The organism is Alteribacter aurantiacus DSM 18675 (assembly GCF_000429705.1).
In the GTDB taxonomy this organism is placed as follows: Bacteria; Bacillota; Bacilli; order Bacillales; family Salisediminibacteriaceae; genus Alteribacter; species Alteribacter aurantiacus.
In genome coordinates this window covers 173,015-230,458 of the sequence record NZ_AUCJ01000010.1, presented here as the reverse complement: position 1 = coordinate 230,458, position 57,444 = coordinate 173,015, and the positions used below count along the sequence as shown (strand labels likewise).

63 protein-coding genes and 2 riboswitches (2 of these 65 only partly in view) are annotated in these 57,444 nt (G+C 42.7%); of the genes, 12 read left to right on the top strand and 51 right to left on the bottom strand.

Annotation, left to right across the window (positions count from 1 at the left end; translation table 11 throughout):
* The 3 genes from G476_RS0101215 to G476_RS0101205 form a co-directional block, all read right to left on the bottom strand.
* Positions 1–1,096, bottom strand: the 5' portion of a protein-coding gene (locus tag G476_RS0101215; protein ID WP_026688495.1) for a TRAP transporter large permease. Its footprint begins 179 nt before the window's first position; the window shows 1,096 of its 1,275 coding nt (coding positions 1–1,096); the start codon lies at positions 1,094–1,096; the stop codon falls past the left edge of the window.
* Positions 1,097–1,122: 26 nt separating this feature from the next.
* Entirely contained in the window at positions 1,123–1,644 is a 522-nt protein-coding gene (locus tag G476_RS0101210) for a TRAP transporter small permease (RefSeq protein ID WP_026688494.1), read from the bottom strand.
* Positions 1,645–2,017: 373 nt separating this feature from the next.
* Complete coding sequence (locus G476_RS0101205; RefSeq protein WP_051314603.1) at positions 2,018–3,490, bottom strand: leucyl aminopeptidase; 1,473 nt, start codon at positions 3,488–3,490, stop codon at positions 2,018–2,020.
* 258 nt (positions 3,491–3,748) lie between these two features.
* Between G476_RS0101205 and G476_RS0101195 the strand changes: the two genes are divergently transcribed.
* A complete protein-coding gene (locus tag G476_RS0101195) occupies positions 3,749–4,228 on the top strand; it encodes a divergent PAP2 family protein (RefSeq protein WP_035185865.1) in 480 nt (159 codons plus the stop codon).
* 52 nt (positions 4,229–4,280) lie between these two features.
* On the opposite strand, the gene G476_RS0101190 is transcribed toward G476_RS0101195, so the two are convergent.
* From G476_RS0101190 to G476_RS0101165, 5 genes are all read right to left on the bottom strand, one after another.
* Positions 4,281–4,982 carry a 3D domain-containing protein gene (locus tag G476_RS0101190; protein ID WP_026688491.1) on the bottom strand — a complete coding sequence of 234 codons (702 nt, stop codon included), beginning with the start codon at positions 4,980–4,982 and terminating at the stop codon, positions 4,281–4,283.
* Positions 4,983–5,354: 372 nt separating this feature from the next.
* The gene (locus G476_RS0101180) at positions 5,355–6,893 is read right to left on the bottom strand and encodes an AbgT family transporter (RefSeq protein ID WP_026688490.1); all 1,539 of its coding nucleotides are present in this window, start codon (positions 6,891–6,893) and stop codon (positions 5,355–5,357) included.
* 239 nt (positions 6,894–7,132) lie between these two features.
* A complete protein-coding gene (locus tag G476_RS0101175; RefSeq protein ID WP_035185864.1) occupies positions 7,133–7,465 on the bottom strand; it encodes a YuiB family protein in 333 nt (110 codons plus the stop codon).
* A 235-nt stretch (positions 7,466–7,700) separates the two neighbouring features.
* Positions 7,701–7,838: a YuiA family protein gene (locus tag G476_RS23770; protein WP_169720863.1), complete on the bottom strand. Its 138-nt coding sequence runs from the start codon at positions 7,836–7,838 to the stop codon at positions 7,701–7,703.
* Between the two features lie 291 nt (positions 7,839–8,129).
* On the bottom strand, positions 8,130–9,338 hold the full coding sequence (locus tag G476_RS0101165) for an NAD(P)/FAD-dependent oxidoreductase (protein ID WP_156906489.1): 1,209 nt from the start codon (positions 9,336–9,338) through the stop codon (positions 8,130–8,132).
* Between the two features lie 450 nt (positions 9,339–9,788).
* On the opposite strand from G476_RS0101165, the gene G476_RS0101160 reads away from it, so the two are divergent.
* Positions 9,789–10,793: an NAD(P)/FAD-dependent oxidoreductase gene (locus G476_RS0101160; RefSeq protein WP_026688487.1), complete on the top strand. Its 1,005-nt coding sequence runs from the start codon at positions 9,789–9,791 to the stop codon at positions 10,791–10,793.
* A gap of 147 nt (positions 10,794–10,940) precedes the next feature.
* Here G476_RS0101160 and G476_RS0101155 read toward each other — a convergent pair whose 3' ends face one another.
* A complete protein-coding gene (locus tag G476_RS0101155) occupies positions 10,941–11,294 on the bottom strand; it encodes a HesB/IscA family protein (RefSeq protein ID WP_026688486.1) in 354 nt (117 codons plus the stop codon).
* 61 nt (positions 11,295–11,355) lie between these two features.
* Positions 11,356–11,547 carry an aspartyl-phosphate phosphatase Spo0E family protein gene (locus G476_RS22765; RefSeq protein WP_051314602.1) on the bottom strand — a complete coding sequence of 64 codons (192 nt, stop codon included), beginning with the start codon at positions 11,545–11,547 and terminating at the stop codon, positions 11,356–11,358.
* 1,074 nt (positions 11,548–12,621) lie between these two features.
* Between G476_RS22765 and mqnE the strand changes: the two genes are divergently transcribed.
* On the top strand, positions 12,622–13,716 hold the full coding sequence (gene mqnE / locus G476_RS0101145; protein ID WP_026688485.1) for an aminofutalosine synthase MqnE: 1,095 nt from the start codon (positions 12,622–12,624) through the stop codon (positions 13,714–13,716).
* 50 nt (positions 13,717–13,766) lie between these two features.
* Here the strand turns inward: mqnE and dapF are convergent, their stop codons facing one another.
* From dapF to G476_RS0101130, 3 genes are all read right to left on the bottom strand, one after another.
* Positions 13,767–14,612: a diaminopimelate epimerase gene (dapF, locus tag G476_RS0101140; RefSeq protein WP_035185895.1), complete on the bottom strand. Its 846-nt coding sequence runs from the start codon at positions 14,610–14,612 to the stop codon at positions 13,767–13,769.
* A gap of 60 nt (positions 14,613–14,672) precedes the next feature.
* Positions 14,673–14,909 carry a hypothetical protein gene (locus G476_RS0101135; RefSeq protein WP_026688483.1) on the bottom strand — a complete coding sequence of 79 codons (237 nt, stop codon included), beginning with the start codon at positions 14,907–14,909 and terminating at the stop codon, positions 14,673–14,675.
* Positions 14,910–15,019: 110 nt separating this feature from the next.
* Positions 15,020–15,256 carry a YuzB family protein gene (locus G476_RS0101130; RefSeq protein ID WP_026688482.1) on the bottom strand — a complete coding sequence of 79 codons (237 nt, stop codon included), beginning with the start codon at positions 15,254–15,256 and terminating at the stop codon, positions 15,020–15,022.
* A gap of 231 nt (positions 15,257–15,487) precedes the next feature.
* Here G476_RS0101130 and G476_RS0101125 point away from each other — a divergent pair, with 231 nt between their 5' ends.
* Positions 15,488–16,558, top strand: coding sequence for an NAD(P)/FAD-dependent oxidoreductase (locus G476_RS0101125; RefSeq protein ID WP_026688481.1), 1,071 nt, complete (start codon positions 15,488–15,490; stop codon positions 16,556–16,558).
* Between the two features lie 467 nt (positions 16,559–17,025).
* Here the strand turns inward: G476_RS0101125 and G476_RS0101120 are convergent, their stop codons facing one another.
* Complete coding sequence (locus tag G476_RS0101120) at positions 17,026–17,364, bottom strand: YuzD family protein (RefSeq protein ID WP_026688480.1); 339 nt, start codon at positions 17,362–17,364, stop codon at positions 17,026–17,028.
* Between the two features lie 189 nt (positions 17,365–17,553).
* On the opposite strand from G476_RS0101120, the gene G476_RS0101115 reads away from it, so the two are divergent.
* Entirely contained in the window at positions 17,554–17,796 is a 243-nt protein-coding gene (locus G476_RS0101115) for a NifU family protein (RefSeq protein ID WP_026688479.1), read from the top strand.
* A 56-nt stretch (positions 17,797–17,852) separates the two neighbouring features.
* On the opposite strand, the gene G476_RS0101110 is transcribed toward G476_RS0101115, so the two are convergent.
* Entirely contained in the window at positions 17,853–18,830 is a 978-nt protein-coding gene (locus G476_RS0101110; RefSeq protein ID WP_026688478.1) for a 2-hydroxyacid dehydrogenase, read from the bottom strand.
* A gap of 124 nt (positions 18,831–18,954) precedes the next feature.
* Positions 18,955–19,983 (bottom strand): spore coat putative kinase YutH, encoded by a 1,029-nt coding sequence (yutH, locus tag G476_RS22760; RefSeq protein WP_051314601.1) that lies wholly within the window; start codon positions 19,981–19,983, stop codon positions 18,955–18,957.
* A 224-nt stretch (positions 19,984–20,207) separates the two neighbouring features.
* Between yutH and G476_RS0101100 the strand changes: the two genes are divergently transcribed.
* On the top strand, positions 20,208–20,714 hold the full coding sequence (locus tag G476_RS0101100) for a phosphatidylglycerophosphatase A family protein (RefSeq protein WP_026688477.1): 507 nt from the start codon (positions 20,208–20,210) through the stop codon (positions 20,712–20,714).
* Between the two features lie 56 nt (positions 20,715–20,770).
* Here the strand turns inward: G476_RS0101100 and G476_RS0101095 are convergent, their stop codons facing one another.
* A complete protein-coding gene (locus G476_RS0101095) occupies positions 20,771–21,538 on the bottom strand; it encodes a TIGR01457 family HAD-type hydrolase (protein ID WP_026688476.1) in 768 nt (255 codons plus the stop codon).
* A gap of 23 nt (positions 21,539–21,561) precedes the next feature.
* Positions 21,562–22,011 carry a DUF86 domain-containing protein gene (locus G476_RS0101090; protein WP_026688475.1) on the bottom strand — a complete coding sequence of 150 codons (450 nt, stop codon included), beginning with the start codon at positions 22,009–22,011 and terminating at the stop codon, positions 21,562–21,564.
* Positions 22,012–22,255: 244 nt separating this feature from the next.
* On the opposite strand from G476_RS0101090, the gene glpX reads away from it, so the two are divergent.
* The 3 genes from glpX to G476_RS0101075 all read left to right on the top strand — a co-directional run bounded on the left by glpX (position 22,256) and on the right by G476_RS0101075 (position 23,881).
* Positions 22,256–23,227 carry a class II fructose-bisphosphatase gene (gene glpX / locus G476_RS0101085; protein WP_026688474.1) on the top strand — a complete coding sequence of 324 codons (972 nt, stop codon included), beginning with the start codon at positions 22,256–22,258 and terminating at the stop codon, positions 23,225–23,227.
* Positions 23,228–23,251: 24 nt separating this feature from the next.
* Entirely contained in the window at positions 23,252–23,518 is a 267-nt protein-coding gene (locus G476_RS0101080; protein WP_026688473.1) for a DUF3055 domain-containing protein, read from the top strand.
* 93 nt (positions 23,519–23,611) lie between these two features.
* Positions 23,612–23,881: a hypothetical protein gene (locus tag G476_RS0101075; protein WP_026688472.1), complete on the top strand. Its 270-nt coding sequence runs from the start codon at positions 23,612–23,614 to the stop codon at positions 23,879–23,881.
* 20 nt (positions 23,882–23,901) lie between these two features.
* On the opposite strand, the gene G476_RS0101070 is transcribed toward G476_RS0101075, so the two are convergent.
* Together G476_RS0101070 and G476_RS21010 are read right to left on the bottom strand one after the other, a co-directional pair.
* Positions 23,902–24,417 carry a hypothetical protein gene (locus G476_RS0101070; RefSeq protein ID WP_026688471.1) on the bottom strand — a complete coding sequence of 172 codons (516 nt, stop codon included), beginning with the start codon at positions 24,415–24,417 and terminating at the stop codon, positions 23,902–23,904.
* 187 nt (positions 24,418–24,604) lie between these two features.
* Positions 24,605–24,913, bottom strand: coding sequence for a YutD family protein (locus G476_RS21010; protein ID WP_035185863.1), 309 nt, complete (start codon positions 24,911–24,913; stop codon positions 24,605–24,607).
* 468 nt (positions 24,914–25,381) lie between these two features.
* On the opposite strand from G476_RS21010, the gene G476_RS22755 reads away from it, so the two are divergent.
* Positions 25,382–26,014, top strand: coding sequence for a YhcN/YlaJ family sporulation lipoprotein (locus tag G476_RS22755; protein ID WP_051314600.1), 633 nt, complete (start codon positions 25,382–25,384; stop codon positions 26,012–26,014).
* A 97-nt stretch (positions 26,015–26,111) separates the two neighbouring features.
* Here the strand turns inward: G476_RS22755 and lipA are convergent, their stop codons facing one another.
* Complete coding sequence (lipA, locus tag G476_RS0101055) at positions 26,112–27,011, bottom strand: lipoyl synthase (protein ID WP_281170421.1); 900 nt, start codon at positions 27,009–27,011, stop codon at positions 26,112–26,114.
* A gap of 218 nt (positions 27,012–27,229) precedes the next feature.
* Between lipA and G476_RS0101050 the strand changes: the two genes are divergently transcribed.
* The gene (locus G476_RS0101050; protein WP_026688469.1) at positions 27,230–28,228 is read left to right on the top strand and encodes a M23 family metallopeptidase; all 999 of its coding nucleotides are present in this window, start codon (positions 27,230–27,232) and stop codon (positions 28,226–28,228) included.
* Positions 28,229–28,339: 111 nt separating this feature from the next.
* On the opposite strand, the gene G476_RS0101045 is transcribed toward G476_RS0101050, so the two are convergent.
* From G476_RS0101045 to G476_RS0100990, 10 genes are all read right to left on the bottom strand, one after another.
* Positions 28,340–29,680, bottom strand: a complete 1,341-nt coding sequence (locus G476_RS0101045; RefSeq protein ID WP_026688468.1) for a sodium-dependent transporter — start codon at positions 29,678–29,680, stop codon at positions 28,340–28,342.
* A 344-nt stretch (positions 29,681–30,024) separates the two neighbouring features.
* A complete protein-coding gene (locus tag G476_RS0101040; protein WP_026688467.1) occupies positions 30,025–31,587 on the bottom strand; it encodes a Na+/H+ antiporter NhaC family protein in 1,563 nt (520 codons plus the stop codon).
* 203 nt (positions 31,588–31,790) lie between these two features.
* Positions 31,791–31,969: riboswitch (Lysine riboswitch) on the bottom strand.
* An 80-nt stretch (positions 31,970–32,049) separates the two neighbouring features.
* Positions 32,050–32,889, bottom strand: a complete 840-nt coding sequence (yunB, locus tag G476_RS21000; RefSeq protein WP_084405538.1) for a sporulation protein YunB — start codon at positions 32,887–32,889, stop codon at positions 32,050–32,052.
* Positions 32,890–33,522: 633 nt separating this feature from the next.
* Positions 33,523–34,005: a dihydrofolate reductase gene (locus G476_RS0101020; protein ID WP_026688464.1), complete on the bottom strand. Its 483-nt coding sequence runs from the start codon at positions 34,003–34,005 to the stop codon at positions 33,523–33,525.
* Positions 34,002–34,796: a thymidylate synthase gene (locus tag G476_RS0101015; RefSeq protein ID WP_026688463.1), complete on the bottom strand. Its 795-nt coding sequence runs from the start codon at positions 34,794–34,796 to the stop codon at positions 34,002–34,004. The genes G476_RS0101020 and G476_RS0101015 overlap by 4 nt, the downstream gene beginning before the upstream one ends.
* 188 nt (positions 34,797–34,984) lie before the next feature.
* Complete coding sequence (locus G476_RS0101010; protein ID WP_026688462.1) at positions 34,985–36,085, bottom strand: HD-GYP domain-containing protein; 1,101 nt, start codon at positions 36,083–36,085, stop codon at positions 34,985–34,987.
* Between the two features lie 114 nt (positions 36,086–36,199).
* Complete coding sequence (locus tag G476_RS0101005) at positions 36,200–36,493, bottom strand: YunC family protein (RefSeq protein ID WP_425387200.1); 294 nt, start codon at positions 36,491–36,493, stop codon at positions 36,200–36,202.
* A gap of 125 nt (positions 36,494–36,618) precedes the next feature.
* Entirely contained in the window at positions 36,619–38,004 is a 1,386-nt protein-coding gene (locus tag G476_RS0101000; RefSeq protein WP_051314599.1) for a bifunctional metallophosphatase/5'-nucleotidase, read from the bottom strand.
* A gap of 19 nt (positions 38,005–38,023) precedes the next feature.
* Positions 38,024–38,851 (bottom strand): sulfite exporter TauE/SafE family protein, encoded by an 828-nt coding sequence (locus tag G476_RS0100995; RefSeq protein WP_026688459.1) that lies wholly within the window; start codon positions 38,849–38,851, stop codon positions 38,024–38,026.
* A gap of 58 nt (positions 38,852–38,909) precedes the next feature.
* Positions 38,910–39,764, bottom strand: coding sequence for a DUF72 domain-containing protein (locus G476_RS0100990; protein WP_026688458.1), 855 nt, complete (start codon positions 39,762–39,764; stop codon positions 38,910–38,912).
* 155 nt (positions 39,765–39,919) lie between these two features.
* On the opposite strand from G476_RS0100990, the gene G476_RS0100985 reads away from it, so the two are divergent.
* Positions 39,920–40,192, top strand: coding sequence for a hypothetical protein (locus G476_RS0100985; protein ID WP_425387199.1), 273 nt, complete (start codon positions 39,920–39,922; stop codon positions 40,190–40,192).
* 326 nt (positions 40,193–40,518) lie between these two features.
* Here G476_RS0100985 and sufB read toward each other — a convergent pair whose 3' ends face one another.
* The 20 genes from sufB to G476_RS0100885 form a co-directional block, all read right to left on the bottom strand.
* Positions 40,519–41,916, bottom strand: a complete 1,398-nt coding sequence (sufB, locus tag G476_RS0100980) for a Fe-S cluster assembly protein SufB (protein ID WP_026688456.1) — start codon at positions 41,914–41,916, stop codon at positions 40,519–40,521.
* A 156-nt stretch (positions 41,917–42,072) separates the two neighbouring features.
* Positions 42,073–42,519: a Fe-S cluster assembly sulfur transfer protein SufU gene (gene sufU, locus G476_RS0100975; RefSeq protein ID WP_026688455.1), complete on the bottom strand. Its 447-nt coding sequence runs from the start codon at positions 42,517–42,519 to the stop codon at positions 42,073–42,075.
* Positions 42,506–43,729 carry a cysteine desulfurase gene (locus tag G476_RS0100970; RefSeq protein ID WP_026688454.1) on the bottom strand — a complete coding sequence of 408 codons (1,224 nt, stop codon included), beginning with the start codon at positions 43,727–43,729 and terminating at the stop codon, positions 42,506–42,508. The genes sufU and G476_RS0100970 overlap by 14 nt, the downstream gene beginning before the upstream one ends.
* On the bottom strand, positions 43,729–45,033 hold the full coding sequence (gene sufD / locus G476_RS0100965; RefSeq protein ID WP_026688453.1) for a Fe-S cluster assembly protein SufD: 1,305 nt from the start codon (positions 45,031–45,033) through the stop codon (positions 43,729–43,731). Before sufD ends, G476_RS0100970 begins: the two co-directional genes overlap by 1 nt.
* Positions 45,034–45,064: 31 nt before the next feature.
* A complete protein-coding gene (gene sufC / locus G476_RS0100960; RefSeq protein WP_026688452.1) occupies positions 45,065–45,844 on the bottom strand; it encodes a Fe-S cluster assembly ATPase SufC in 780 nt (259 codons plus the stop codon).
* Between the two features lie 334 nt (positions 45,845–46,178).
* Positions 46,179–46,394 carry a hypothetical protein gene (locus tag G476_RS0100955; RefSeq protein WP_026688451.1) on the bottom strand — a complete coding sequence of 72 codons (216 nt, stop codon included), beginning with the start codon at positions 46,392–46,394 and terminating at the stop codon, positions 46,179–46,181.
* Between the two features lie 96 nt (positions 46,395–46,490).
* The gene (locus G476_RS23765; RefSeq protein ID WP_169720861.1) at positions 46,491–46,631 is read right to left on the bottom strand and encodes a YuzK family famiily protein; all 141 of its coding nucleotides are present in this window, start codon (positions 46,629–46,631) and stop codon (positions 46,491–46,493) included.
* Positions 46,632–46,960: 329 nt separating this feature from the next.
* Positions 46,961–47,335, bottom strand: a complete 375-nt coding sequence (locus G476_RS0100945; protein WP_026688450.1) for a carboxymuconolactone decarboxylase family protein — start codon at positions 47,333–47,335, stop codon at positions 46,961–46,963.
* A 284-nt stretch (positions 47,336–47,619) separates the two neighbouring features.
* On the bottom strand, positions 47,620–48,471 hold the full coding sequence (locus G476_RS0100940) for a MetQ/NlpA family ABC transporter substrate-binding protein (RefSeq protein ID WP_026688449.1): 852 nt from the start codon (positions 48,469–48,471) through the stop codon (positions 47,620–47,622).
* Between the two features lie 23 nt (positions 48,472–48,494).
* Positions 48,495–49,163 carry a methionine ABC transporter permease gene (locus tag G476_RS0100935; RefSeq protein WP_026688448.1) on the bottom strand — a complete coding sequence of 223 codons (669 nt, stop codon included), beginning with the start codon at positions 49,161–49,163 and terminating at the stop codon, positions 48,495–48,497.
* Positions 49,156–50,181 (bottom strand): methionine ABC transporter ATP-binding protein, encoded by a 1,026-nt coding sequence (locus G476_RS0100930; protein WP_026688447.1) that lies wholly within the window; start codon positions 50,179–50,181, stop codon positions 49,156–49,158. The genes G476_RS0100935 and G476_RS0100930 overlap by 8 nt, the downstream gene beginning before the upstream one ends.
* Before the next feature lie 141 nt (positions 50,182–50,322).
* A riboswitch (SAM riboswitch) is annotated at positions 50,323–50,431 on the bottom strand.
* A gap of 70 nt (positions 50,432–50,501) precedes the next feature.
* Positions 50,502–50,849 carry a hypothetical protein gene (locus tag G476_RS0100925; protein ID WP_026688446.1) on the bottom strand — a complete coding sequence of 116 codons (348 nt, stop codon included), beginning with the start codon at positions 50,847–50,849 and terminating at the stop codon, positions 50,502–50,504.
* A gap of 64 nt (positions 50,850–50,913) precedes the next feature.
* Complete coding sequence (locus G476_RS20995; protein ID WP_035185887.1) at positions 50,914–52,188, bottom strand: MFS transporter; 1,275 nt, start codon at positions 52,186–52,188, stop codon at positions 50,914–50,916.
* Between the two features lie 490 nt (positions 52,189–52,678).
* Positions 52,679–52,990, bottom strand: a complete 312-nt coding sequence (locus G476_RS0100915) for a DUF2553 family protein (RefSeq protein ID WP_026688445.1) — start codon at positions 52,988–52,990, stop codon at positions 52,679–52,681.
* A 236-nt stretch (positions 52,991–53,226) separates the two neighbouring features.
* Positions 53,227–53,610 carry a glycine cleavage system protein GcvH gene (gene gcvH / locus G476_RS0100910; protein ID WP_026688444.1) on the bottom strand — a complete coding sequence of 128 codons (384 nt, stop codon included), beginning with the start codon at positions 53,608–53,610 and terminating at the stop codon, positions 53,227–53,229.
* 320 nt (positions 53,611–53,930) lie between these two features.
* Positions 53,931–54,287, bottom strand: coding sequence for an arsenate reductase family protein (locus G476_RS0100905; RefSeq protein WP_026688443.1), 357 nt, complete (start codon positions 54,285–54,287; stop codon positions 53,931–53,933).
* A gap of 178 nt (positions 54,288–54,465) precedes the next feature.
* Positions 54,466–54,714 carry a DUF3923 family protein gene (locus tag G476_RS0100900; RefSeq protein WP_026688442.1) on the bottom strand — a complete coding sequence of 83 codons (249 nt, stop codon included), beginning with the start codon at positions 54,712–54,714 and terminating at the stop codon, positions 54,466–54,468.
* Between the two features lie 92 nt (positions 54,715–54,806).
* Positions 54,807–54,965: a hypothetical protein gene (locus G476_RS23435; protein ID WP_156906487.1), complete on the bottom strand. Its 159-nt coding sequence runs from the start codon at positions 54,963–54,965 to the stop codon at positions 54,807–54,809.
* Positions 54,966–55,198: 233 nt separating this feature from the next.
* Positions 55,199–56,980 carry an acyl-CoA dehydrogenase family protein gene (locus G476_RS0100890; protein WP_026688441.1) on the bottom strand — a complete coding sequence of 594 codons (1,782 nt, stop codon included), beginning with the start codon at positions 56,978–56,980 and terminating at the stop codon, positions 55,199–55,201.
* Between the two features lie 220 nt (positions 56,981–57,200).
* Positions 57,201–57,444 carry the 3' end of an acetyl-CoA C-acetyltransferase gene (locus G476_RS0100885; RefSeq protein ID WP_026688440.1) on the bottom strand. 935 nt of this gene lie beyond the right edge of the window, so only the last 244 of its 1,179 coding nucleotides appear in the window; its start codon lies beyond the right edge, outside the window — the gene reads right to left on this strand; the stop codon is at positions 57,201–57,203.

Below are 57,444 nucleotides of genomic sequence, written 5' to 3'. Positions count from 1 at the left end.
CTGCTTGATATGTAATGACGACACCTAAGTGAACTGGATCGATCCCCGCTTCAAGAGCAGGCCTCCAAAAAATCGGCGTTAATATTAAAATCACAACGATAGGATCTACAAACATACACCCTACAAAGAAGAAAAGGGCAATAATAAGCAGAACGTAAAGAGCCGTAGGGTCTGTACCAAGTACAGCTTCTGTGAGCATTCGCGGAATTTGAGCATATGAGATCACCCAAGAAAATGCTTGCCCACCTGCCACCAAAACAAAAACTGCCGATGTAACCAAACCAGTTGACAGTGCCACGCGTGGAATGTCCGTTATTTTAATGGATCGATAAATCACGACCTCCAGTAACAAAGCATATAACACGGATATCCCAGCAGCTTCTGTTGGTGTAAAATACCCTGAATAAATACCTCCAACGATAATGATAGGAAACCCTAGTGGCAAAAGAGCTTTTCTTGTGAGTAAGGCTCTCATTTTCCACGGGACCCTCACTCCAAGGGGAATATTAAACACTCGTGCATGTATGTAAGCATAGATGGCAAAACATATAAAAATCAGTAACCCAGGGCCAATACCCGCAATAAACAATTCACTAGGAGACGTCCCCGTCACAAGGGCATAAATGATCATTCCGATACTTGGCGGAATCAACAGCGCTACATCACTAGCATTTATAATTAATGCGATGGCGCTTGAGTCTTTGTATCCTACCTTCAATAAACGTTCACGCATAGGTTTACCAATGGCAACAACCGTTGCTTGCGTTGAGCCGGAAATCGAGCCGAACAACGTACAAGCGGCAGCCGTCGTAATTGCATATCCCCCGCGCAGATGACCTACAAAAGAACCTATAAAATCCAAGAGTCTTCTTGACGTTTTCCCTGTTGACATAATATCAGCAGCAAATATAAACAATGGTACAGCGAGCAATACATAGGCTGATACTCCTTCTACAAGTTGCCCTGCCATCATCATCGGGTCCAAGTTATCAAAGTAAATCATCATGACCGCAAGCGGAGCAACAATGAGAGGAATCATCATCGGAAAGCCTAGAATAAGTAAAACCACCATAATGGCGAGCAAAGTCCAAACCATGTCCGTTTCCTTTCTCTATTCACATTTTATTGTTCGTCGTAATCTTTTTTGTCCTGCGCTAAGTAAACCTCTTCATTTACAATATTGACCCACATGTTTCTTAGAAACTGTATCCCTCCCAAGAAAAGCCCCAAGGGTACAAACATAACCATGATCCAAATGGGAATTTGCAAAGCCGCTGTTGTACGACCAGAATTGTATGTAGACAGCATATATTGATATGCAAAGTAAGCAACCACGAAGAGAACCAAAGCTGACACAAGAGGATTAAAAATAGAAAGTGCCTTTTTCACACGCTTTGGAGATAGGTCAAAAAAGGCGGACATCGTAATATGCCTTCCTTTTCGAGCTGCATAACTAATTCCCATAAAGGTAGCCATAATCACTGCCATCCTACTGATTTCTTGGGAAAACGCCCAACTTGATCCCGTCAATTCACGGCTAATCACATTCCCCACCGTCATAACGGAAATGACAATAATAGACCAGCTTAAAATAAACCTTTCTATCTTATATAAAATGGCATCTGCTTTTTTAAATATGGACACCGCTTCCCCCCCTTTCATTAATTATTTTAGTATTCCAATCGATTTACTAGGATTTTAGTAAAACTCGTTTATGACTCTTTCTATTATGTATAAACGACTAAAGACAGTTCCAATGATACCGAAGTAGGACTTTTCACACAAAGACGAGTTTGTTGTAATTTATAGCATTTTCACGAAGAATCACTCACCTACGCCACTCACTTACACACAATGTACATATACAAGCTACACCGCCAATTTCTTCCTGCATACGTAAGGACGATACTCGATTCCCTTTTTCATAAGCGTTTAAACGCAAATGTGAACTAGCTCAATAAAAAAATCGATTTACGAGCAAAAAATATTGCTCGCAAATCGAATTCAATTATATCTACTATCGCTTATCCATACCAAGGACTGTCTCTGCAATCGTCCTTACCATAACTCCTGTACCACCCTTTTGACCAGTGGCATTGACCCCTTCCTGCCAAGCGGTGCCCGCAATGTCCAAGTGGACCCAAGGCGTGTCTTCTGCAAACTCCCCTATAAACAGCCCAGCCGTAATGGCTCCCGCTTTCCTACCTGGTGAATTATTTAAATCTGCGACATCTGATTTTTTAACCATCTGCACGTATTCCTCATCGTTTGGAAGTAACCATACTCGCTCACCTGACACTTCACTCGCATCATGCACTAATCCCATGAGTTCCACGTTATTAGTAACAGCCCCTGTCATGACTCCACCCAAAGCGACCACCACTGATCCTGTAAGCGTGGCAACGTCAATAATGGCCTTCGCTCCTTCTTTTCTTGCGTACGCGACTGCGTCAGCTAAAATAAGTCTTCCTTCAGCATCCGTGTTTAACACTTCAATGGTTTTCCCACCTAAGGAGTGAATCACGTCTCCAGGCTTTAACGCATTACCATTAATCATGTTTTCAGTGGAGGGGATCACCGCCATCACATTTACCTTGGGCTTCTCTTCTAAAATGATCCTCATGGCCCCTAGTACAGAAGCTGCTCCTCCCATGTCCATCTTCATCGTTTTTAACCCTTCTCCCGTTTTTAAGGAGTATCCACCAGAATCATACGTTAACCCTTTTCCTACAATGGCTCCATCCCATTCATCCGAACCCACGTTACCTTTATATTCCATTGTGATGAATTTAGGTGGTTCATCAGACCCTTTGGCTACAGCCAACAATGCTCCCATTCCCATTTCTTCCATCTCATTCTTCTCGAATACTTTTACATGAATCCCGAATTCTTCCCCTAGCCGCATTGCCTCCTCAGCCAGAACAGTGGGTGTCATATAGTTTGCCGGTGTATTAACGAGTCGTCTCGCTTCATTCGTCGAAAACCCCTGTACAACACCCCGGTTACACGCCACTTCTATTGCAGAAGTTCGAGAGCCAGAGCCACTATAGAATTTGATTTGCGGTAATGACCGTTTTCTTTGATCTGTCTTAAACGTCTCAACAACATAAGACCCTAGAGTAAGCCCGGTAGTGAATGATTGTAGAAGATCTTCATCATCCCCGAAAGAGTCTAGATGAATGACACTTTGATTTATTTTTTCTTTTGCAATAAAACGATATAGCATTCCGCCCACCGTTTCCGCCTTTTTCCTATCCCACAACTCCCTTTTCCCAAGCCCGACAACAATTACATCTTCTCGCTCTGTTGCGACGATATGTAAACACTTTTCCTTTGCCCAACTTGTATGTTTGTCCAATGTCTTTTGCAATCCACATGTTAACGTTCGACTCAGTTCAGAGAATCGTCTTTGTTCATCTTCAAAAATACCGATCGCAAAAACGCCATGCTCTTCTTTTTGTAATTCGTCAATCCATATTAATTCCTTCAATATCATCCACTCCTCGATTTTGTGTTTATATTCATTTCTTTACGGGAATGGAAATTCCTCTACATTTCTTTATGGGAAGGCTACCGTAAGAAAAGTGGTTTTGTAATTCATTCATCAACTTTAATAAACTTATCTACAACTCGCTTTCCATGAGTTATGATATAATTATGGTTAAAAATAATAACTACAAAGCTTTTTATTTCAAGCGAAAAAAGGTTAAAATACAAACAAATTTGAACGAAGAAAGGAATAATCCAATTGACAGAATTACTCACAAACTTTCCTCTCTGGGCTGCTTTAAGTGCGATCCTTTTAGCGCAGTTTATAAAAGTACCGCTACAATATCTGGCTTCGAGAAGATTTGATTGGACGTTGCTGACGAGTACAGGTGGGATGCCAAGTTCCCATTCAGGTGCCGTAACAGCGTTAGCTACAGCCATCGCTCTTGAAGAAGGTCTTGGCTCTCCTTTCTTCGCAATTGCAGCTATCTTTGGAATTATCGTCATGTTTGATGCCACTGGCGTTCGTTGGCACGCTGGAGAACAAGCGACTGTCGTCAACCAATTGGTAACGGACTTCAATAAGCTTATGGAAGAAATGAAAGCCTGGCCTACAAAAGAAGAGAAAGATAAGCAAAAAGAGTTAAAAGAGCTTCTTGGTCACCAGCCTATTGAGGTGTTTTTTGGAGGGGTATTAGGAATTATTTTGACATTCATTCTACATGCCGTCGTTTTTTAAACAAAAATACAAAAACGGTCCTGAAGGTCGTAACCTTTCAGGACCGTTTTTATTAATTTGCTTCACGAAACACTTGAACTGCCTCATCTTCATTAAGATTGATGAGATCTTGCTCGCTTAAATGTCCATCTCCGGTTTCAACTACATAGACATCCACCGTTTGTTTACCCCACTCAGCATACACGTCTTCAACCGTTTCGTAATAAAGATCAATTTTATTTCCTTTAATAGCCGATCCTGTGTCCGCAACTACACCAAATCCATAGCCAGGAATAAAGAGGATGGTACCGATCGGAAAAACCGATGGATCAGCTGCGATCGTCGAATAAAGGTCTCTTTTCACTTTCACACCACTATACGTAATCCCATATTGGGGATGTTCTTGTGTTTTCCCCGTGGACTCGATTCCAGCAGTGTAGCCTGTAGCCACTACCGAATGAGACGGGTATTCGGTCCAATCCCTCGAATTTTCAAGAGTCACGGTTGGCGCTCCACCAATCGTTTCATAGAGGTTTACTGTTTTCGCAGCCTCAACGGAAGAAAGCTCTTTCATCGTGGTGAAATCGGCATGTCTCTCTTGAAAATCCATCACTTCTTCTACTTGTATCCCTTGCCTATGTTCAAAAAAACGAAAAATGTCTTGTGGCTGTAAATTCGATACGTTTATAAATGTGGCAATAAGCGCACCAATAAGTAAGGTTGTAATAAACAGACCCTTTCCTGCTTTTTTAATAGCAGTAAGCATCTTTTTCACTCCTCTCACCTATAAGGATGTCCAGATAAGAGGATGAATATGCGACATCAAGAAGGAAGTTCATTGAAGGACATGAACGAAATGGAGATAAAAATGTTTGGTTGAGTAGTATGGTGAAGCGGAGTATGAAGAACTTTTTACGGTTTATGAAGAGTTTTGGAGCATTTAAGATGATTTTGGGGAATGAAGAGGTTACACCAATTTATGAAGAACTTTTTAGGGTTTAAAGAGAATTTGACACAAACCGATAACACTCCTCCACCCCACTCATAAAAAAACGCTCAAATAGCAACGAAAAGAACCTGCTACTGATGAGCAGGTTCTTTTTTATTCGCTGTTTTAAATGTTCGTCAATAAAACAGCCTTTTCTATTTATGGATACATAACCGGCGCATTAGGCCCAAGAGGCATACCAGTCAAGATCCAAACCACAAACATTATCATCCACATAATGGTGAAAGCAATGGAGTATGGAAGCATCGTCGCGATTAACGTTCCAATTCCGACCTTCTTATCATACTTTTGAGCAAAGGCGATCACTATTGCAAAATACGGCATGAGTGGTGAAATAACATTGGTTGTTGAGTCAGCAATTCGGTAAGCAAGCTGAGTCGCTTCCGGAGAGATTCCCATCATCATCATTAACGGTACGAAAACAGGAGCCATTAAAGCCCACTTGGCTGACGCACTTCCAATAAACAAGTTAATGAATCCAGCTACGATGATAAAGGCAATCAATAACAGAATACCTGCGTCTTCAAGACCAAGGCCTTGCAGTAGTTCGGCACCTTTAACACTCATAACGAGACCAAGGTTCGTTTCAGCAAAGTATGCAACGAATTGTCCAGCCACAAACGCAAGAACAACGTACATCCCCATTGCCGCCATCGTGTCAGACATTTGATCGGCAACATCTTTGTCCGATTTAATTTCTTTTGTTACACGTCCATAAACATAACCTGGGATAAAGAACATAATCAGGATTATAGGAACGAGAGATTCAAGGAATGGTGCCAAAGATACAATCAAGTCGTTATTAGGGTCACGTAATGGTGCCCACTCCGGAACAACAAGAAGCGCAATTGCGCCTAATGTTAAAACAAAGGCAACTCCAGCGGCCATTAGTCCTTTTCTTTCAGTAGCAGTTAGCTTGTCCGGCTCATCACCGATGCCACCATCATACTTACCTAAACGTGGCTCAACCACTTTTTCAGTTACAAGCGTACCGACAAGTGTAAGTACGATCACACTAGCAATCATGAAGTAGTAGTTCATGGCGATGTTCATGCCTTCTGCGTAAGCAGGATCTACGATTTCAGCTGCTGCAATCGTTAAATTCCCAAGTAAAGGATCCAAGGAAGTCGGCAACAAGTTGGCACTGAAACCTGCCGATACCCCAGCGAAAGCAGCCGCAAGTCCAGCTAGCGGATGCCGCCCAAGTCCTGCAAACAAAACAGCTCCAAGTGGTGTCAGTACAACATAACCAGCGTCAGCTGCCATGCTGGACATGATTCCCCCAAATACAAGTGCAGCTGTAATGAGTTGTTTAGGTACACTCATAACAAGACCGCGAAGGGCTGCGGAAATTAACCCGGAACGTTCAGCAATACCAATACCGAGCATTGTAACTAAAACCGTTCCAAGTGGCGCGAAGCCAACAAAGTTGTCAACGGCACTTTCAAAGATATATCGAACCCCTTCTGCATTCATTAAGCTATTGACTTCAATGATGCCTTCTTCAGGATCCGGATGTTGAACGGATGTACCAAGAGCAGAGAAAATCCCTGATGCAATGATAACCATGAGAGCAAATAAAGCGAAGAGTGTGACCGGGTGCGGTAACTTGTTACCCGTACGCTCTATACCATCTAAAGACCTCATGAGAAGACCGTTCTTGTTGTTCTTCCCCATTTTGAATCTCCCTTTCAATATGTTAGTTAAAATTCCAAAAATAATAGACAAATTCGATTATACGAAATTTAAGCTGAATAATGAATCGATTTTAAAATATCCAAACTATAGTAAATGTTCAAAATTTACAATGAATAGTTCGGTCTATCGATTCACCGGGGGCAACCCGTCCCCAACATTCAACATACCCATCTATAAAATGAAACAAACCTCCCTTATCATTAAGGAAGGTTTGTCCGTTAAAACATTCGATATCCTCGATTTCGTAACATCTTAATGGCGATTCCCGCAAGGATCGCCCCAGCCATCCCTGAAGAAAGAATGACCACATCAACCAAATGTAAATTGGTTATGGTTTGACCTAGCTCAGAAAATGCCATTCCTGGAGAAGTAAAGTAACTAAAGAAACCAACATCGTCGATAATAAAAATAATGACTAGTGGATAGAGTACAGCCATCACCCAAGTAGAGCGTAGTAGCATATTTAATATAAAACCGATTCCGAAAAACAGAACCACGAATAATAAGATCGATATGAGCAATTGCGCAATGTTCAAACCTCTCACCCCCATACAATTCCGCTTACCAGCAGTATAACCAAACTTTAGTTTACTTGTAGAAAGCGGATAGAGTCAAATGAATTTTCTTTGAACAAGGAGGAATGGTTTGGTAAGGCACTTATCGTCAATTCATTTGCTTTTACAACTGCACCATTTAATACAGATGCAAATAAAAACCCCATCTACAAGTGTAGATAGGGCCAAAATGTTCAAGTCACTTACGTTTTCTCTTCCAGCAGGGAGTGTCTTAATGCTTTTGATAATGCTTTCCACTACCGTGGCAATGGTCACATGTTTCCGAGCCACCGAGCAATAATTGAAAATAGCCTTTACCAACACAATACGCACACTCACCTGGCTTTAATCGACGCTTTGGATATGCCATGGTTTTCTCCCCCTTTGTTCTTAACTCAAATATATCTGAGTTTTCTGATAATATAACAAGTTTCTTTAGTTATGCAAAGCGTCAAAAACAACCGTTTTAGACCATGTAAGCGTAATCATGCTTGTTTTTCTTCTATTTACTCTATTAATCAAAGCACAAAAAAATGTTCAGGAGAAATACTCCTGAACATTTCAAATGAAGAGGGAAGCAATGAAACTCGCGTGTATGTGAATACCAAGTCACTGCAATTCCCCTCTTCAACTATATTGATCAAACTGTAACGAACATTAATTAAATAAGGTTTAGTTTTCCTTTTTTAAGAACAAGCGGTACTCCACCGAGAAGGAACAAGTAACGGTTGTCGATCATTTTCTTAACAGCAGAAGCTGAAGAACCGTATACTTTACGGGATCCGACAAGACCGATTGCTTCTTTTCCTCCAAGAGAGGCTACCGTACCTTTGATGTCTGGTTTAAACTCTTCCATTTCACCTTTACCTGTGATCAAATGCTTCAAGTTGTTTGAACACGTATATGCTTGCTGAATCGCAATTTGTGCTGTTGGTGGGTATGGACGGTTAATTTCTTCATTAATAATAAGGGCACAGTCACCGATGATAAACACGTCATCGTGATGTGGAGCGCGTAAGTCTTTTTCAACCTTCACACGGCCACGCATCGCTTCGAATCCACTATTCTCTACGATCGCACTTCCACGTACACCTGTTGTCCAAACAACAGTGTGGGATTTTATTTCTTCACCATCATCAAGAAGTACACCATTCTCTGTTACTTCTTTAATCGGCGTGTTGATTTTGAATTCCACTCCTCGGCTTTCAAGAAGGTTCATGGCATATTCCACTAACTCTTCATCAAAACCAGGGAGAGCTGTCGGAGCAGCTTCAACGGAAATAATGCGTACTTTTTCACGATCAATGTCATATTCCTCACATAGTTCCGGTACACGCTCTGAAAGTTCACCGACAAATTCGATACCAGTAAATCCTGCTCCAGCTACTACAAACGTAAGGTACTCATCATGTTTTTCGTCTTCATTGTTGTAGCTAGCAAATTTATATTCAATATGCTCACGAATCAAACGAACGGAGTTTACACTACGGATTGCGAAAGCATGCTCATGAACACCAGGAATTCCGAACGTTTCAGGCTCAGATCCAAGCCCGATAACGAGGTAATCGTATTCCAGTTCACCGTTCTCAAGAACAACTTTCTTCTCTTCACGTTTCACTTCTTTAACAGCGCCTTTAACAAAGTTCACTTTGTTTGTGTCGATGACACTGTCAATACGCATACGCGTTTTATCGTGGTGCAACGTCCCTGCGGCCGGTTCATGTAACCACGTTGTTTGATAGTGGTAGTTGTGCTTGTTTACTAACGTAATTTCCGCTTCTTGATGCATCCCGGCTTTAGTTAGACGTGAAGCTGTCATAATTCCAGCGTAACCCGCACCTAAAATGACAATTCTTGGTTTTCTCTCCACAGTTCTCACTCCAATTTCTTAATTACTCTCCATTTTCCCCGGTTCATCAATAAAAAAGCATGTGAATTTTATCCAACTGGTGGATGTGTAAAACGGAGAGTTTTAAAGTTTGTGATGTTTTTCACGTAATAAAGTACAAAAAAATAATTCCCAAGAAGTTTAACTTTGGTTTTTTACCTTCGTTAAACTCCAACTACAATCATATTCATTTCCTGTTTATATTTCAACCATTTTGTGAACTTTTTCCGAACAATTTCACCTAATATTAACGATTCAATGGAATATAGTATTTATATTCCCGCTAATTCTTATTTTTTAACCAGAAAAATGAGTTTTTATTAAATTATCAAATGATTCCGAACACGATTCATCGACATCGCTTTTCATCTATGTTTGTTACGTTTATACTTAAGAAAGTAGCCATGCAAATTTTCTTTGGAGGTGTAAGTTTTGTCAAATAGTGAAAGAGATATTTATGATATTACGATTATTGGTGGAGGACCTGTTGGCATATTCACCGCTTTTTATGGCGGGATGCGTCAAGCTAAGGTGAAAATCATTGAAGCTATGCCTCAATTAGGGGGACAATTATCAGCCCTTTATCCGGAGAAGTTCATTTACGATATTGCCGGATTTCCTAAGGTGCGTGCGCAAGAACTTGTGGACAGCCTCGTGGAGCAAGCGAGCCAATTCGAACAAACCATTGCCTTGGAGCAGGCTGTTGAAAAAGTTGAAAAAGGCGAAGATGATATCTTCACACTTACAACCGATAAAGAAGTTCATTATTCAAAAACGATCGTCATCACAGCTGGCGTAGGTGCTTTTAAACCTCGCAAGCTTGAGATCGAAGGCGCTGAGCAATATGAAGGGAAAAATCTTCATTATTTTGTAAGCGACATGAATAAGTTTGCCGGAGATCGAGTTCTACTTGCAGGAGGCGGCGACTCCGCAGTCGATTGGACACTAATGCTCGAAGACATCGCAGAAGATGTGACCATCGTTCACCGTCGAAATAAATTCAGAGCCCATGAGCATAGCGTAAATCAACTCTTGGATTCGGATAAAATTAACGTCCGTACGCCATATAGCGTTGAAAAGCTTCATGGGGACGGGGAAAAAATTACAGCGGTCGATATTAAAACAAAAGACAGTGATGAAGTCGAAACCATTGAAGTAGACTCTGTCATTGTTAATTATGGCTTCGTTTCCGCCCTTGGTCCGATTAAAGAATGGGGACTCGATATCGAGAAAAACTCCATTGTCGTAAACTCAAAAATGGAAACAAACATTAAAGGGATCTATGCCGCAGGTGACGTGGCCACTTATGACGGTAAAGTAAAATTAATTGCGTGCGGTTTTGGTGAAGCACCAATTGCCGTAAACAATGCAAAGGCAGCCATTGATCCAAAAGCAAGAGTGTTCCCTGGTCATAGCTCAAGCATGTTTCCTCAATAAATAATGGCACGCACCCTTGAGTTGTGCATCATTTCACAAATAAAGCCAGATCCTTACTTATACGATATGCCGGTTTCCTATAAAGGGAACCGGCATTTATCCTGTCTCAGCAATAAAAAACCAACTCCAATGGAGTTGGTTTGCTATTTAACAGTCTTCAGGTTTACCAGCATTTGTTGCTGTTCTAAATGATGCGCCGCATCCGCAGTTCGCGATTGCGTTCGGGTTATCTAATGTAAATCCGCCGCCCATCATGTTTTGTTTATAATCAATCTTGACACCATCCATTACTGGAATGCTTTCTTTATCCATAACAATCTTAATTCCGTGAAGCTCGAAGGTTTCATCGGCTGCGTTTACTTCCGTTTCAAATCCCATTCCATAGGACAAACCGCTGCATCCGCCGCCTTTAACCCCGACACGAAGCATGCTGTTCTCGTTATCTTCAGCTTTCATCATCTCTTTAATTTGGGTCGCTGCTGCTTCAGTAATATTCAGCATTATTGCCCCTCCTTTCATATCCTTCTATTATATCGTGTTCTTGTTTTACCGTAAAGAATCCCTACACCTTACCTAATTCTTCTCTGTATCGCATAAGTAAATTATGATAGCGATCGATCTCTTTACTATATTCCAAAACGGTGGGATGGTCACGGCCATAGTCATCGGCTGCTTTCACCATTTCTTTACGAAGTAACTCAATCTCCTGCATAAGTGATGTCAGTCTATCTTCCGATTGCTCGTTTTTCCTCATTCCCATCCCCTCCCTTACAAATAAAAGCGACTTCTCTTCTATTTTACACCACTTAGGTAAAAACGGAACAGGCTAGTGCTCAATTTATCCAGGTGTTTTGTATTCTTAAAGTGAGTATATCATTGCGCCAGTGTATTAGGCTCCGCTTCATGCAATCGGCTCCCTTTCCGCGGCGGTGCCGGCGAGCCTCCTCGGGCAAAGCCCGAAGGCACTGAAAAAGTTTGATCTTTAACTTTTTCAATGCCTTCTAAGCAATGAGCGTAACGGTTGCCTGTTTTGAAAGCCTGATACGAGTGGGTTTCTCGTATCAGGCGCGCAACCGAGTGGAGCCATTGCCATTCAAATAAAGGCAGTGAAAAAAAGTCGGGCTGTACTTTTTCAGTGGCTTTCTAAGCCCTTGCGAGGTCTCTCCTGGCTCCCACTGCCGCAGGAGTGTCGCCGCTAACATTCAGCTACGCAATACAATAGGACAAGGCATTTCACATAAAATAGAAAGGTTTTTGACAAAGGGCATACTCATCATTTTTGAAAATGGTAATTCCTAATGTGAAGCTCCGTTTCATGCCACCCGCTCCCTTTCCCCTTTACATAACAAAAAAGCTCTGGCACTTTTGCTTCACTTTTTTTTGAAATGCTGTTTTCGGAAGAATTGTTGCTTTTCTACAAGAAAAGTTGAAGCAGAAGGGCGCAAGACTCCTGTGGCAGTGGGGGCAATGCAAGACCCCACAGGGCGTAGCCCGAGGAGGCTTGCTAGCACCGCCACGGAAAGCGAAGGGTCCGTATGCTTCAACCAGCATTCTAGCGATGAAGAATTACATTAAAAAAGCAACAATCTTTACGAAAACAGCCTTCAGAAAAAACACTCTCTCCACTATCAGAGTTTTAAGAAGTGGAGCTCTGTATTGATCCCGCCTTCCATCAATTCACAAACAGGCTTCAGTCATTACTGTTTTACACAGTTATCACCTTGATGATAAGATAGACTGAGAGTTTTTACAATTCATTGTCTGGATTTTTGCAAACCAGTCGTGGGACACATAATAGATGGTCATATATCAGAATGGGGGAAATTCCATGTCAATTTTGTTGATGGATCAAGAACTAAAAAAGATTCAAGACAAAGTAGTAAATGGTGAAAGACTTACGATTGAAGACGGCCTAAAACTGTATGAAACGGATGACTTTTTAGGAGTAGCTCAGTTAGCGAATATGGTAAACGAAAAGAAAAACGGCAAGAACGTTTACTTTATCGAAAACATGTACATTAACCCTACAAACGTCTGTGAAGCAAGCTGTGCGTTTTGTGGTTTTAAACGTAAGCCCGGTGAAGAAGGCGCTTATACGATGCATGAAGAAGAACTACTAAAGTACGTAGAAGAACGCTGGAATGATAACATTCGAGAGTTCCACATTGTAGGTGGACACAACCACCAAGTTCCTTTCGATTATTACCTTAATACGATTCGCACCCTTAAGAAGCATTACCCACAATGTACGGTCAAAGCTTATACAGGTGCTGAGATTGAGTTCTTCTCTCGTATTTCCGGATTAAGCATGAAAGAAGTGCTTCAAGAGCTTGTCAAAGCAGGTCTTGACACTCTTCCAGGCGGTGGAGCTGAGATCCTAACCGAGCGTTATCGTGCGAAAATGAGCCCTGAGAAAGCCTCTACAGACCAATGGCTTGAAGCTCATGAACTTGCTCACGAGCTCGGACTTAAAACACACGCAACCATGCTTTACGGTTCAATTGAAACGAAAGAAGAGCGCTTGATTCACATGGATCGCCTTCGTCAGCTTCAAGATAAGACGAACGGGTTTATGGTATTTATCCCACTCGCTATGCAACCAAGAAGTGTGAATGCCAACCTAACTCGTCGTACATCTGCCTACGATGACCTTCGCACCATTGCGATCAGCCGATTGATGCTCGATAACTTCGATCACATCAAAGCATACTGGATCAACATTGGACCTCAGCTTACGCAAATGGCCCTTTCATTCGGTTCTTCTGACATTCACGGAACACTGATTGAAGAGCGTATTTCTCACGCTGCCGGCGCATTAACGTCACAAGGTCTTACACGTAAGGAATTGATTCACCTCATTAAAGGGGCGGATAAGAAGCCTGTTGAGCGTGACACGTTCTATAACGTGATTAAAGAATATTAATCCCATTACTAAACCCTGATGCCACTTAGCATCAGGGTTTAGTTGTTGACTTATTTTCTTATTTCCCTCGGAACATACACACCATCACAGATCACTTCGGCAGGACCTGTCATCCAGACTTCTCCTCGATCGTCCCATCGTATGATCAAGTCTCCACCAGCAAGGTGAACGGTAATCTCTTCATTTCGACGACTATGTTCATTAAGTATAGCTGCCACAGCTGCAGCACAGGCTCCCGTTCCGCACGCTTGAGTGATCCCAGACCCTCTTTCCCACACTCTAAAGTGTAGCTCTGTTGCAGACACCACTTCTACAAATTCAACGTTCACCCAGTCCGGAAAGCGCGGGTCTTTTTCAATGACTGGCCCGAGCGTCGTAAGAGGGGCTTCATCGATGTCATTTACAAAGAATACTGCATGAGGATTTCCCATCGATATAGCCGTAACGGTTAGACTTTCATCATCTACATCAAAAGGTTCGCCTACAACTTGATCAGTCGGTTCACCTGTCATTGGAATTTGTTCACGAGATAAGATCGGCTGCCCCATGTTAACCGTCACTTCTTTTACCTCTCCATCTTCCGTGTGAACATCGGCTGTAACTAAGCCACTTTTTGTTTCAATGGACATGGACGCTTTCTTCACCAGATCTCTTTCATAAGCATACCTAGCCACGCAACGCAGACCGTTCCCGCAATTTTTCGCCTCAGATCCGTCATTGTTAAAAATTCTCATTCTCACATCCGCTGTGTCTGAGGGTCCGATTAAAATCATTCCGTCCGAGCCAATTCCTCTATATTGATCGGCAAGTTCTACCGCTAGTGAGGAGAGCTGCTCCTCTTTTAAAGAAACATCAAATTCGTTTATATAAATGTAATTATTGCCTAAACCATGCATTTTCGTAAACGGCAACTTCACTCGTATCACTCCTGTATTATCTTAGTAGGGTAAGGGGTCTCACCTTAGTGGCTCGGAAGTCCAAAAATAATCGTCGTCAGCTTCTAAAATGACGAGCGTTTTCAAACAACAAGGCAAGTTCAAACGCTGTTTCACCTGTTCTTTCGCTCGTTGCAATTCTCTTTGCTTCATCGTAGTAAGTACATTCTCTTCTCTACAGAACGGGCATTCGGACAAGTAAATGTCGCCCATTTGCTTTTCATAAGGCCATGTATGGCTAAATGGAATTACTTTCATATTACGTTTCACTCCCTTGCGTTGATTTTAGCACGGACGGCATGGGAAAACAGCCTAAAAAAAAGTGCCTCATATAGGCACCAATCGCCTTATGAGACACCTTCTCTCCACTAAAACATTGGGTTTTCTTCCAAATGTTTATATACGTTATCGTAAAGCTCGTCGTTTGTGTCACCCGTTACAACATCGCCGTTTACCAAGGCGAAGCGTTTTCTGGAGCACTGTCCGCAAAAGCTTAAACATCCATATTCAATCACATCGAGGTTCGGATCTCTTTCAAGTCGTTCACGAACTTCTTGCGTTCCACTTGCCAAGTTACTGACGCAAAACTCGATAATTGGTTTCATACCTGCATCACCTCTTCGATGGTCACCCATAATCCTATCGTCTCACTTTTAGCCTGTCAACATGCACGCTCACCTTTGGGTAAAATATTCTTAAAAATATTGTTATTTCGACAAAAAGTTGATAAACTTTAAACGTAGTAAAACGTTTACATATATTTCAACGTGTTTATAATCGAGGACGACTGTCCTTGTCTATAGAGAGATATTCACATCCATGAGGAGGCTGATCGTGTGAGAGAATTACTTATTTTAGGCGGCGGATATGGCGGTTTGCGAGTCATTCAACGACTGCTTGCACAGAAAGACTTAAAGGATGTTAACATTACTTTGGTGGAAAAAGAAGCCTACCACAGTTTAAAGACCGAGTTTTACGCCCTAGCTGCTGGTACAGTTGCCGATAAGCATTTGCGCGTTGCTTTCCCGAATGATGTTCGTCTTGAACTGAAATATGAAACCGTTACCGACATTCACCTTGATGAAAATAAGGTGGCACTGGCAAGCGGTGAAGAGCTCTCATACGATGACCTCGTTATTGGACTTGGCTGTGAAGATAAATATCACGGCGTTCCTGGAGCAGATAAATATACGTTGAGTATTCAAACGATGAAGAGGTCTCGCAAAACCAACCAAGTTATCCAAGGGCTAAACAACGGCGCCACCGTCGTCATTGTTGGTGGTGGTTTGAGTGGTGTAGAGCTGGCCAGTGAATTAAGAGAAAGTCGTCCGGACCTTAAAGTTAAGCTTTACGACCGAGGGGAAAACATTCTATCCATGTTCCCAGCCAAGCTCTATAATTACGTCACAGACTGGCTCATTAAAAACGAGGTTGAAATCATTAATAAAGCCAACATTACAAAGGTAGAAGAAAACCTCCTTTACAATCATGACGAGCCTGTTCCTGCAGACGCGATCATTTGGACTGCCGGTATTCAAGCGAACAAGCTAGTAAGAGAGCTTGATGTGGACAAAGATAACCAAGGCCGCGTAAACGTCACCGAGCACCACTTGATTCCAGGTTATGAAAATGCTTTCGTTGTTGGGGACTCTGCACGCTTGAGCCAAGCACCTTCAGCACAATTGGCCGAAGCACAAGCCGAACAAATCGCCATGCTTCTTCAAAAGAAATGGAATGGCGAAGAGTGGCCAAAAGAATTGCCAAAAATTAAACTTAAAGGTGTTCTCGGTTCATTAGGGAAAAAACACGGGTTTGGCTTAATGGGAGAAAAACCACTAACAGGACGCGTTCCCCGCGTACTGAAGTCAGGCGTTTTGTGGATGTACAAATATCACTCAGGATCATAAGGTCAACGCCCCCTTTTCGGGGGCTTTTTTTATTGGTGTCGCTGAAGGAGGGGGGGAGCTTTGACGTGACAATTTTTATTGACGTGTTAGCTGTGGATTTCGACGGTTGGTAGTTCGGATTTTCGGGTGCGGCTATCTATTTCTACAGTGGGACAATCGGATTCACGGGTGTGGGGTGTTTTTTCTACGGATACCCTCATTTTTTACGGGTTAAGTGGATTCACCGCATTATCGGCTTCAAGCTGTTATTTCGACGGTTGGCCCCTCGTTTTAACGGCTTGCGTTACCTTTTTCGACGGGACGACGATCGGATTCACGGCTTCTGCGTATTTATTCTACGGATACCTTCACTTTTTTACGGTATAGGCTGGTTCGCTGCATTAACGGGATTGCGCCCTACGCCCCACACCTCAATCTCTAAAAACAAAAAACCTCTTCCCATAAAAGAGAAGAAGTTTTCTCCTGGTTTAACCAGAAGCTTGTGACGTATTGCGAGCAGCTTGAAGCTCTTCAACTTTTTCATAAATACGAGAAAGCTTCGGATTTCCTTCCGCCACGACTTCCCCATCTATAACAACAAGGGGATAAAAGAATTCATCGTCCAAAATTCGTTCCGCATAAGACTCTTGCTCTTCTCCATTTGGAGAATCAATATCACAGTACACAAAATCAAATTCCTCATCAGGGAACTTTCGGGTAATGGCTGCCTCTAGCCATTCCATTGTTTCAAAAGCCGTTGGTAAATGTATACAGCTGGCACACTTGACTTCAGCACCATATATAGTAAGGATAATAGGACGCATGATGAAGACCTCCTCAAAAAATTCCAAGATAAAAACGTTTACACCCTTATCTTATCATAGATTTATGTTATACTCATGGTGAATCCAACTTACAGAAAAATGGGTTCGGAAATGAAATTGTCTAAGCACGTTCATGGATTTTTTTGCGTATGGATATTATAATGAAAGATAAAGAAAGGGAGTGTTTTTTCAATGGCAGCAGAAACAACTATGGAAGAACAAGTACAGGAAGTATTAGATAAACTACGTCCATTCCTTCTTCGTGATGGTGGAGACGTTGAATTAGTAGACATCGACGAAGACGGTGTTGTAAAAGTACGTTTGATGGGAGCTTGTGGTTCTTGCCCAAGTTCAACGATCACTCTAAAAGCAGGGATCGAGCGTGCCTTACTTGAAGAAGTACCTGGTGTTACAGAACTAGAACAGGTATTCTAAATCACGTAATAATGAAACCCTCAGTCCATATGGGCTGAGGGTTTTCTTTTGCTTACTTATTGTTCTTTGTTCACAAGTGCTTTTGGACGATATCCTTTAATAACATGAGCAATATTTCGGCTTGCAAGCAGGGCCATGCTGTTCCGCGTTTCTACACTTGCACTTCCGATATGGGGTAATGCAACGACGTTCGAAAAAGAAAGGAGTGGGTGCTCAGAGGATATAGGCTCCTCTTGAAAGACATCGAGGCCTGCTCCTGCAATTAACTTTTCATCAAGGGCATAGGCAAGTCCCCTTTCATCAACCAATCCTCCACGAGAAGCGTTAATAAAGAAAGCACTTTTTTTCATTTGTTTAAACACGTTGTATGTAAACATTCCCTTCGTTTCGTCCGTTAATGGTGCCAGACAAACAACGAAGTCGGATTCTTGTACCAGTTCATCGAAATCAACATATCGGGCTCCGGTTTGCCCTTCAGCCTCTCTGTTTCTGGAACGGTTATGATAAAGGATGTTCATGTCAAACCCGGTCGCACGTTTCGCCACTGCCGCTCCGATCCTCCCCATTCCTACAATTCCAATGGTTTTATGGTGTACATCCGATCCTGCCAAAAGAAACGGTGCCCATTCTTTCCATTTCCCTCCAGCTAAATAAGAGGCTCCTTCTGGAATTCTCCGTGCCACACTCATAAGCAACGCAAATGTTAAGTCAGCTGTCGTATCTGTTAAAATATCAGGTGTATTGCAAACTAAAATACCCAATTCAGTTGCTGCCTCAATATCAATATTGTCATACCCTACAGCCATGTTTGATACGACCCTTAGGTGTGGCGCAGATTCTAGCAAGTCACGATCAATTTGATCACTTACCATCGTAAGTAATCCGTCCGCCTGTTCCACTTCTTCTTCTAGCCGATCTCTTGGGACGGGCTCATCCTCTTTCTCCCACATGCTCACTCGGGCCACCTCAAGCAACGGCGCAATGGTTTTTTCCGGTAAAGATCGAGTGATAAAAATATACGGTTTCCGTTTCATTGCCATCGCCTCCTTTCTTCTATTATAAGTGAGACGTATCCAACAAAAAAGAACGAATGGACCGATTTACACATAAAAAAAGATGACTCACAAGGTCTTTCAAAGCCTTCCAAGCCATCCTTATTTACCCCATCCAAGCAGGCAACCTCACTCTTGAACGTTCATCCAACATATAATACAGCACGTTGTTTACATTTTTCTCATAGTTTCCCGCATCCCGAACTGAAGAGAGGAACTCGGTTGCAAGCTCTGCCTTCTTTCGTTCATCCACCGTTTGATAATAGGCTTCTACCGTATCAAAATAATGAAGAGGAAACAGCAACCTCGCCACAATCAGTTTTCTGTCCACGACAGTGATAGGCCTCTCTTGGTCGTAAGCGGTAAGCATGTCAGGAAACTGTACGTTACGCATATTTAACTGCGCTCCCTTAAAATCAGCACGCATCCATTCAGATAAGTCCCTTGAAAAGTGGTCATAAATGAATTGGCCCGGCACTTTCACAGCTGAAGGATACCGTGAGTCGACTGTAAGCCAAGTGGAATCCTCAAAACGTCTATGACAGATCGTATTGCCCTGCTCCATGGATGCCACGCCATCATCAATCGAAATGTCATTTAACAACTGAATGGCATTCTCACTAACCCCCATGTAATAAGGGTACGTGAGTAAAAAATCCTGGTCGAACGGTGTTTTCCCCCGTTCATTTATCATATGAACATACCACGATTCCATCTGATCGAGTCTCTTTTCCCACCTGTGTTTCCAACTTTGTGCGCCTGACAGCCCCTTCTTCTTTCCTTCCTTATTGTAAAACTGACCTTTTTGATGGAAGGAAGCGAGCCTCTTTCCAACGGGGTCATGACTTCTCATCATTTTATCATCAGATGACAGTCGATAAAGTGCCATCACGGTCCCATCAAGTTCTACGGTTGCTTTACCGGAATCTGTTGGCACAAGTTCAGGTATTCCGTCTTCCCCTTGTGACAAAAGCCAATTGGCCATTTCAACTTGACCTTGTACTTGGCTTTGATCAGCATGAACAGGAGTCAGCATGTATCGTTCACCATTAGATTCCACAATGGTTACCTGATAAGCCTGCATGAGTTGTTCCGGATATATTCGGTAATGGTCAAACAGTGCACGTTCAAGCATCTTACACCCTCCTACCTTCGAAGCCACTGAAAAAGTAAAGCTCAACTTCTTTAGTGCCTTCACCTTCCACTACATTTCTCTTTAATTTATGAAAAAACAGGTTGTCACGTGATAAAAGCCTGCCAAAGTGACTAAGAAGTCTCTTTAACGACAAGACTGTTAGTAATCCAGTACACCAAACACCCCAACAATTCATATAAATACCCAAAGGGTAATAGAAGGTGATGAGTGAAATGAGCAAAGATAAAGAGATGGATATTGTCGAAAAAACCGCACGAAGCTGGCTTCTTGAACGAGGCGTAAAAATCGATGACATAGCAGATCTTGTGTATTTTCTTCAAGTAAAGTATTATCCCGACTTAACGATGGATATTTGTAAACATAATATCAATCGTGTTCTGGCCAAAAGAGAAGTCCAAAACGCCATACTAACGGGAATACAATTGGATAAACTGGCCGAACAAGGCAAGCTAGAAGAGCCGATTCAAGGTATTATTGACCGAGACGAAGGATTGTACGGGGTAGATGAAATTGTCGCTCTCTCCATCGTGAACGTATACGGGTCGATCGGATTTACAAACTACGGTTATATCGATAAAGAAAAACCAGGAATCTTAAAATTTCTCAATGATAAATCAAACGGATGCCACACCTTTCTCGATGACATCGTAGGTGCCATTGCCGCAGCTGCCTCAAGTAGACTGGCACATGGCGCAGAATCAGCTGAATAATTCTTTCAAACACAAAAACTCGATCAAATGGGATAACCACTTGATCGAGCTTTTTATTATTCAAACGTCCATTCGTCCAATCCATTAATCGAATGGGTTGGTTGTTCATCATAGTCACCTAGCCGCTCTTTGGACGTGACACCAGTATGTACGATAATCGTATCCATCCCCGCATGGATGCCAGCTAAAATATCAGTATGATAGTTATCTCCCACCATCACCGTGTCTTTTTTCGGAACGCCAAGAACGTCCAATGCCTGGTTTACAATAATCGATTCGGGTTTACCAATGAACGTTGGCTGAACGCCAGTCGAGACGGTCACCACGGAGGTTAACGACCCGTTCCCCGGAAGAAGTCCTCTTTCCGTCGGGATTGCCACATCTCCGTTTGTGGAAATAAACGTAGCCCCATTACGAACGGCAAGACACGCTGTACTCAACTTTTCATATGAAATGTCCCTGTCAATTCCAACTACCACAACGTCCGCCTCTTCTTCACCAGGTACAAATCCTTTTTCTTCTAACGCTTGTTTAATTCCTTCTTCACCGATCGTAAACACGGTAGCACCGGGCTTTTTTTCAGCCACATAGTTGGCCGTTGCCATACTTGTTGTAAAAACATGATCGGGGGTCGATGCGATCCCCATAGACACAAGCTTATCCGATACTTGCTTTGGTGTTCGTGAAGAATTGTTCGTTACAAACAAATAAGGTATATCTCTTTTCACAAGCTCAGCTACAAATTCGACTGCCTCAGCGATTTTTTCGGTTCCTCTGTACATCGTTCCGTCTAGATCTATTAGATATCCTTTATATGATTTCATGTTTGTCTTCCTCCCAGATGACGTTAATCGTGCTGACTTGGTAAAAAAGCGGAGACCGGTCCAAGTTCATTTTCCAAATACATACGAACCCGTGTAGGAAAACGTAATAGAATCGGCATCTGTTCTTTGTATTCTTCTTTAAGTTTTGCATGGTCAATGTGAGTATACTCTTGAAGCAATGTTTTTCTCCATGGTAAAAGGGCTTTAATCCCCTTTTCCTCTTCACTGTTGATCACTCGCTCGTCGAGTAAAATATCAACGATGTCTTCAAAGCTTCCCGGATCTCTCATAATAAATCCATCGATCATTTGGTTGCCTACATCCATCATCGTTTCAATGATCATATGACCGGCCCGTTCCAATACCAAGGGCACCTCTTCCTCTTCCTTGCTATATTGCTTGGCCATTTCCCCTAACAAGTTCTCCAAGTACGTTAAACGCTTCTCAATTAATTCTCTGTCTACAAAGTACATGTCCATCACCTGTCTTTTTTAATATCGAATTAGTATAACACATTAGCCTGTTTCCAAATAAATCTTTCATCAAATATCGCAAAATTGATTTATTTAGTATGAAATGTTTGTTATTATGATGAAGGATTACTTACAGAAACATGTTTTCGCTATTTTTCCACAGGCTTGTTCATATAAATACAGCCTAAAGAAAACATACCTTACTTATATATTATATCGTTATTTTACAACTGGAGGAATCGACGTGGATAGAGAATTAGCATTAGAAATTGTACGTGTAACGGAAGCAGCGGCTCTCGCCTCTTCTCAATGGATGGGACGTGGCAAAAAGATCGAAGCAGATGATGCTGCTACAACAGCCATGCGCTCAATGTTCGACTCTGTTAACATGCAAGGAACCGTCGTCATCGGTGAAGGCGAATTGGACGAAGCACCGATGCTTTACATTGGTGAAGAACTTGGTTCAGGTAATGGACCGGAAGTTGATATCGCCGTTGACCCACTTGAAGGAACAAGCATCGTAGCAAAAGGTCACCCAAACGCCATGGCCGTTATTGCTATCGCCGATCGTGGTACTCTATTACACGCTCCTGATATGTACATGGAAAAACTCGTTGTAGGTCCTGAAGCAGCAGGTCTCGTACGCCTTGACGATCCAATTGAAAAAACGATTGATATTATCGCAAAAATGAATAACAAACGTGTCCGTGACGTTACTGTCATCATTCAAGAACGTGAGCGCCACGCAGAAATAATCGAACGAATCCGTGCAAAAGGGGCTCGTGTAAACTTGTTCGGTGACGGAGACGTTGGCGCGTCAATCGCCGTTGCCATGCCTCGTACAGGTATTGATTTGTTTGTTGGTACAGGCGGTGCTCCAGAAGGCGTCATCTCCGCTGCAGCAATCAAGTCCCTCGGAGGAGACATGCAAGCCCGCCTCGTTCCAATGAACGAACAAGAAGAAGCTCGTTGCAAAAGCATGGGAGTTGAAGATACCTCCCGCGTCCTTCAATTAGACGACTTGGTCAAAGGAGACGACGCCATTTTTGCAGCTACAGGCGTTTCTACCGGAGAACTATTGGAAGGCGTTCGCTTCCTTGGCGGCGACCTTGTTGAAACAGATTCCATTGTCATGCGTGCAAAAACAGGCACAGTACGTTATATTAAAGCTCATCACCGTCTAAACCAGAAGCCTCATTTACAAGAGCAGGAGTAAGACGCCCCAGAAAGGATGAGTCGAATGTCTGAGCGTTTTTATCTTTATAATGACCAAGAAGATACGAAAACCCGTTTCGTCAGCTTTATGGGCGAAGAACAGCGTTTCGATCTTGCTATTACAACATCCAACCGTTATTACGGAAAAAAACTCGTTATGAATATGCTCTCCAATCGCTTCGCCATCATCGGTAGCGACGACCTGGACGAACCTGGCTACTTGGAGCACGCATATAATCTAAGCGAATCAGAAGCACAAGAGCTTCGAGAATTTCTCTACGAAGTGATTTAATACTAAACACCTCCTGGGCACATACTAGAAAGGCACTGAAAAAGTTGGTTTGAACTTTTTTCAGTGATCTCAGTATTCAGGAGGTGTTTTTTCATGCCCGACAAAGACGAACGAGAATATACAGACTTTACGGTTGTGGAAAAAAACAAAAACTTCGTTCTCCCTGAAGTAACACCAGAAGGCCCATACGGCTCTCCAATCGAGCGTCCCTTAGGAAAAAGCAGTCCTTGGCATGAAGGACAACGTTCCTACAGTGCGTTCAACTACGAATACAAAAACCTCCATGAAGGCTTAGACAGAAAAGATCCCGGCTCCCACCCAACTCACGATGACAAGCGTTATAACGGTGGCGGACGGCAATAACGTCATTTACCTCTTCCATCTTAGGGAGAGGTTTTTTCTTCGAGGCAGTCAAGGCTTCTCCCAAGTCTTCTATGGGGAGTTCTTGTCGCTCTACACATTTTACCTACGACATCAAACTCCTCACTCGTATTCCAAAATCGCACCCGAACCGTTTCAAAATACACATCTGTGTAAGCCGAGCGACTTGCTGGAGTCCTTTGCTTTGCTTCTACATCTACAACGATGCCTTCGATCACTTGGTACTCATCAGAAATAACGTAAGGCAAATCTCGTATTGACGGGATAACCAAAGCCCATAAAATCAAAACAGCAATAACCCCTGTTACCATTCTCAAAATGATTCCTTCCACCTTCCCTGCTCGTACTGGGTAAGATGGAAGCGAGACAAGGACAGCTACACCAAATAGTGTGACATAAAACAGTATATCAGCATAAAGTATCGTTTTCATGGTACCAAAAGCCGGGGCAATGAGAACGGATAAAAGAACCGTAAAAATAAACCACCACCACGCAAGATTCGACAGTATTTTTTTCATATCATTCTCTCCTTAACGGAGGATGGTAGTAGTGGATCCTCTGTATGTTATTTATGTACGAGCCGTGAGCTAGCAGGTTTCAAAAATTTCAAATCCCTGATGCAGACACGGCTGTTTTCGTACAACAATTTTTTAAGACAAAAAAAAGAGCATTCCTCATGTGCAACACACATTTGGAACACTCCTTTTATTTATTTTTTTCAGGCGCCTTTTTCTTCTCCGTCTCTTTTACTTTTTTAATAACAAAGTAAGGACATCCGAAGTTGCAATACTCATATAAGTATTCCGGCAAGGAGCTAATTTTTGACTCAAACGAAGATTTTCGGTGTTGATCCTCAAAGAAGCCTCTCAGCCTAAGCTGGTTATAGCCCCAGTCCCCCACGATATAATCGTATTTATTCAGTACATCGCTGTATCTGGATTTAAAGTCCTCTTCTACCCAACCGTCTTTTACATTCTCGATCAGCTCGTATTGATTCCCTTGTACACGGATCATATGCAAACACCTCTCTTTACTCTCTTTATCTTGCCTTACTTCGCACGAAAATTCAATGTTTTCCTAAAGAAAGAGTAAATTGGGAACGGCTTTTGCGAGGGAAAGGGGGGTTAAGGGATAATGGCCTAGTGAAGTGAGGAATTGGTGGAGGGGAGTGGGGTGTGCGTGGAGTGATAAAGGGGAATGGGTGTGCGTTATTCATTGACTTACTACGGTTCTTCATCGACTTTCGGATTTGTCCATCGACTTACTACGATTCTTCATCAACTTTCGGATTTATTCATCACTTTCCTCCCGTTATCCATCACTTTTCAAATTTATCAATCACTTTCCTCCCGTTATCCATCACATTATCACTCCTCGCCCCTCCCTACATCCACCTCCTCTACCTTAACTTCCATCTACGGGACAAATTACCTCTCTTAAGCTCCTCCAGTCTGGAGAACCTAAGGCTAGGAGGTGGAAAAAATGAAGCGATTACTAACAGCATCCCTCGTTTGCACGTTGGCATTGACTGCGTGTGGACAAATGAATGATCCGTCAGCTCAATCTGAGGGTGGCAATGCTCGATGGAATTCCCTTAGTACCGGGAATACGACTGATGGCTACAACGTCATTAATCGTCGAGAAGCCGATCATAGTGAGTACTTAAAGTACGGGTTTGTTCGCGAATCCAAACAAACAGCGCAAGAGAAAAAGTACCCTGGCTATGCGGTTTACGACAGAGAACTTCTCGCAGATAGCATTAGTGAGATGGCAGCAGTTATTCCTGCCGTAGACGAGTGTGGTACACTCGTAACTGACGACAAAGTGTTTATGGTATACAACCGAGATCGCAGTCAAGAGGACATGGATCGTAACGATGTTGCTGACCAAGTGAGAAAAACAGCTTTATCTGTTGTTCCTTCTTACTATGAAGTGTACGTTTGTGACGACATGGACATGATGGATGAGATTGAGCGATTCGGCAGTCTTTACCCAGACACGGATGAGTATAATGATACTCTTGAACAAACGGCTGAGCAGTTTAAAGCTTATCCACAAGGAGAACCCATTAGCCGTGATCAAATGCATGATGACAATGACGACTATATGAATTAATGGCTAAGAAGCCCTCTTCATTTGAAGAGAGCTTCTTTTTATTTTATAAAAAAAGCAGATGGCTTCACGTTGGATGCCATCTGCTTTACTGGTTATTTTAACTTTGGGCCGCGTTAACTTGCTCATCAGCATGATAAGAAGAACGGACAAGTGGACCTGATTCACAATGCTTAAATCCTTTGCTGAGGGCAATTTCTTTAAGCTCATTGAATTCTTCAGGTGTCCAATATTTTTTAATCTTCAAGTGTTTCTTTGTTGGTTGTAGGTATTGACCGATCGTCATAATATCTACGTTTGCTGCTCTTAAGTCATCCATTGTCTCGATGATCTCTTCTTTTGTTTCTCCAAGGCCAATCATGATGCTTGATTTTGTAGGAATTTTAGGTTGCATTTCTTTTGCACGTGCCAGGAATTCTAGAGAGCGGTCATATGTAGCACGGGCACGAACTCGTGGAGTCAGGCTTCGGACTGTTTCAATGTTGTGGTTCAAAATATCCGGCTTGGCATCCATTAGGGTTTCCAGATTTTCATATCGCCCCATCATGTCGGAAGGAAGTACTTCCACTGTAGTAAATGGGCTCTTACGGCGAATGGCCCGTACCGTTTCCGCAAACACTTCTGCACCGCCGTCTTTTAAGTCATCACGAGCAACTGCTGTGATAACGGCATGCTTTAATCCCATAAGGTGGACAGACTCTGCTACTCGCTCTGGTTCTTGAAGGTCTAGTTCAGTTGGGAGACCGGTTTTTACCGCGCAGAAACGGCATGCACGGGTACAAACGTCTCCTAAAATCATGAAGGTAGCCGTTTTACGTTCAGCCCAACATTCGTGAATGTTTGGACAACGCGCTTCTTCACAAACAGTATGTAGTTTTTTCTCACGCATCATTTTTTTAAGTCCAGTATAAGACTCGTTTGTATTCAGTTTTATTTTGAGCCAATCGGGCTTACGGATGTATTCTTCTTTTTTTGCCATTCGGTTCACTCTCCTGCTCATATTTCCTATTTTTCAAAAAAATGAATTCGGATTTTCAACCCTATATAATGCGCAAATCAACGTATAGAATCATTAGTAACTTTAACATGAAAAGCGGGAAATCTCAAAGGTGCGAGATAATGGAAGGATTTGTCGCGAAGGTTTTTCATTGTTTTTTCCAACACTATAGACAAGTGTTAATGATGAGGATTTCCACCATGATGAAAGGAGAAGCCAATATGAAATATATCATAGGTGTTTGTTTAATCATTTGCCTTTTTATATCTCCCACTTTCGGCCAAGCGTCTGTACTTGAAGAAAAGTCATCTGAGGAGATTTTTGCTGAACGAATGGCTCTTTACAAAAAGACGGAAGCGTTAACAGGGGTGCCTTGGTACTACATAGCTGGTGTTGATAGTTATGAGAGAGGTCTTAGGAGAGCTAGGAACGATTTGCCTGATGAAGAGGGATACGTGGGGATTTTCATTCCTTCTGAGAAGTGGGTTGGGGTTGAAAATCCGAACAGCGAAGATACGAGCCCTGTATCCATTTCTCTATTTAATGGAATCGGCTTGGATGGGAATGGGGACGGACTGGCAGATCAAACGAATGATGAAGACTTGCTTTATACATTCGCCCATATGTTGGCTTCATTCGGAACTGATGATACTAACTTACGAATTGGCCTATGGGATTATTACCAGCGTGATAAAGCCATTGAATTGATTAAAGGGCATGCTGAAATCTACCGCACGTTCGGAACATTGGATTTGAGAAAGCGCGTCTTTCCTCTTCCGCTCAACTACAATTACAGTTATCGAGGTACGTGGGGCCATTCACGGGGATGGGGTGGGCGCCGCATTCATGAAGGAACCGACTTATTTGCCGGATACGGGACACCTGTGAGGTCCACGACGTATGGAATCGTTGAATTAAAAGGGTGGAATAAGTTCGGAGGTTGGCGTATCGGGATCAGAGATACTAATAATGTATACCATTATTACGCACACTTAACCGGGTTTGAAAAAGGAGTAGAGCGCGGAACGATTGTAGAACCAGGAACCGTCGTAGGTTATGTAGGAAGTTCCGGTTACGGAAAGCCAGGAACCCAAGGGAAGTTTCCCCCACATCTTCACTACGGCATGTACAAAGACAATGGTTACTTTGAATGGTCATTCGATCCGTACCCTTCCCTAAGAGCATGGGAAAAGCTCGAACGTCAATCCCGCCGCAAATAAAAAAGTTCGGGGGTAAAGTTCGGGGGTCAGACCCCGCACAATTACCTCCAACTCCATGATTGTCCTATGAAAAAACCGGACTGGCACGATGCCAGTCCGGTCTTTTTTGGATTATCCAAAAATGTTTAGTAATAGGATGATTAAGATTCCTGTAGGCGCAACGATTCTTAAGAACCAAAGCCACGCCATACCAAGAGGTGAATTTGTAAGACCTGTTTCACGCAAGGAATCGACTTTATTCCAGCCCCACCCGACGAACAGGGCAATAACTAGCCCTCCAAGAGGAAGAGTATATTTATCCGTGAGTGTATCCACAGCGTCCAAGAACGGCAATCCGAAAATCGTAAACTCCGTTAATGGTCCACCTTGGCTAAGTGCAGACGGAATACCGAACAACGTAACAATGGCACCAACAACAACCGCTGCAAACCTACGAGTCCAGTTGAATTTGCGCATAGCATAAGCCACACTTACCTCCAGCAAGGAAATGGCCGAAGACAGAGCTGCAATGGCGACTAGGAAGAAGAACAATACAGCAAACAATGTTCCCATACTACCCATTTGATTAAATACTTCCGGTAGTGTGATGAAGATCAGACCAGGGCCTGCATCCGGCTCAAGGCCGAATGTAAATACAGCCGGGAAGATCATGATTCCTGCTACAATAGCAAACAACGTATCAAACGTTACTACTGTACCTGCTGCACTTGGCAAGTTCGTATCTTTAGGCAAGTAACTTGCATAGGTGATCATGGCACCCATACCAAGAGATAGTGTAAAGAAAGCCTGTCCAATGGCTGCAGCATAAACCCCAGGAGTCGCAAATGCACTCCAATCTGGTGTAAACAAGAAGCGCAATCCTTCACCAGCTCCATCAAGCGTTAAGCTGTATCCAGCAAGGAATAAGATGATGACAGCAAGAAGAGGCATAAAGATTTTATTGGAAAGTTCAATTCCCTTTTTAACACCGGTAAAGACAATCGCTACAACGAAGACCATAAATAGGATTTGCCAGAAGACAGGTCCTGCTGCTCCTCCGATAAATTCACCGAAGAAGTCCCCATATTCCCCGGTTCCAACATTACTCGTAGCGCCAGTTACATAACTATATAAGAAGTAGACTACCCAACCGGCAATAACGCCGTAAAAGGACAAAATCAAAAAGGCGGAGGCGACACCGAGGAAACCTCCGATTGCCCATGGCTTCTGCGGTGAGATGACGTTAAAAGATCCTACAACGTCTTGCTGACCTTTTCGTCCAATTGAAAACTCAGCAAGTAGAACAGGAAGACCAATGAGGAAAATACATAAAATATAAATGAGTAAAAAAGCGGCTCCCCCACTATCTCCTGCTACATAAGAAAATCGCCATACGTTTCCGAGGCCTACGGCTGAACCGACAGCTGCAAGGATAAATCCGAGCTTTGAAAAACGTTCACGGCCATTACTCATACTAAAACTCCTCTCTCTTTTTACAAATCTTATAACCCACTATAATTGTCATTATTTTCTGACTAGTACCTTCTAAAAAAAGAAGCAAAAACCAGCTTTGCTTTTTTGACAAAATTCGACGTGGTTACGTTGTCTTATTATAAATAGACTAGTCGAATTTGTAAAGGTATTTTCAGAAAATTAATGTAATCTGAATATACCAATTTTATCCGTTGTTAGGCAAGGAATTAAGATTTTTAAAAGGAAAAAGGACCACCACACTCACAAATGACATTATTAGGGAAAAATAAAAAACCAGGAAGAAAGCACGAGGCTTTCTTTCCCGGTTTTGTAAAAAGTAGTATTTATTCCGTAACAGGCTTTAATACGAGTTTCAACACAGTGACGACAATAACAAACATAACTAATGAAGCAGCAAATGCTGCCACGAAGCTTCCTGTAAACCCAATCACCAGGAATCCCGCTGATGCAATAATGGCTACTGCAACCGCGTATGGAAGTTGGGTTAACACGTGGTCAATATGATGACTTCCCGCTCCTGTTGAAGATAAAATCGTCGTATCTGAAATTGGTGAACAGTGATCACCGAAGATCGCTCCTGCAAGTACAGCTGCAAGTACAGGCAACAGAAGGGTTACGTCCGTTTGTGCTGCAATTTCCCCAGCGATCGGAAGCATAATGCCGAATGTTCCCCAGCTTGTCCCTGTTGTAAAGGCCATAAATCCTGCAATCAGGAACAAGACAAGCGGCAAGTAGCCCAGGTTCATATTGTCATTTACAACTTCAGCAAGGTATGCCCCAGTGCCGAGTTCACCGATGATTTCAATGATTGTCCAAGCAAAGATCAGGATGTAAATCGCAGGTAGCATGGACTTCACACCAGCCCATAATCCAAATCCAAAATCTTTAACAGGAACTTTTCTCATTAACGCAATGGCGATTGTAATCGCTAAACTGATCAGTCCACCGTAAAGGAGAGACGCGGCTACGTCTGTATTTTCAAATGTAGCAAGAAGGCCAGCTTCCCCTTCGGTACCTTGAATACCCGTTACAACCATGAAAAGAACAGTTGCGGCAATCAACGTCACGATCGGCCAGACCAAATCGCCTACGCGACCTGATACTACAGGCTGAGCGTCTTCACTGTCACCAGGTACGGCTCCTTTTTCTTTATCCACAAGTTCTCCTGTAGAAAGAGCACGTAGCTCGTGAGTTCGCATTGGTCCAAAGTCCAATTTGAAGTAAGCAACGGCAAATACCATCAAGATCGCAAACACAGCGTAAAAGTTCATAGGTGCCATTAATAGAAAGGCTTGAAGAGCACCATATTCCGTCACACCATGCTCCATCAACACATCGTTTCCGATAATGGTAATGATGTAAGCTCCCCAACTGGATAGTGGGATAAGCACACACATGGAAGCGGCTGTGGAATCGACCACGTAAGCAAGTTTCGCACGGGAAATACGATGACGGTCCGTTAGAGGACGACTCACATTTCCCACTGTTAAGCTGTTAAAGTAATCATCAATAAAAATAATAATACCAAGAAAAGCTGTTACAAATTGAGCGCCAACACGTGTTTTCACACGGCTTAGTGCCCATTCACCGAAGGCTCTGCTTCCTCCAGTCAGCGTAATGAGTGAAGCAATCATACCTAAGATGACAAGAAACAACAGGATGTAAAATTCCCACGTGTTTACTCCTTCACCCGGTACATAAAAGATTCCCGTCACTATTGAGATAATTTGTGAAAGGGCTTCGTTTACGAAAAGCTCTTCGTTTTGATTTACCATAAGTGCACCAACGATGATTCCGATACCCAATGATAGTAAAACGCGTCGGGTAATAATGACCATGATCAATGCCAATATTGGAGGCAGTAGTGATAATGCTCCGTGATCCATTGTAATTCCCCCTAAAAAAGAAATGTAAGATAATCGCGTTCCTATAAGTGCGATTTCGCAGCTTGACAATCTTTTATTTATCTTGCTATGAAAAGAGGTCATTCATCCATGCTTACGATAACACTGCTTTTTTTCCACAAAAAAAAGACAGCATTGGATCCCAATGTTGCCTTTATAAGCTAACACATGATCCCCAACATGAAAGAGTGAGTAGTTCTCCACCAGGTTTCCCAAAGTGACAGTGTTGCATTTCTTAAATGCAACCCCAGCCAGGAGGCGTTGGACACGCACACCCGCTTCGGCAAAGTCTCCTTTTTGTATCACTCACAGATGTCCTACTCTCATGATACATACTCTTAGACTTCGCGCCTCTACCTCACCCACATCGTGGTGAGGTATCATAACCGATTCAATTGTCAAACTGTTACTGATTTTATCAGAGGGTGTAAATGAATGCAACCATTAATTGCTTGGTAAATTTTCCGTGTCTACGTTCACTTGCTCTGACTCCGAGACGCTCACTTCTCCCGTTTCAGCATCCCGGATCACGGCAGGTGTCAGCCCCGTACCGTAAAACTCAGGTACTTCTCCTGGAATAAACACATTTGCTACAGCGATAGAAGTTGTCACAGCGGCAGTGTCAGTCGCAAACGGGATAACGATCTTCACATCCGCTTCAATTTCTACGCTAATGCTGACCCATGTATTGTTAATTCCAACACTTAAAGCTTCCCACTTAAGCTGGGATTTCACATCACCGATTGCCGACAGTCGAACAGGCACTCGTGGACCAAGATGTGCCAATAAAGCATTGTTCGTCGCTTGACCTAGAGGGATCATATGGATAATCCCGTCTTCTGAAAAGGTCGCCCCTTCCCGTTCTATATTCACATCCGTTGGAATACCAATATCCTTGACGCGCCCGTGCTCAATATCATTCAAGTATGATTGTACGCGCTGCGTCGTTTGTTGCAGGACTTTATTATAAATAACCGGATTAAAGCTCATATAGGTAATACTTCCATCCGGTCCGAGCTCTGTTTCAATGACTTCATCCATGTTCGTATTCTCTAGAATCTGCTTTGAAATCGCATCATTAATAGCTAGTGTTCCGATTCTTTGTGTTTCCGTCTTCGCAATCGAAATCAAAGTCGGACGAATCCCTTTCTCCACGATAACAAGCCCCTGAGCTGTCATCAAACTAAAGATAAAAAACGAAATTAAAAAGACATATCGAAAAGGTAACGGTCCCTTTCTTCGCTTTGGCTTAATCGGCTTGAACGCCCGAAACCCCCGTCTCATAGTCAAGCACCCCTTCCTCTCTTACATACCTATGCAAAATTGTTGGGGGACAGACCCCGTAGCCGTCAACTTAAGGATTGAGTGTAGTAAATCAGTTGAAGAAAGGTGTAGCCGAAATGTTCTTCGCTTTCCGCGGCGGTGCCGGCGAGCCTCCTCGGGCAAAGCCCTTGCGGGGTCTCTCCTGGCTCCCACTGCCGCAGGAGTCTTTGAACATTACGGCTACACCTATTCACTTGGTCAAAGTCAGATTGTCTGTAACAGTTACATAGATAGACCCCGTACAATTTGTTAAATGGGAAGGAGTTCGCGGTCGTTAGTTTCCTTGTTGGAATGTAGGTGGATTTTGAGTGTGGTCATGTGAAGTGGAAACGTTGAGTTCTTGTCCGGTTTTTTTTGGGGGAAGGTAGTGCGGGGCCGTCTTTCTATGAAGAACTTTTTGTGCGTTAACCTGGTTATCAACCTCTATTTGAGTTTTATCCGTCTTTGTTACAAGTTTATCGAGCTTTAATTCTGTTTTATCAACCTCTATTGTCGTTTTATCCACCTCTAACTTGAATATATCGGCCATTCGACATAAACCGACTCTACCACCACCCAAAAGCCCCCTTGTCCCATGGACAAGAGGGCTTATTATTACCTCTTCTGCTCATAAACATAAAACGTATGAGCATATTTATTTTCACTATCTACCGTACCTTCAAGCTTCTCGGTTATTTCAAACCGCTCTTCCGTGAATGGTGGGAAGTATGTGTCTCCGTGGAATGTGTGGTGAATTCTCGTAATGTACAGTCTATCCGCTTTGTCAATCAGCTGTTCAAAGACTTTTTGTCCTCCGAGAACCATCACTTCTTCTTTTTGCGCCAAATCTTCTACGATATCGAGGCTATCAACCACTTCTACTCCATCATGGTAAAAATCTGGATTTGATGTAACAACGATATTTCGGCGGTCTGGGAGTGGTCTACCGATTGAGACAAACGTTTTTCGCCCCATAACAACAGTGTGACCAGTCGTTACCCTCTTGAAGTGTGCAAGATCGTTTGGAAGGTTCCAAGGTAATTTATTGTCGTTCCCAATGAGATTATTCTCATCCATAGCTGCAATTAATGAAATCATACACTCACCTCTCCTTTAATGTGTGGATGAGGGTCGTATTCCACTAATTCAAAGTCATCAAACGTGAAGTCCTCAATCTTAGTCACGTCAGGATTCATTTTCATTTTTGGCAAGCTGCGCGGTTCACGGGACAGCTGCAATTTCACTTGGTCAACGTGGTTGTTGTAAATGTGCACATCTCCGAATGTGTGAACAAATTCACCGTATTCAAGCTCGCATTCTTGCGCAATCATCATCGTTAATAACGCATAGGATGCAATGTTAAACGGTACACCAAGGAACAAGTCTGCACTTCGCTGATACAACTGACATGATAGTTTTCCGTCCGCTACGTAAAACTGGAACAGGCAGTGACAGGGGCTCAATGCCATTTTATCCAAGTCAGCTACATTCCACGCATTGACTACAAGTCTTCTTGAATCAGGATTCTTCTTAATTTCCTCAATCACATTCCTTAATTGGTCAATAGACTCTCCATCAGGTGTTGGCCAGCTACGCCACTGTTTTCCATAAACAGGACCCAGATCGCCATTTTCATCTGCCCATTCGTTCCAAATTCGTACGTTATTTTCTTTTAAATAAGCAATGTTCGTATCGCCTTTAATGAACCACAAAAGCTCATGTATGATCGCCCGTAGCGATAGTTTTTTGGTTGTCAAAAGAGGAAAACCTTCAGCAAGGTCGAACCGCATTTGATGACCAAAGGTACTGATGGTACCCGTTCCTGTTCGGTCTTCTTTTTTCGTCCCGTTTTCCAACACGTGTTTACACAGTGTAAGATACTGATCCATTTTTGCCGCCTCCTCTTAATCTTTGTTCGATTATCTTCAAGCACTTTCCGATGGTACATTGATATCTTTTTTTAATCCTCTAGATTTCCTCAGGAGCCCCCAAAGATACCGACCCACTAAGTTGTATAAAGGACAACCTTCCTCGGTAAACTTGTCCCATCCATATTCAAAAGCTAGCACCAGTCTTCCTACGAAGCTTCTTCTGAAAGCCTGGCCTCACATTTTACAATTGTAATGCTCAGTTCCTTTGTTAAATCCACCTCGTATGGCTCGACAGCCAGTCCATCTTCTTCCATGATTCTGATCGTTGGTCTGGCATTCATATGTTTGTTTTGCTTGGATACGACCCCTTGTCTACCATCACTCAATACCACTTCAAGTCCGACAGGGTAAATGGCAATCGTCTTCGCAAAAACTTCTACCATTGCTTTATCAAAAAGACTTCCCACACCAGAGTATAACAGCTCCAAGCCTTCATGAGGAAGCTTAGCTTTTCTATAGACTCTATTTGATGTAACGGCATCGAATACATCTGCAATTCCGATGATTTTACCATATAAATGAATCTCATTACCGGAAATACCTCTTGGGTAGCCTGAACCGTTCAGTCGTTCGTGATGCTGATACGCACAGTGAGCCGATAGCAATGGAATGGTATGGGCTTTCCTTAACAACTCATATCCTGCGGTTGTATGCTCTTTAATTAATGCGAACTCTTCATCTGTTAGGGCTTGCTGTTTATGTAGCACTTCTGTAGGCACTGCCATTTTTCCGATGTCATGGAGCAGTGCGCCAAGACCCAAGTCTTTAAGCTGACTATCACGAAGTCCCATCCGCTCGCCTAATGCAAGAGCATACACTGTTACATTCAAAGAGTGATGGAAAATGTATGAATCATAGCAATATGCGCTCGATAGAAGAGAAATGGCTTCTTCATGGTAACGAACATCCCGTAACACATGCTCCACAATGTTTCCAAAAGGACGACTTATTTTATCCACTTCAAAAGATTTTTGCAGTACTTGAGGTGCTGTCACTGCCTGAAAGGACTTCCTAATTGTGTTTATGGAGGTGTGCCTTGTTTGTTCCGTGATCACTTCCTGAAACAAAATATCGCTCGTTGCCTCGTCATCCACATAGGCGAAAGTAATGCCCTTTGCTTTTAAACGGCTGATCATTGCAGCGGACAGGGGGATTCCGGATTGAACTAGAACTTGTCCTTTTTCATTATAGATCGCCTTTGCAAGACGATCATTTGCTTGTAAAGAGTGAACGGATCTTAATCGCATAGTTGACCTGCCTTCGCTAAGAAATACGCATTTTTTTCAATATGAGAGTAGCCGTATGCCCTCACGTTAAAGGCTGGAGGGCGTATCGGCTTGATATATACTAAATACGTTCATCTATTCCTTTTCGATCATAAGAAGTAATGCATCTTTTCCGGACATGCCAGGATGAATACCTAAGCTTTCCGCTTCATACGTAACAGACTCAAGAGGTGCTTCCAACAAGTCATCAATTGTTCTTACACCAACAGCTCTACCGGCTACGATTTTTCTTGCCGCAAGCTTTTCATTTAGCAAAGCCACATCCAACGCACCACACATAATGTAGCCTATTTCATTGGTAATGGCCATAAAATTCGTTTTTGGTAACTTAACCGTAATGGCAGTAAAAGGCTGCCCTTCAATAAACATCGGTTGCACTTCGATCAACTTTCGTTCACCTACCTTCTACAGGCTTTCCTAAGCCTCGTAAAACCTGTTACAGGGCTCGTAATAGCCTATGAAAAGGGAGATGAAAAGTGCTTGACCGATCAATCTTACTTCCTGTTTTGCAAACTCCAAGCCAAAACGTCTCGCAAGAATTCAGGCATATAATAGGTTTTCTCATTCAATGTACTAATAGAAGGATAAAGGTACCCGAATGTGAACATATCAACTGTTGCCACATTGTACAGCGTATCCCGATCTAGTTTTTTGCCTAGGATACAAATATGTTCTGGCTGTAATGGACCATTGGCAGACTCATCCACCTCGATCCCTTCATAGATCATCATACCAAGAATTTTGCCTCGAAAACCAAAGCCTTTTACTTTTTTATAAATCTTCTCTTTTTTATGAGCTTCACGAATAAATTCCAGTAGCCGCTCTCCTGATATGTTTACTTTTGCAGGATTAATCGGATGTGGACATATTCTGTGCAAAGCCCCTTTTGTAATCGGCCCTTGTGGCAACCCTTCTAAGAGGATCCCTGCGTTAATCATGGCTACATCCGCTTCGCACCATTCTTTAAGACCTTTCACTAAGAGCTTCGTGAGTGGTGTTTCCTTTTCCCAACTTAGTTCCCACTCTTCAGGTATTGTTGTGACCACTTCACTTAACACTCGATCCGCTCGACTTTTCATGTCTTCTAAAAGAGAGACCGTGTCAGAATCGTATTCATTCTCCACTTCTATTGTGTGAACGTTAAGGTTCGTAATTTCGCGACTTTCAGCATCGACGGTAATGGAAACCTCACCCAAGTGGGACCCTGATCGACCACATTGATGAATCCATGTTCGGTTAATTTTTTCCCCATCTAAAAGAAGATGATGCGTATGAGAGCCCAGTATCAGATCGATCTCTGGGAATTGCTTTGCCATTCTTTCATCATCATGCAATCCTAAATGGGAAAGGCAAATCAACACATCAACCTTCCCCCGAAGAGCCTCCACTTGACGTTCGATGGACTCGAACGGATCTTCAATTGACCAACCTAGCGCATGATAAAAAAGCTTATAAGCCACTGTTACACCAAAAACACCAACAGTAACGCCTTGTTCCGTTGTAAACACACGATGGTTCTTTGCCCATGTTGGCATTTCTCCATTATCATGCTTCAAATTTGCAACCAGCACATCAAAATCAGCCTTGTCGTATAGGCTGTTGAGTTGCCTTTTTGAAAATGTCATTCCTTCATTGTTGCCAATCGTAATCGCATCGTAGGAAAGTCGGTTCAACAATTCTACATTACCCTTACCATCGAGACCTTCTGTAATCGGATGAACACGATCTGCATGATCGCCTATATCGAAGAGAAGAACATCATCTCCTGCCTTGGTTGCATGAGACTTCAGCCGATTAACCGTAGCCACAACAGCAGGCCACCGATCAAGCTGACTGTGTAAGTCGTTTGTATGTAGAATTTTAACTGTTTTTTTGCTCAAGATGCCCACCTCTTATCCATCACGCCCCTGTTATCCCTTGATAGATGAGGCGTATTCCAATAATAATCAACATGATTCTTAATAGGTTTACCACCGTGTCACTCCCTAAGCGACGGTTGATCCCGGCACCAACGATGCCACCAACCCAAGCTCCAGGTATGAGGGCAGCCGCATAAAGCCAATCCACGTTTCCTAAAGAAATATGGGAGATAGAACTTACTATTGCGGATAAAAACACAAGAAACATAGATGTTGCCACTGCCATGTGTGGTGGAAAAGCAAAAAGTAAAATCATCGCCGGTACCATGAGGGAGCCTCCACCAATACCGAAAAGACCTGAACACATGCCTACAACAAAGCCAATACCAATGCCTAAAAAAGGGTTGTAACCGTACTCTACTGTTTCTCCCAAGTCGTTTATGTATGTACGACGTACACCGCCCGTTTTAGCCAGTTTGATGGGCTTTACATACTTTCTTACCATTAAAATAAAGGATACAATAATAATAAAGATGCCAAAAAAGATGAGAAATGTATTCACGTTAATATCTTTATTCAACCAGACTCCAAAAAGAGCCCCAGGACCACTTCCGATAAAAAAGATGAGTCCACTCTTAATATCCACCTTTTTCTGCTTTACATAAGCCAAAGTCGATGATAATCCTGTAAAAATCATCACAAGGAGGGACGTTCCTACAGCAACCTGCGGGGTTATCCCTTCTAAAATAGTAGTATAACCGCTCAAAACCATGAGAGCCGGAACAATAATGATGCCTCCACCAAGCCCCATGATACTTCCTAAAATGGCAGCCACTAAGCCAAGTATTAATAAAAAAATCCATTCCATTTCGTATGACTTCACTTTCCGCTACTATTTAGTAGCTGTTGTTTATTACTCTCTATTATCAATCAAAAAGACCAAGTTGTCGAGGTGCCAAACCTTCATAATTAAGTCCTAAAAGATCAATCATTTTCTTTGCATTCCCTGTCGCATGACCACCCGAGTTGTTGTTAAAAAGCACATAAACCTCTTTCGCAGACTGATGAGCTTCCTTCACTTTTTGCGACAGTTCCTCAAGCTCCCTCTGATTGTAATCATAGAGGTAGCGCACATCCCGCCACTCTTGTCCGTTCGCCGGTTTATTCCATCCAGCTACATTTCGACCATGAAACCGAAAAAGAACGTGATCTTGCCCCACAGTATCCATAACAAACGGAATCGACCTCGCTCCTGCTTGAGGTTCATCACAAACGCTGTGAATCCACTTTTCTTTTTCCATAAACGAAAGGGTTTGTTCCCTATATTCAGGTGCAAACCAAGATTGATGGCGAAACTCAAGCGCACACGGTACGTCTTGTAACTTCTCCTTGCAGTATCGCAAGTACGTAACACTCTCTTTTTTACATTCAAACCAAGGAGGAAATTGACAAAGGACCATCCCTAACTTCCCGCTCTTTTTAAGTGGCTCAAGGGAAGCTAAGAAAGCATCAAACATTTCATCTCTTGTGGAAAAAGGAATGCTATCTCCTCGCTGGTGACCAGTCATCCCTTGGTATGCCTTCACCACAAAGGAAAACGAATCCGGAGTGTCATTTGCCCACTTTTCCATATTTCTAAGAGGCTGGACAGCGTAAAAGGTGGAATCAATCTCTACAGTGGGAAAATGACCTGCATAGACATTTAACTTCTCTGAACTTTTGGTGATGCCTTCATATAAAGAGTCGTGATCTCCCCAACCCGTAAGACCTATTTTAATCATTGTTCTCATACACCTCTTCCTTTTTTCCAGCCCCTTTTTCTACACATAGGCTGTTAACTATACGCAAGTTTATTTTAGTACATATGCTGATGTGTGAATACCCTGTTTTACGACAGTTAAAAACAAGTAATGCATTTGAGGGGAGAATGAACATAGTGGAGCAACAACCCTTTTATACTTCAGAAACCCAGGTGATCCATGGACTTGATACCCGACGACCTAGACCAGGTGGTTGGGGCGGAGGAGGCTGGGGCGGCCGGCCACGTCCAGGTTGGGGAGGTTATGGCGGTGGATTCGGATTCGGCGCACCATTCTTTGGGGGATTTTTAGGAGCTGCATTAGGTAGCACCCTTGCAGGCCCAAGCTATTATTATCCTCAGCCTTACCCATATCCGTACTATCCGTCGCCTTACGGTTATTACTACTAGAAATCCGGCACCAAATGAAGTGATGGAGAATGTAGGGGGATCCGTAAGTAGATCGTGGTCATCCAAGTAGAAGTGGTGAAGTTGATAATCGAGGTATTATCGATCCCTAAATTCAGTTTATCGACCATTAATCTGATTTTATCGACCTCTAATCTAGATATATCGACCTCTAATCTAGATATATCGACCTCTAATCTAGATATATCGACCAAATGACAAACATCGACACAACCACCACAACTCGCATCTCCCCAACTCACCCCATACCAACGAAAAAAGAACCTGGAGAGCAAATCTCCAGGTTCTTCTTATTATTTCTAAAGGAATTAACCGATAGAACCTTCCATCTCGAACTTGATCAGGCGGTTCATCTCAACTGCGTATTCCATTGGAAGTTCTTTTGTGAATGGCTCGATGAAGCCCATTACGATCATTTCTGTCGCTTCTTGCTCAGAAACACCGCGGCTCATCAAGTAGAACAACTGCTCTTCAGACACTTTGGATACAGTTGCTTCGTGCTCCAATGTAATGTCATTGTTGAGGATTTCGTTGTACGGAATTGTATCGGAAGTGGACTCGTTATCCATGATAAGCGTGTCACACTCGATTTTTGATTTTGACCCTTCGGATTTACGTCCGAAGTGACAGATTCCACGATACGTTACTTTACCACCTTGCTTGGAGATGGACTTGGAAACGATCGTAGAAGAGCAGTCAGGTGCCAAGTGGTGCACTTTTGCACCAGCATCTTGGTGCTGCCCTTTACCTGCAATCGCGATGGAAAGGATGTTACCACGTGCACCGCGGCCTTTCATCACAACAGCTGGGTATTTCATTGTCAACTTGGAACCGATGTTACCATCAACCCATTCCATGTTTGCCCCTTCTTCAGCCACGGCACGTTTGGTAACGAGGTTGAAGACGTTTGGCGCCCAGTTTTGGATAGTTGTATAACGGCAGTACGCATTTTTCTTAACGATGATTTCTACAACCGCACTGTGAAGAGAGTTGGTTGTATAAACAGGCGCTGTACATCCTTCTACATAGTGTACAGAGCTGTCTTCATCGGCAATGATAAGCGTACGCTCGAATTGCCCCATGTTTTCAGAGTTAATACGGAAGTACGCCTGAAGTGGCGTATCCACTTTCACACCTTTTGGTACATAGATGAAAGAGCCTCCGGACCATACGGCAGAGTTCAGCGCCGCAAACTTGTTGTCTGATGGCGGTATTACTTTACCGAAGTGCTCGCGGAAGACTTCCTCGTCTTCCTTAAGAGCCGTATCCGTATCTTTAAATAAGATTCCCTGCTCAGTAAGCTCTTCTTTCATGTTGTGATAAACAACCTCGGATTCATACTGTGCAGATACACCAGCAAGGTACTTTTGCTCCGCTTCAGGAATTCCTAGCTTATCAAATGTGTTTTTGATTTCTTCAGGTACTTCATCCCAAGAACGCTCAGACTTTTCAGATGGTTTTACGTAGTACGTAATTTCATCAAAGTTAAGTTCGCTCAAGTCGCCGCCCCATTGAGGCATTGGCATTTTATAAAACTGCTCCAGTGATTTCAAACGGAAATCGAGCATCCACTGTGGCTCTTTTTTCATACGAGAAATTTCCTCGACGATTTCTTTTGTCAGGCCACGCTTTGACCGGAAAATCGATACGTCTTTATCAGAAAACCCGTATTGATATTCACCGATTTCTGGCATTTTCTTTGCCATGTGAAAAACCTCCCTTGTAATTCTGGTAAAACCAAACCGCGCTTCCTTCATCCGACAGGTAATCCTTTAGTCATAAAGGGAAGCTTTCTTTAGACTTTAGGAGATGTTCCTTTTATCTTAACACGATTCCAAGCATCTTCTCCACTTACAGAGCTCTTATGCTTTCTCGTCTTCTTTGATTCCTTTTTCCATTGCCTTCCAAGCAAGTGTGGCACACTTGATTCGAGCAGGGAATTTGGCAACCCCTTGTAGGGCTTCGATGTCGCCAAGGTCAAAATCACCGTGCTCCACATCTTTACCGAGCATAATGTCGGAAAAAATTCCGGATAGCTTGAGGGCGTCCTCAACAGGCAAACCTTTGACTGCCTGAGTCATCATCGATGCGGATGACAAACTGATCGAACACCCTTCACCGGTGAATTTGGCATCAGAGATCTTCCCGTCTTCTACCTTCATTTGAAGTTGAATACGGTCACCGCAAGTCGGATTGTTCATGTTTACGGTAAGAGAATCTCCGTCCAATTCGCCTCGGTTCCTAGGGTTTTTATAATGATCCATGATCACTTGACGATACAACGTATCTAGCTGATTACCCAAAGACATTTCCGAAGTACTCCTTTGTTTTTGTTAATCCTTTGATGAACACATCGACGTCGTCTTTCGTGTTGTACAAATAAAAACTTGCACGAGCAGTCGCTGTTACATCAAGCCATTTCATCAAAGGCTGTGCACAATGGTGACCAGCACGAACAGCGATGCCGTCTGCGTCAAGTACGGTCGCAACATCATGAGGGTGAACGTCATCACAGTTAAACGTCACAAGTCCAGCACGATGTTTCGGTCCATAAACCGTCACGCCGTCCATTTCCTCTAGGCGTCCTAAAGCATACTGTGCTAATTCGTGCTCATGTTTCTCAACGTTTTCAAGTCCAATGGCTTCCAAGAAATCAATGGCAGCACCAAGTCCAATGGCTCCTGCAATGATCGGAGTCCCTCCTTCAAACTTCCACGGGAGCTCTTTCCATGTAGACTCTTGAAGACCTACAAAGTCAATCATTTCACCACCGAACTCTACTGGTTCCATGTTTTCAAGGAGCGCTTTTTTCCCATAAAGAACGCCAATACCGGTCGGTCCACACATTTTATGAGCAGAGAAAGCGAAGAAATCACAGTCGAGATCTTGCACATCTACTTTCATGTGTGGCGTGCTCTGCGCGCCGTCAACGAGCATGATTGCACCATGCTTGTGAGCAATTTGAGCAAGTTCTTTTACTGGGTTAATTGCGCCTAACACATTAGAAACTTGCATGACCGCAACGATTTTCGTACGATCAGTAATCGTATTTTCAACCTTATCCATTGCAATGGTGCCATCTTCTTGAAGCTCAAGATACTTCAGAGTAGCTCCTGTCGCTTTGGCAAGTTGCTGCCACGGGATAATGTTACTGTGGTGCTCCATCGGCGTGATGACGATCTCGTCATCAGGACCGAGGTTGGCACGTCCGTAACTGGATGCAACGAGGTTAATCGCTGTCGTTGTTCCCCGTGTAAACACAATCTCTTCAGTTGAAGCAGCTCCGATAAAGTTACGCACTTTATCACGAGCGCCTTCATACCCATCCGTTGCCAATGTTCCAAGGGTATGCACACCACGGTGCACGTTGGAATTGTAGCGGCGGTAGTAGTCATCAAGCTTTTCTATTACTTGAACAGGCTTTTGTGATGTAGCAGCACTGTCCAAGTAAACGAGTGGCTGACCATTGACTTCCTGGTCGAGAATCGGGAACTGTTTACGGACGTCTAGTACATTCATTAATATACTTTCCTTTCGATAACCTCAATCAGCTGCTCTTTTACGGATTCAATTGGAATCTCGTTTACAACCGGACCAAGGAAACCGTGGATGATTAAACGTTCCGCTTCTTTACGGGAAATACCACGACTCATCAAATAAAACATTTGAAGCGGATCGATCTTACCAACAGAAGCTGCGTGACCTGCTGTTACATCATCTTCATCGATTAGTAAGATCGGGTTCGCGTCACCACGTGCTTTCTCACTTAGCATGAGTACGCGCTCCGTTTGTTCACCGTTCGATTTTGTGGCACCATGCTCAATTTTAGAGATTCCGTTAAAGATCGCTGTAGCGGAGTCTTTCATAACTCCGTGCTTAAGGATCTGACCATCGGAATTTTTACCATAGTGCTTGATCAAAGTAGTAAAGTTCTGTGTCTGCTTACCGCGACCAATAGAAACGGTCTTCGTATCAGCGTAAGAACCTTCACCAACAAGGTAGGTAGTATTGTCTGAAACCGTATTTCCGTCATTCATTTGGCCAAGAGACCAATATACTTTCGCGTCGCGACCCATTACTTGAGCTCGACGGTTTACGTACGTTGTTACTTCTTCACTGAAGTTATCAACAGCACCGAAGTTAACGGTTGCACCATCAGCAGCATAAACCTCTGCTACAATGTTTGCTACCGTTTCAGAAGCGTTTTCTGATGCGTAGTTTTCAATGTAGGTAACAGAACTGTTTGCTTCAGCTACGATAAGAACGTGGTTAAAGAGGCCAGCTGCTCCTTTTTGCACGTAAATCGCTTGTAGTGGTACTTTTACTTCTACATTCTTTGGAACATAGATAAACGTTCCTCCGTTAAGAAGAGCTGCATGTAGAGCAGTCAAACGGTTCTCGTCCGCTGTTACCGCTTCACTCATGAAGTATTTCTCAACAAGGTCGCTGTGCTCTTGAACAGCTGTGTGGATGTCTGTAAAGATGACACCTTGATTTTGAAGGTCCTCTTCTGTACGAGCAAAGACTGTTGCACCGTTTTCTTGTACGAGAATCGTGTTCGCATTCTCTTCTTTACCGACAAGTTCTCTTACTTTTTCAGAAAGAGCATCGTATGTTGTATCTGATGAAGTAGCTTTCTCGTGGTCAAATGATGAGAAGTTCCACTTCGTAATGTTCGTTTTATCAGGCTTTGGCAGGTCAATTGCTTCTGCACGCTCTAAAGACGATACACGCAAGTTAGTTAGCCACTCGGGCTCTTGGCGGTCTTTAGAGAAGTTCGTCACGTATTCCTGATCAAATGGTAGCTTTGTGTCCACTGACATGTTTATTTCCTCCTCCTTAAAAACCGCTTCATTATTCGCCTACAGTCTCGTCTTCGATACCTAATTCTTCTTTGATCCAGTCGTAACCTTCTGCCTCAAGACGTTCTGCAAGCTCAGGTCCGCCGGATTTTACGATACGACCCTGCATCATAACGTGTACTTTATCAGGCTTGATGTAGTTAAGAAGACGCTGATAGTGAGTGATGATCAAGCAACCGAAATCGTCGCTACGCATGTCGTTGATGCCTTCTGCAACAACTTTAAGAGCATCGATATCAAGACCAGAGTCAATCTCATCAAGAATTGCAATTTTTGGCTCAAGCATAAGAAGCTGAAGAATTTCGTTACGCTTCTTCTCACCACCGGAGAAACCTTCGTTAAGGTAACGGTGTTGGAACGCTTGGTCCATATCAAGTGTGTTCATTTTATCATCCATTTTGCGGATAAATTTCATTAGAGAAATCTCATCGCCTTCTTCACGCTTCGCATTAATCGCTGAACGGATAAAGTCCGCGTTAGTGACACCGCTAATTTCAGAAGGGTACTGCATAGCTAGGAACAAGCCAGCACGAGCGCGCTCATCTACTTCCATGTCAAGCAAGTCTTCGCCGTTAAACGTCGCCTTACCGCTAGTTACTTCATATTTAGGATGTCCCATTAAAGCAGATGCTAGCGTGGATTTACCGGTACCGTTTGGTCCCATGATGGCATGGATCTCGCCGCCGTTCACTTCGATTCCGAAGCCTTTTAGGATTTCTTTTTCTTCAATGGATACATGAAGATCTTCAACTTTAAGGTTTGGTGCTGTCATTTGTTCTAACCTCCATTTATTTTTTTCACAACAGATGCTGTGAACAATTTGCCTTACTCACAAGAATGCACGTAATCCATTCTCACTTTATTCTCATTACAATATTATATCATATGAAAAGTGAGTTCAAGGGAAAACGACACCCTGATACCTATTCAAACATATTTTGTAACCATTCTTCAAATCCATTTCTAACGCTATGTATTTTTCCACGTTATCGATTGTTCATACAATCTTGAAAAATCCTATTATATCAACGATTTTCAGTAGAAAAGATTTATTATGAAAAACCTGAGTTAATTCTCACTATTGTACCTCTAATTGAGAATGAACATCATTCTTGATTTTCATTGCCCTCTTTTAGAATCATGTTCCAAAACCCGAAGATAGCAATACCAATCAGACCCATAAAAAAGGCCCTCATAAGCATTGCAGATAAACTATATTCATACTGGAAGAACGTATTGGCAATCACTACAGCAATGAAAATTGTAGTAAGGGAATACCAAAACACTTTTTTCTCCTTTTTCGTTTTCTTCTTTTTTTCCATCACATAACACCTCCTAAAATGAAGAAAAAGTCAGTATGCGGGGACATACTGACCTTTCATAAGGTAAGTTCATGGATATTTATGATCACCCTATCTCTAGGTGTTCAGCTTTTGTTGATGGTCAGATACCATTTGAATGCTGGCTTTATGATCCAGTTCTCTGGCTCTTTCCACTTTCATGAGGTTATCCAGATTGTTACTGTACTCCGCATAACTCATTCCGTGTGATTGGTGCATTCCTTTTTCCATCTCGCTTGTGTGATTCAATTGAATCTGATGGATAATAAATCAACCCTTTCGCATTTTATTGGTCAAAAGATCTAACAAGGTTGTAGTACCTCTTTTAGAAGTAGTGTAAACTTGTTTTTATGTGATCTTTTTAACATACTACGAATTTTACCACGTTGATTTACAATCACCAAAGTGCCTGAGAAGGAATACCGCCCCAAATTGTTAGAAAATTCAATACAAAGATCGATGAACGTACACATCTCTTTATTTCTTCTGTTTTTCACCGAAAAGCGCTGTTTTCCTCATGAACCATTCCATTTAATTTCCATTTTTAGTTAGTGAGGTTGGATATCAAGCTCTGTCAAACACTGCTCAACAAGGGTAACTGCTTGGCTCATTGCTGCGCCTCCCCCAAATGCACCTGTAACCGCCACAGCCTCAAGGATTTCTTTTTGAGAACACCCTTGATCAAGGCATCCTTTTGTGTGGTAAATAATGCAATACTCATCTTGAGAATAAAGAGCAATGCCTAATGCGATAAGTTGCTTTTCTTTTTGTGATAATTCACCGGCTTCAAAACATGCTTCAGTAAACGCACTGTATTTGTGCGCAATGTCTGGCATTTGTTCGGCGAAATGGCCTACTCCCATTTTATAATCATGTAGCGCTTGCTGAATTGTGTTCATTGATTGATGATTTTGCTGATCCATTTTCAGTCATCTCCTTAATGTCATTTCACATCGTTTAGTATGAGTTTTCGGTGAAGAATTTATGAGGAATTGGTGATGATGTTTGGGTGTTCGTGTGTTATGGAGAAGTTTTACTCTTTTATGATGAACTAGGGGTCATTTATGAAGAACTTTCAATACTTTATGAAGACTTTTTACTGATTTAAAGAGAATTTGTCACCATTCGACAACGCCCCTTCCCTTCGCCCCTTCCTTCAACCCATAACAAAACCGCCTCCCAAAATAGGAAGGCGGTTAAAAAGCGATTATTCTCCAGCTGGTACAACTGCTCCGTCATATTGCTCCAAGATGAAGTCGCGAACTTCTTCAGAACGAAGAACTTCTACAAGTTTAGCAATTTCTTCAGAACCTTCATCTTCACTACGTACAGCAATGATGTTTACATAAGGGTTATCAAGGTCTGCAGACTCCATAGCAATGGCATCTTCAAGGGGATTTAATCCCGCATCAAGTGCATAGTTGGAGTTGATTAATACCGCATCACCCTCACCGTTTTCATAAGAGGCTGGTAGCATCGCAGCTTCAACATTGTCGCGGAAGTTGAAGTCATTCGGATTCTCTGCGATATCATCAAGCGTCGCTCCGATACCTGCATCTTCTTCAAGGGTAATCAGGCCCTCTTCTTCAAGCATCATAAGGATACGACCGTGATCGGCAACAGAGCTTGACATGATGATGTCTGCCCCTTGAGGAAGCTCATCCAAACTTGAGTATTCTTGAGAATAGATTCCAATTGGCTCAATGTGAATCCCGCCAGCATCTACGAAATCATAGTTGTCGTTGTCTTCCATTTGAGATTCAAGATAAGGAACGTGCTGGAAGTAGTTTGCATCAATTTCACCGTCAGCAAGAGCTTCGTTCGGCAAGATGTAATCTTGGAAAGGAACAATATCCAGTTCAATTCCTTCTTCCTCTAGAAGTGGTGCGGCAAACTCCAAAATTTCAGCGTGAGGAATGTTTGAAGCTCCGATTCGAAGTTCTGAAGAACCTGCTTCGTCTCCTCCAGCTCCGTCTCCACCTTCCTCATCAGTCCCGCATGCTGCTAATACTCCTAGTGATAATGCTGCTAAAGATAATCCTTTAACGTACGTTTTCATAATCTTTTACCCCCAATTGTTTTTTATCGCTTGTCCAATTTATGAGTCAGGCGATCGCCAATGAACTGTACCGCAAATACGATCAGTAAAATGACAATCGTCGCCATCAACGTTACATCTTCATTTCTTCGTTGAAATCCTTCTCTAAAGGCCATGTCTCCCAGGCCACCGGCTCCAATAAATCCGGCCATCGCTGTGTAACTTACCAGGGCAATGGACGTGACTGTAATTCCAGATACTAAGGCTGGCATAGACTCAGGTAGTAATACTTTAAATATGATTTCTTTATTGGATGCCCCCATGGATCGAGAGGCTTCAATTACACCTTTATCAATTTCACGAAGAGCGATTTCTACCATACGTGCGTAGAATGGCGCAGCTCCAATGATCAGTGCTGGCAACGCTGCGGACGGTCCAAGCATGGACCCTACAATCGCTCTTGTAAATGGAATCAATAGAACGATCAGGATGATAAATGGAATAGAGCGAAAAATGTTCACAAACGCTGCGGTTATTCCATGGATTATACGGTTTTCCCACATGTTGTCTTTACTCGTCAAGAAGAGCACCAACCCAAGGATCGTACCAAAGAGGAAGGTGAAAACCACGCTCATCCCGGTCATATACAGTGTCTCAACTGTTGCATCCCATAGGCGATCCCAGTTTACATTAGGAAAGAAGATTTCAGCCACCGTGAATCACCTCCACTTCCACTTGTTCTTTCTTGATATGATCAATCACCTTAGTTAACTCTTCTGGTTCACCGTCAATGCCGATAAATAAAGATCCATATGCACCATTTTGTGTAGATGATATTTTACCTTGAAGAATATTGATCGTGACATTGTAGGTTCTTATCAGATCGGTGATCAGATGCTTTGTTACATCGTTTCCTACAAACGTAAGCTGCAACACTTGCCCAATTCCTTTTTCACCAAATAAGTGTTCAAGGGATTTTTCCGTTTCTTCAGGTTCTGTTACTTGCTTCACAAATTCTTTCGTCATTTCTTCTTTAGGGTGCTTAAACACATCGAGAACATCGCCTTCTTCAACGACTTGTCCGTTTTCCATAACCGCTACGCGATGACAGATCTTCCTTATTACGTGCATTTCATGGGTAATTAGCACGATCGTAAGCCCCAACTTCTCATTGATATCAACAAGAAGGTCCAAAATGGAATCGGTGGTTTTCGGGTCCAACGCGGATGTTGCTTCATCACACAGAAGTACTTTCGGGTTGTTTGCAAGGGCTCGGGCAATTCCTACACGCTGCTTTTGTCCACCACTCAATTGTGAAGGATACGAGCCCCCCCTTCCCTCAAGACCTACTAGCTTGATTAACTCATCCACTCGTTTATTTCGTTCTTCCTTCGAAACACCTGCAATTTCCAAAGGGAAAGCAATGTTGTCTCTCACCGTCCGACTCCAAAGTAGGTTGAAGTGTTGAAAGATCATCCCGATTCCTTGCCTAGCAAACCTAAGATCGCTTTGCGATAGAGAACCCATATCTTTTTCATCCAAGATCACGTCTCCGGATGTAGGCCTTTCAAGCATATTCAACATGCGAATCAATGTACTTTTACCGGCGCCACTATATCCAATCACGCCGAATATTTCACCTTTATCAATCGTTAAATTCACGTTGTCGACGGCAGTCACTTGCCCGTCTTTGGTTTGAAATAACTTTTGAATTCCTTTTAATTCAATCATTCGTGCTAACCTCCAATGCCTTGATGACGGTCACGACACATCTTTGTGTTCGTTTTAGTATGCAATCGATTTGAAGAGTATAAACAAAAAAACCTTTCTGCTATCAGATGAGCAGAAAGGTTTGCAATGTAAAGAACCTTTCTCTCATCTTTCAAAGCAATCGCTTTGTAGGATTTGGCACCTTCTGATCACGCGAATCAGCGGTTGCCGGGTTTCATCGGGCCTGTCCCTCCACCTCTCTTGATAAGAGAAATCTATGAAATTAGTTTATCGCTTTACTGTGATACTGAAATGAATGTTATCATGGGGAAAAAAGAGTGTCAACTCTTTTCATTCAACCGCATGTCTTTACTCAAATACCAGAGAGACTCTAATAGGAGCAAATCTCTCAACCGACCACTCACGGACAGCTCGCCTCTTTTTCGCAAAGATAATAAGAAGTCTTCACCATCAAACAAGGTCTTCATCGCCTTTTGATCTCCATGAATGGTCACTTGGCTAATCTCGTTATCGTATTGTGAAATGGAAATGGTATTGCCATTCAACGATAACAGCCAGCTTTCGTCATTGCAAATCAGACAGACGTCAAGAGTCATTTCGTCCAGCAGGCCTAACAGGTTTTCTGTTTTCCTCATACGCTTTATCGATGAAGTAAGCAGAGTTTTCACGGACCATCACCGCCTCATTTTTCCGTCCTAACAGTCCATATTCGCTACCCGTATGCAAATACCTTTAAGCTGTCAAAGATTGGTGATTATTTTTATTTGTTATCGGTTTTCGGAAAACAATGAAGAAATACACTGTACCAATCACATAAAGGACACTCGTGATGGAAAACACAATGGCGTATCCGGAATAAGCGCCATATACCATAACCAATGTTGTTGAAACTGGGCCCATTACCGCCCACCCAAGCTGAAACACGGCTTGCCCAACAGAGTTCGCCAGACCTTTTATCGAGTCATCAACACTTCTCATCATAAGAGACATCTGGATTGGATTTCCTGCGTTCATAAGCGCTTGTCGGAAAAGGAAGCCAAAAACGGCAAACCATATGTTCTCCGTGAAAGCGGTAATCAACAAGAACGGAATGGAAGAAAGCTGGAGTATCACAACCGCCCTCACCTCTCCGTACTTCCTAACTACAGCAGGTCCAATCATCATCGCTACGGCTGTCATGAGCTGCCCCATGGAAAGAATAAGACCTACAAGGGAATGCGAAATTTCAAATCGATCGACGAAATACAAGTTTAAATAAGGGATAACAAGCCCTGAACCGAACCCTATGATCATCTGTGCGACAGCAAAAAGCAAGATGATTTTTATCCCGTGTTTATGAGTCGTGAATAACTTCTTTAACGATCGTTGTTGATCGTTTCTTACGAACAACTTTCTCTCTTCATTTATCTTTGCGATTGGAAGAAGGGCAGTAAAAAAGAACACGGCTCCAACCAAAAGAGTGATCCGAATGCTCCACAGCCCGCTTAAGCCGATTATGTGGGTCAAAAAGTCGCTCAATGTTCCCCCTAATAAGTTACCAACAACGTTCGCAAGCATAATGATCGCAAAGTTGAAGCTAAACAAATGAACCCGTTGCTTCTCGGTGGAGTTTTCAGCAAGAAGGGGAATCGACGATACTTGTATGAAGGACATGAACATGCCTGTCATAAAAGCTGCTGCTAAGAGCATTTCCTCCATGGATAACACAGACCTAAGCAATAAGCTCATCGCTGCAAAAATAGCACCAATGACAATCACTCTTTTTCTACCATAACGGTCACTCATTAGTCCTGCTGGCAAAAGCAATAGAGCCGTCGCCATGGACTGCATGGCAATGACTCGACCGTTTACAGAATCATCAAAACCAAGCTCTCTAATGTAATAGTTGTAGATGATCATGAAAATCCCCATCCCAACATTAGCTAATGCCGATGCAAGGAGAAAATAGCGTACATTCTTGTTGTACACTTTAAACTGGTCTTTCCATTCCCCAACGAACCTTCCCACAAAAGCCACTCCCCGTCTCGCTCGTTGCCTGTATGATGAGAAAAGGACAAAAGAATCTAATGAAAGAGAATCCGAACAAATGTGGAAAATAATCGCTCCTGAAATATACTTCCCTTTCCACTTCAAGCGGCTGAACCTCCTCGGGCTTTGCCCTCAAGGGTCTCATCTTCGCTTTTCATCCCGCAAGAGTCTAGGTATATTTCATCCGCTTCATTAATTATTCCGATGTTCAGATGTTTCCCTCATCACTATTTTAATTTCCCTACTCTTTATCGAGGCAATACTTCGCGTCCCTAAATACTAATATAATCATAGTGGAAAATGGTGGTTTTGGAAAGAAGTTTTTCGTTGCTCAGGATGGTTTTCTTACTGCTCGTGACCGGGGACTTAGTGGTCGTGAGAGACTGGAGCAATCCACCACTATTTACACGTAACCTGTAATCCCATAAAAAAACAAGCAATGAGCTAGCTCAATGCTTGTTTAAGGTCTCTAACACCAACCCATGTCGCATCCGTCTACATATGATTGAGGCTTTTCTGCAGGCGATTTACTTGGGTGTTTTTCTTTATAAGCTTCAGACACGTTAAATTCTTCTGCGAACTCGTATTGATCGGTTTGCTCGTTCATTTTGTATCGACCGACTTTTTGTTGGTCCATATAGAAAGTGATGTATCCTTCATCGTCCAATTGGGCTGTCACTCGGTCGGAGACATCCATGTACATTTTGTCCTGATTAAAAGTTGGATTGTCTTCTTTTACACGATTGTCTTGATTTTGATCTCTGGAATCTGTCGGATTCATGTTAGCGCCACCTTCCTCATTTCATCCGGCACAAGCGCCTGTGAACTCGAAGTTACAGTGCCTTGCCAATTCGTTCTTTGGGCAGTTATTCTATAGGATGACACAATCGCACTATTTTTATGAGTAAAAAATAGTGCAACACTTGTAAAGACAGATCCAAAGGTGGTCGGACTCCCTAGCCCTTCCAATTTACAAAAAAGAACCGCCTTTTTTAAAAAGGCAGTTCTTAGTACGTTCTATTCTTCGCGAATCATTTCTTCGTATTGCTCTGCTGTCATAAGCTTGTCTTTTTCTGAAGCATCAGATGGTTCCACAACGATCATCCATGCTTTTTCGTATGGAGATTCGTTTACAAACTCAGGAGAGTCTTCGAGCTCTTCGTTCACTTCTACAACTTTACCGCTTACAGGAGCGTAAAGTTCAGATACCGTCTTGACGGATTCTACACTACCGAATGGCTCATCAGCTTCTACTTCGTCGCCTACTTCTGGTAATTCAACAAATACGATGTCACCTAGTTCGGATTGTGCGAAGTCTGTGATCCCGATACGGACTTTGTCTCCTTCGTCTTTCACCCACTCGTGCTCTTCTGAATACTTAAATTCTTTTGGTAAACTCATGTGTGCTTCCCTCCAAGTTTAAGTTGGCTGCTTATTTTACGGCACAGCAATCATTATGTACGTTTGTGCCACGTGTAAAACAATCTACATTAACTATAGTATACTTTTCCATCTGTAAGCAAGAGCAGAGACTATCCGAAACCACTAAAAAGTAAAGCCCACCTTATCAGTGCCTTTATTTAAATAGCAATGGCTCCACTTGGTTGCGCGCGTGGTACGAAAAAACAACTCGTATCAGGTTTAAAAACAAGCAACCGTTACGCTCATTGGTAAGGAGTCATTGAAAAAGGTAACGTTCGAACTTTCTCAATGCCTTCAGACTATCCCCAAGCTTCTTCAAATGTTTCTTCTTTAAACCCAACCGTTACTTTCTTGCCGTCTGTGACGATTGGTCGTTTAATTAACATACCATCAGATGCGAGTAATTCAAGAAGCTCCTCTTCCGTGTCCGTTTTTATGCGGTCCTTCACACCTAGCTCTCGGTACTTCTTCCCGCTGGTATTAAAGAATTTTTTGAGCTCTAAGCCGCTCATTTCATATAATTCCTTTAGCTGACCCTTTGTAGGTGGTTTTTCCACGATATGAACCGATTCAAACGCTACATCCTGATCTTCAAGCCAACTTTTTGCTTTGCGGCATGTGCCACACTTTGGATATTGATAGAACGTTACACTCAACGTTATTCCTCCTTTTTATAAGATCACTTCGTTTATTATTATGAAGGGTGGCGACTATTTTTAAAAGCAAATTCCCTTCTGTTTATTATGACTAACAAGAACATCACAAGTCAGTCCGGTAAGAAAGCTCCACTATAAGTAATCCGATGTCTTTCAAAAGGTGATTGCACCTCTACGTCTATGCGGACTTTTTATATGATTTCTTTTGGTTACCAACAAATAAATGAATCCCTAGCCACACCATTTGAAAACTTAATGGTATTAGAAAAGCAACGGTTAACACTCCAAATGAAATGAATTTGATCCCCGGTGTTTGTACAGCACCGGTACCATCAACCTCTCTCATAAACACAAACAGTGTACCTGCAAGATAAAGAGCCATCCAAAAAGCGTTTGTCATCCACCAAAGAACCCAAGATGCTTTCATGTTTTCCCCTCATTTAATTGTTTCTTTTTTTACATTCTTAAGGCAAAAGCCATCCGTATTTCAAATTCGCTTTTGCCTCAAGGTTATCCTTCTCATTTTTTCTTGTTTTTTCGACTGTTTTTCTTTCCTTTGGCATCCGCTCCCCACATTTCTTGTATGCCAAAAGATGAATCACTTGGAGTCAGTTCTCTGGAAAATTCCTCAACGGCTTGAATGGGACTTTCATACACAAATTCGTTTTTTGGTTTCAAATTCAGTTACCCCTTTTTACTCTATTTAACATCCTTTAGTATTTCCCAAGTTGCGCCTTGTTTTTTTGTTAAATAAAAGTAAAGAGCCCCTTGATTTAGGAGCTCTTTACATTAAGAGAGGAGAATGTCCTTCCTTTAGAAAGGAGGATTATTATGATTTCGGGGCATGGGGAAATGCCCCAAACTTAATAACATCTTTTTTCTGTACAAAACATCCTTTACCCAAAAATGTTTTACAGAACGTAACGCTCAGCTTCAATGATTGGTGCTGCGATTTCGCGCTTCTTTGCTACTACGTTCACTGGTGTGTGACGAGTAAGCTTCTTAAGGATCGCAAGCATTGTACGAGCACTATCGCCGTCTTCAAGTGCCACAAGTGATTCTTTCGCTACAGCTTCAATTCGGTTAATCGCTTCTTGTGTAAAGACTTCAGTAAGAAGAACTTTTTGCTTGGCTTTCTCAAGACCGTCTTTTCCAATCGCTTTTTCTGTACGAAGGATACAAGACTCGATCGAGAAGATATCGGATACGATGTCTGCAATGTTCGCAAGAATCTCTTGTTCTTTTTGCAGCTTCTCACCGTATTTCTGAGCAGCAGTACCTGCTACCATCATGAAGATCTTCTTCGCATTTTCAAGTAAATACTTCTCTTGCTCTAGAGCTTCGTCGCCTACTTCTTGTGGCATCATCATCATGAGCTCTTCTTGAAGGTTTGCAGCTTGCTCAAGAAGAGGAAGCTCACCTTTCATTGCTTTACGCATGATTGTTGCTGGAACGAGCATACGGTTAATTTCGTTCGTTCCTTCAAAGATACGGTTAATACGGGAGTTACGGTACATGGATTCAACTTCATATTCACTCATGAATCCATATCCACCGTGAATTTGAACGGCTTCATCTACTACGAAATCCAATACTTCGGATCCGAAGATTTTGTTTAAAGAGCATTCGATCGCATATTCAGCAATTGCTTTTCCAACCGCATTACCTTCTTTTTGCTCTTCTTCACTCAATGCGTTAAATGCATCATCGATCAAGCCGCCAGTACGGTAGATGGAGCTCTCCGCTGCGTACGTTTTAGCTGCCATTTCAGCAAGCTTCTTTTGAATAAGAGTGAATTTGGAGATTGGAATTTTAAACTGCTTACGATCGTTCGCGTATTTAGCAGACACTTCGATCGCACGCTTTGCTCCGCCTACACATCCAACACCTAGTTTGTAACGACCCACGTTTAAAATATTAAAGGCAATTACGTGGCCTTTACCGATTTCTCCAAGAAGGTTTTCTTTAGGTACAAGAGCATCTTCAAGGATAAGGGTACGAGTAGACGATCCTTTAATTCCCATTTTCTTCTCTTCTGGTCCTACAGAAACACCTTCGTATTCACGTTCAACGATGAATGCTGAGAATTTGTCACCATCGATTTTTGCGTAAACAACGAACACATCAGCAAACCCTGCATTTGTGATCCACTGTTTTTCACCATTTAATACGTAGTGTGTACCCGAATCATTTAGCTTTGCAGTCGTTTTGGCACCTAGAGCATCGGATCCTGAACTTGGTTCAGTTAACGCGTAAGCAGCAAGCTTTTCTCCTGATGCAAGGTCCGGAAGGTACTTTTGTTTTTGCTCTTCAGAACCGAAGAACACGATTGGTAAAGAACCGATCCCTACGTGAGCACCGTAGGAAAGGGAGAAAGAACCAGCTAAAGCGAACTTTTCAGTGATCAATGAAGAACTGATTTTGTCTAGCCCGATTCCACCGTATTCTTCAGGTACATCAGCTCCAAGAAGACCTAATTCTCCTGCTTCTTTTAATAAACGAACGTTGATGTCAAACTGATGTTCTTCCATTTTCTCAACTTCAGGTACTACTTTATTAACAACAAAGTCTTCCGTTGTTTTTGCAATCATCACGTGCTCGTCAGTAAAGTCTTCTGGAGTAAACATACGGTCTGCTTGAATACTTTCAAGTAAAAAGCCGCCGCCTTTTAACGTTTTATCAGCTGTTGCCATTTTTGTTCCTCCTAATATATTTAAATTTATATCCTTATCAGTGTTTTAAGTGAGTAAGGATCCGGAAGCCTGAATGTCCTTCGCTTTCCGCGGTGGTGCTGGCAAGCCTCCTCTCGCTAACGCGATGCGGGGTCTTCCCTAGCCCCCACTACCGCAGGAGTCTCGAACATTCCGGCTTCCTCACTTTTTATAAACCTTCAGACATCTGAATAAAAGATGTTTAAACGAGCTCAAATACTCCTGCTGCGCCCATTCCTCCGCCGATACACATAGTGACAACACCGAACTGTTCACCGCGACGTTTCATTTCATGGATAAGGCTCAATGTAAGCTTTGTTCCTGAGCATCCAAGAGGATGGCCAAGAGCAATGGCTCCACCATTAACATTCACGCGATCTTGGTCAAGTCCAAGATGACGAATGACCTGAAGAGATTGAGAAGCAAAAGCTTCATTCAGTTCAAAC

Excerpts from the sequence above, each read along its gene's own strand:
- G476_RS0101180 (WP_026688490.1), bottom strand. The coding sequence starts at position 6,893 with ATGGGGAAGAACAACAAGAACGGTCTTCTCATGAGGTCTTTAGATGGT.
- G476_RS0101175 (WP_035185864.1), bottom strand. The coding sequence starts at position 7,465 with ATGGGGGTGAGAGGTTTGAACATTGCGCAATTGCTCATATCGATCTTA.
- G476_RS23770 (WP_169720863.1), bottom strand. The coding sequence starts at position 7,838 with ATGGCATATCCAAAGCGTCGATTAAAGCCAGGTGAGTGTGCGTATTGT.
- G476_RS0101155 (WP_026688486.1), bottom strand. The coding sequence starts at position 11,294 with ATGCTGAATATTACTGAAGCAGCAGCGACCCAAATTAAAGAGATGATG.
- G476_RS22765 (WP_051314602.1), bottom strand. The coding sequence starts at position 11,547 with ATGAGGAAAAACGAGCAATCGGAAGATAGACTGACATCACTTATGCAG.
- mqnE (WP_026688485.1), top strand. The coding sequence starts at position 12,622 with ATGTCAATTTTGTTGATGGATCAAGAACTAAAAAAGATTCAAGACAAA.
- dapF (WP_035185895.1), bottom strand. The coding sequence starts at position 14,612 with ATGCATGGTTTAGGCAATAATTACATTTATATAAACGAATTTGATGTT.
- G476_RS0101135 (WP_026688483.1), bottom strand. The coding sequence starts at position 14,909 with ATGAAAGTAATTCCATTTAGCCATACATGGCCTTATGAAAAGCAAATG.
- G476_RS0101130 (WP_026688482.1), bottom strand. The coding sequence starts at position 15,256 with ATGAAACCAATTATCGAGTTTTGCGTCAGTAACTTGGCAAGTGGAACG.
- G476_RS0101115 (WP_026688479.1), top strand. The coding sequence starts at position 17,554 with ATGGCAGCAGAAACAACTATGGAAGAACAAGTACAGGAAGTATTAGAT.
- G476_RS0101110 (WP_026688478.1), bottom strand. The coding sequence starts at position 18,830 with ATGAAACGGAAACCGTATATTTTTATCACTCGATCTTTACCGGAAAAA.
- yutH (WP_051314601.1), bottom strand. The coding sequence starts at position 19,983 with ATGCTTGAACGTGCACTGTTTGACCATTACCGAATATATCCGGAACAA.
- G476_RS0101100 (WP_026688477.1), top strand. The coding sequence starts at position 20,208 with ATGAGTGAAATGAGCAAAGATAAAGAGATGGATATTGTCGAAAAAACC.
- G476_RS0101095 (WP_026688476.1), bottom strand. The coding sequence starts at position 21,538 with ATGAAATCATATAAAGGATATCTAATAGATCTAGACGGAACGATGTAC.
- G476_RS0101090 (WP_026688475.1), bottom strand. The coding sequence starts at position 22,011 with ATGTACTTTGTAGACAGAGAATTAATTGAGAAGCGTTTAACGTACTTG.
- G476_RS0101080 (WP_026688473.1), top strand. The coding sequence starts at position 23,252 with ATGTCTGAGCGTTTTTATCTTTATAATGACCAAGAAGATACGAAAACC.
- G476_RS0101075 (WP_026688472.1), top strand. The coding sequence starts at position 23,612 with ATGCCCGACAAAGACGAACGAGAATATACAGACTTTACGGTTGTGGAA.
- G476_RS0101070 (WP_026688471.1), bottom strand. The coding sequence starts at position 24,417 with ATGAAAAAAATACTGTCGAATCTTGCGTGGTGGTGGTTTATTTTTACG.
- G476_RS21010 (WP_035185863.1), bottom strand. The coding sequence starts at position 24,913 with ATGATCCGTGTACAAGGGAATCAATACGAGCTGATCGAGAATGTAAAA.
- G476_RS22755 (WP_051314600.1), top strand. The coding sequence starts at position 25,382 with ATGAAGCGATTACTAACAGCATCCCTCGTTTGCACGTTGGCATTGACT.
- lipA (WP_281170421.1), bottom strand. The coding sequence starts at position 27,011 with ATGAGCAGGAGAGTGAACCGAATGGCAAAAAAAGAAGAATACATCCGT.
- G476_RS0101050 (WP_026688469.1), top strand. The coding sequence starts at position 27,230 with ATGAAATATATCATAGGTGTTTGTTTAATCATTTGCCTTTTTATATCT.
- G476_RS0101045 (WP_026688468.1), bottom strand. The coding sequence starts at position 29,680 with ATGAGTAATGGCCGTGAACGTTTTTCAAAGCTCGGATTTATCCTTGCA.
- G476_RS0101040 (WP_026688467.1), bottom strand. The coding sequence starts at position 31,587 with ATGGATCACGGAGCATTATCACTACTGCCTCCAATATTGGCATTGATC.
- yunB (WP_084405538.1), bottom strand. The coding sequence starts at position 32,889 with ATGAGACGGGGGTTTCGGGCGTTCAAGCCGATTAAGCCAAAGCGAAGA.
- G476_RS0101020 (WP_026688464.1), bottom strand. The coding sequence starts at position 34,005 with ATGATTTCATTAATTGCAGCTATGGATGAGAATAATCTCATTGGGAAC.
- G476_RS0101015 (WP_026688463.1), bottom strand. The coding sequence starts at position 34,796 with ATGGATCAGTATCTTACACTGTGTAAACACGTGTTGGAAAACGGGACG.
- G476_RS0101010 (WP_026688462.1), bottom strand. The coding sequence starts at position 36,085 with ATGCGATTAAGATCCGTTCACTCTTTACAAGCAAATGATCGTCTTGCA.
- G476_RS0101005 (WP_425387200.1), bottom strand. The coding sequence starts at position 36,493 with ATGTTTATTGAAGGGCAGCCTTTTACTGCCATTACGGTTAAGTTACCA.
- G476_RS0100995 (WP_026688459.1), bottom strand. The coding sequence starts at position 38,851 with ATGGAATGGATTTTTTTATTAATACTTGGCTTAGTGGCTGCCATTTTA.
- G476_RS0100990 (WP_026688458.1), bottom strand. The coding sequence starts at position 39,764 with ATGATTAAAATAGGTCTTACGGGTTGGGGAGATCACGACTCTTTATAT.
- sufB (WP_026688456.1), bottom strand. The coding sequence starts at position 41,916 with ATGGCAAAGAAAATGCCAGAAATCGGTGAATATCAATACGGGTTTTCT.
- sufU (WP_026688455.1), bottom strand. The coding sequence starts at position 42,519 with ATGTCTTTGGGTAATCAGCTAGATACGTTGTATCGTCAAGTGATCATG.
- G476_RS0100970 (WP_026688454.1), bottom strand. The coding sequence starts at position 43,729 with ATGAATGTACTAGACGTCCGTAAACAGTTCCCGATTCTCGACCAGGAA.
- sufD (WP_026688453.1), bottom strand. The coding sequence starts at position 45,033 with ATGTCAGTGGACACAAAGCTACCATTTGATCAGGAATACGTGACGAAC.
- sufC (WP_026688452.1), bottom strand. The coding sequence starts at position 45,844 with ATGACAGCACCAAACCTTAAAGTTGAAGATCTTCATGTATCCATTGAA.
- G476_RS0100955 (WP_026688451.1), bottom strand. The coding sequence starts at position 46,394 with ATGGAAAAAAAGAAGAAAACGAAAAAGGAGAAAAAAGTGTTTTGGTAT.
- G476_RS23765 (WP_169720861.1), bottom strand. The coding sequence starts at position 46,631 with ATGCACCAATCACACGGAATGAGTTATGCGGAGTACAGTAACAATCTG.
- G476_RS0100945 (WP_026688450.1), bottom strand. The coding sequence starts at position 47,335 with ATGGATCAGCAAAATCATCAATCAATGAACACAATTCAGCAAGCGCTA.
- G476_RS0100940 (WP_026688449.1), bottom strand. The coding sequence starts at position 48,471 with ATGAAAACGTACGTTAAAGGATTATCTTTAGCAGCATTATCACTAGGA.
- G476_RS0100930 (WP_026688447.1), bottom strand. The coding sequence starts at position 50,181 with ATGATTGAATTAAAAGGAATTCAAAAGTTATTTCAAACCAAAGACGGG.
- G476_RS0100915 (WP_026688445.1), bottom strand. The coding sequence starts at position 52,990 with ATGAATCCGACAGATTCCAGAGATCAAAATCAAGACAATCGTGTAAAA.
- gcvH (WP_026688444.1), bottom strand. The coding sequence starts at position 53,610 with ATGAGTTTACCAAAAGAATTTAAGTATTCAGAAGAGCACGAGTGGGTG.
- G476_RS0100900 (WP_026688442.1), bottom strand. The coding sequence starts at position 54,714 with ATGAAAGCATCTTGGGTTCTTTGGTGGATGACAAACGCTTTTTGGATG.
- G476_RS0100890 (WP_026688441.1), bottom strand. The coding sequence starts at position 56,980 with ATGGCAACAGCTGATAAAACGTTAAAAGGCGGCGGCTTTTTACTTGAA.